Here is a 55,575-nt window from a genome sequence, read left to right on the forward strand (position 1 = left end):
GCTGGGGATGAACCTGCACGACGCCGGCGTGCTGGCGCTGACCTTGCTGCTTGGCACGCCGACGCTCAGTTTTCTTGGCGCGGTGGGGGTTGGCCTGACCGTCGGCCTGAAGCGCGGCGGCGTCCTGCTGAGCCTGCTGGTGCTGCCGCTGGCGGTGCCGCTGCTGATTTTCGCCACCGCGGCCTGCCAGGCGGCGGCCGCCGGGCTCCCGGTCAGCGGCTATCTGGCGATGCTGGCGGCGTTCTTAACCGCCAGCGCCACCCTGTGTCCGTTCGCCACCGCCGCCGCGCTGCGGCTGACCGTGCAATAATTCGCTGCGCCTGCGGGCGCGGCCATCATAACCGTGTGAGTAAGCGTCTATGTGGAAAGCGTTACATCAACTGGCGATCCCCGAGCGGCTGTACCGCCTGTGCGGGTGCTGGATCCCCTGGCTGGCGGCGTTGAGCGCGCTGTTGCTGGTCATCGGCCTGGGGTGGGGATTTGGCTTCGCCCCGGCGGACTATCAGCAGGGGGAAAGCTACCGGATCATGTATCTTCACGTCCCGGCGGCGATGTGGTCGATGGGGCTGTACCTGGCGATGGCCGTCGCGGCCTTCGTCGGGGTGGTCTGGCAGATTAAAATGGCCGACCTGGCGATCGCCGCCCTGGCGCCGGTAGGGGCGGTCTGCACCCTGGTGGCGCTGGTCAGCGGCGCGGCGTGGGGCAAGCCGATGTGGGGGACCTGGTGGATCTGGGACGCCCGCCTGACCTCGGAGCTGGTGCTGCTGTTTCTGTATGCCGGCGTCATCGCCCTGTGGCACGCCTTTGACGACCGCCGCCTGGCCGGGCGCGCGGCGGGGATCCTCGTCCTGGTCGGGGTGGTCAATCTGCCCATCATTCATTACTCGGTTTACTGGTGGAACACCCTGCACCAGGGCTCGACCAACCTGCAGCAAACCATCGACCCGAGCATGCGTCTGCCGCTGCGGATCTGCATTTTTGCTTTCCTCGCGCTGTCGGTCACCCTGACCCTGATGCGCCTGCGTAACCTGATCCTCCAGCTGGAACGTCGTCGGCCGTGGGTGGTGGCGCTGGCTAACAAAGGAGCCGCCCGATGAGCCCCGCTTTTTCTTCGTTCGCCGCCTTCCTGAATATGGGCGGCTATGCCCTGTACGTCTGGCTGGCGGTGGCCGTGGCCATCGCCGCCTTTGGCCTGCTGACGGTTCATACCCTGTGGGCGCGGCGGGCGCTATTCCAGGAGGTGCGACGCCAGCAGGCGCGCGAGCGGCGGATCGCGGCCGCTCGCGAACATGACAAGGAGGCCGCGGATGCAAGCGCGTCGTAAAACCCGGCTGTATATCGTGCTGGCGGTGCTCGCCGGCCTTGGGCTGACCGTCAGCCTGACGCTTTACGCCTTGAGCAGCAATATCGATCTGTTCTACACCCCGGGGGAAATTATCTACGGCAAAACGGAAACCCGGGCGCTGCCCCAGATCGGGCAGCGCCTGCGGGTGGGGGGCTACGTTCAGTCAGGCTCCCTGCAGCGCGACCCGCAAACCCTCGACGTGCGCTTTAAGCTGTATGACGCCCGCGGGGTCGTGGACGTCAGCTATAAGGGCATTCTGCCGGACCTGTTCCGTGAAGGACAGGGCGTGGTGGCCCAGGGCGTTCTGGACGGCGAGCGGCATATCACCGCTCAGCAGGTGCTGGCCAAGCATGATGAAAATTACACCCCGCCGGAGGTGAAGAACGCCATGACGCCGGCGAAAGCGGAGGCGCAGCCATGATGCCGGAGCTGGGCAACTTTTTATTGTGTCTGGCGGCGGGGCTGGCGCTGCTTCTGAGCGTCTATCCCCTATGGGGCGCGGCGCGGCAGGACCGGCGGCTGATGGCTCTGGCCCGGCCGCTGGCCTGCGGGCTGTTCGCCTGTATCGGCGGCGCCTTCCTGCTGCTGGTGCACGCCTTCGTGGTCAACGACTTTACCGTCCGCTACGTGGCGGAAAACTCCAACAGCGCGCTGCCGGTGTGGTATCGGGTGGCGGCGACCTGGGGGGCGCACGAGGGCTCGCTGCTGCTGTGGGTCCTGCAGCTCAGCGTCTGGACCTTCGCCGTCGCCCTCTTCAGCCGCCGGATGCCGCTCGACGCCGTCGCCCGGGTGCTGGCGGTGATGGGGATGATCGCCTTTGGGTTCCTGCTGTTCATCCTCTTTACCTCCAACCCGTTCAGCCGCGGCCTGCCGCAGTACCCCATTGACGGCCGCGACCTTAATCCGCTGCTGCAGGATATCGGCATGATTTTTCATCCGCCGATCCTCTATATGGGGTACGTCGGCTTCTCGGTGGCTTTCGCCTTCGCCATCGCCTCGCTGCTGGCGGGGCGGCTGGACACCGCGTGGGCGCGCTGGTCGCGTCCCTGGACCCAGGCGGCGTGGATGTTCCTCACTCTCGGCATCGTGCTGGGCTCGGCGTGGGCCTATTACGAACTGGGCTGGGGCGGCTGGTGGTTCTGGGACCCGGTGGAAAACGCCTCGTTTATGCCGTGGCTGGTAGGGACCGCGCTGCTGCACTCCCTGGCGGTGACCGAGAAGCGCGGCAGCTTCCGCGCCTGGACGGTGCTGCTGGCCATCGCCGCCTTCTCCCTATGCCTGCTGGGCACCTTCCTGGTGCGCTCCGGGGTGCTGGTCTCGGTGCATGCCTTCGCCTCGGATCCGTCGCGCGGACTGTTCATTCTGGCGCTGCTGATTGTCGCCATCGGCGGGTCGCTGCTGCTGTACGCCCTGAAGGGCGGCAGGGTGCGCGCGCGGGTGGAACATACCCTGTGGTCGCGCGAGTCGTTCCTGCTGGGCAACAATATTTTGCTGATGGCCGCGATGTTGGTGGTGCTCCTCGGAACGCTGCTGCCGCTGGTGCATAAAGAGCTGGGCCTCGGCAGCATCTCCATCGGCGAGCCGTTCTTTAACACCATGTTCACCGCCCTGATGGCGCCGTTTGCGCTGCTGCTGGGGCTGGGACCGCTGATCCGCTGGCGGCGCGATGACATCGCCAGGCAGATTAAGCGCCTGGTGGTCGCCCTGGTGGTGACGTTGTCACTTTCTCTGGCGCTGCCGTGGCTGCTGCAGGATCGTATCACCGCGATGGCGGTCATTGGCCTGATGATGGCCCTGTGGGTGCTGATCTTCGCCCTGATGGAGGTTCACGAACGGGCCACCCATCGCCACGGCTTCTGGCGCGGCCTGCGGACGCTGACCCGCAGCCAGTGGGGGATGGTGCTCGGTCACGTCGGCGTGGCGGTGACCGTTATCGGCATCACCTTTAGCCAGAACTACAGCGTGGAGCGCGATGTACGGATGCGCCCTGGCGACAGCATCGATATCCACCGTTATCACTTTGTGTTTAACGGCGTGCGCAATATCGTCGGCCCCAACTGGACCGGCGGGGAAGGCATTATTGCCGTGACCCGCAACGGCCGCCCGGAAGCGACGCTGTATGCCGAGAAACGCTTTTACACCGCCAGCCGGATGATGATGACCGAGGCGGCGATCAGCGGCGGGCTGACCCGCGATCTGTACGCCGCGCTGGGGGAAGAACTGAGCGACGGCAGCTGGGCGGTGCGTCTGTACTACAAACCGTTCGTTCGCTGGATCTGGTACGGCGGGGTGCTGATGGCCCTCGGCGGTCTGTGCTGCATGCTCGACCCGCGCTACCGGATGCGTAAGAAACTGCAGGAGGCCTCATGAACCGGAAGCTGCTGTTTATCCCGCTGGTGCTGTTTCTGGCGCTGGCCGCCGCGCTGTTCTGGCAGCTGATGCGTAACGCCGATGGCGACGACCCGACGACCCTCGAGTCGGCGCTGATTGGCAAACCGCTGCCGGAATTTCGCCTTGAAGCGCTGGATACCCCCGGCCAGACGCTGGACCGACGGACGCTGATTGACGGCAAGCCGCTGCTGCTTAACGTCTGGGCCACCTGGTGCCCAACCTGTCGCGCCGAGCATCAGTTTCTCAACGGCCTGGCGCAGCAGGGCGTGCGGGTGGTGGGGATGAACTACAAAGACGATCGGCAGAAGGCGATCAGCTGGCTGCAGCGCCTGGGTAATCCGTACAGGCTGAGCCTGTACGACGGCAACGGCATGCTCGGCCTGGATCTGGGGGTTTATGGCGCGCCGGAGACGTTTCTCATCGACGGTCAGGGCATCATCCGCTGGCGGCACGCCGGCGACCTGAACGACCGGGTGTGGCGCGAGGAGCTCCAGCCGCTGTGGAATCAATACAACCGGGGGGCGGGCTGATGAGAGGTGTCATAGGCATTCTGCTGGCGCTGATGCTGACCGGCCAGGCGTGGGCCGCCATCGACACCTGGCAGTTTAAAGACGAGGCCCAGGAGCAGGCGTTCCGCGAGATCACCTCCCGGCTGCGCTGCCCGAAATGCCAGAACAACAGCATCGCCGACTCGAACGCGATGATTGCCGCCGATATGCGGCAGAAGGTGTACGAGCTGATGCAGCAGGGGAAAACGAAAGGGCAGATCGTTGACTATATGGTGGCCCGCTACGGCAATTTTGTCAGCTACGAGCCGCCGCTGACCGCGGGCACGGTGCTTCTGTGGCTGGGGCCGGGGCTGTTCGTCCTGGCGGGCGCGGGGGTGATTATCGCCCGCGCGCGTCGTCGCGATATTCCTGACGCGGCGCTCAGCGTCGAAGAGCGCCAGCGGCTGGCGGCATTATTGAAAGAAGGAAAAGAACGATGAGCCTGTTGGTGGTTATCGCCGGGCTGTTGCTGGCTGGCGCGCTGGGGCTGCTGTACTTCCCGTGGTCGGGCAAAGGGGCGGTGGACCGCGATACCCTCAACCGCGCCCTGTATCAGTCGCGCCTGCAGGAGCTGGCGCAGGAGCGCGGCGAGGACAACCCGGCGCTGGTCGTCGAGCTGCAGCGCACGCTGCTGACGGATATCCCGCCCCAGGTACAGCCTGGCGAACGGCCGCTAAGCCGCTGGGCGCTGTTTCCGGGCGCGCTGCTGCTGGTGGTCCTGAGCCTGGGCCTGTATCTGAAAACCAGCGATATTGGCCAGGTGCTGCTCTGGCAGCAGGCGGAGCGGCATTATCCTGCGCTGTTGCAGCAGGTTAAGGACCCGACCGCGCCGCCGCTGCGTATGGATGAGCTGGCGGAGCTGCGGCTTGGCCTGCGCAGCCATCTGCAGAATACTCCGCACGACCTCGCCGGCTGGCAGCTGCTTGGGCGGCTGGGGCTGTTGTTGAACGATGGCGAGACGGCGATCGGCGCTTTTGGCCGGGCGCATGCGCTGGCGGTGGACGACCCGGCGTCGGCTTTCGATTACGCCAGCGCGCTGGTGCGGGCGGGGGATAGCGGTCAGGTCCGGATGGGCGAGCTGCTGCTGCGTGACCTGCATCAGCGACAGCCGACCAGCCTGCCGGTGCTGGAGATGCTGGCCCTGAGCGCGGTGCGTAATGAAGATTACCCCGAAGCCGTGGCGGCCCTGCAGGCGTTGCTGGCCCGGCTGCCGGAAGGGGATGCGCGGCGCGAGGCGATTGTCCGCCAGCTGGCGCAGGCGCAGCAGCAGGCGCAGTAACTGCCCGGCGGCGCTGCGTTAGCGTGGGCCTGGGGATATGAGCTGACGGGAGGCCTTTGTAGGCCGGGTAAGGCGCAGCCGCCACCCGGCAACATGGCGGGCACGGAGCGATATCTTGCCCGGCGGCGGGGGAGACTGTTATCGGTTTTACAGGTTCTCAGCCCGGGGAAAGCGTTTATCACGCGTGACTTCAGCGTAGTTTGCGCTCCCGCTTCGTGTTGCTGCACCCGGTTTTCCGTGGCGCAGGGAGCAGTATGGCAGCGGCAACGACTGCCGGACGGTTCCCTCTCCCTCCGGGAGAGGGCCAGGGGCGGGAAAGTACTGCTGGGAAGTCTTTTATGTTATCTGTGGCTTCAGCGGGTATTGCGCTCCCGGTTAGTCTTCTGCGTTATGTCAATCATGGCGCAGGGAGCGCACAGGGGGCGGCCAGTCGCCGCCGCCCCCTGTACCCCCGGGCTCCGGCCAGCAAAATCGCCGCTACGCGGTCCCTTCGACTTATCCCTGCAGGCTTCGGGTCGGGCCGAGGCAGCGTCCGTGTAAAACACGGCCCTCAGCCCGCATCCATGCGGGCTGCCCCGGCCTTCCGGGAACGTCTCAGCGATTTTGAGGCCGCCAGCACCGGCAGTTTCAGTAGCCCCAGCGCCAGCGGTGATTTGGGGCTCCAGGTCGGGTCAGGCGCAGCCGCCAGCCGGCACAAAAGCGGCTCCGTGCCCGCTGTCCTTGCCCGGCGGCGCTACGCTTGCGCGGGCCTACGAAGGGCGTGAATAGAGCGCCAAATCGCGGGCAGCCTTTGTAGGCCGGGTCAGGCGCAGCCGCCACCCGGCAACATGGCGGGCACGGAACGATATCTTGCCCGGAGGCGCCGCGTTTGCGTAGGCCTGAGGGATATGAGCTGACGGGAGGCCTTTGTAGGCCGGGTCAGGCGCAGCCGCCACCCGGCAACATGGCGGCCACGGAGCGATAGCTTGCCCGGCGGCGGGGGAGACGGTTATTGGTTTTACAGGTTCTCAGCCCGGGGAAAGCGTTTATCACGCGTGGCTTCAGCGTAGTTTGCGCTCCCGGTTAATCGTCTGCGTTATGTCAATCATGGCGCAGGGAGCGCACAGGGGGCGGCCAGTCGCCGCCGCCCCCTGTACCCCCGGGCTCCGGCCAGCAAAATCGCCACTGCGTGGTCCCTTCGACTTATCCCTGCAGGCTTCGGGTCGGGCCGAGGCAGCGTCCGTGCAAAACACGGCCCTCAGCCCGCATCCATGCGGGCTGCCCCGGCCTTCCGGGAACGTCTCAGCGATTTTGAGGCCGTCAGCACCGGCAGTTTCAGCAACCATGGTGAATATATTAACGACAGGTCGCACGAACCCTCCAGGCCGGGTAAGGCGCAGCCGCCACCCGGCAAAAATACGGCACAAATACGGCCCAACAGCGTAACCGGGATAAGGCGTCACGCATCGCTTTCCGGGGTTCTCTGCTGGCGCTATGCGCAGCCGCTTCCGTGTTAAGCTCCCAGGTGTCGCAGGAATGACTGTAGAATCTCCCCCTTAGCATCAGCAGCAGGCTGCCGCTTAGGCCCCGGAGATCCCTCCCTTAACGTTGCAAGCGCGGTAGATCCCGAGCACCGGAGTGAAAAAGGATTAGCTGAACGTCTTCAGCGCGGGACGCGAATCCATGCTAATCACCTGAGGGGGTTAGCTCGCTCATGTTCCCCGACGAGCCGGATAGCGCTGCTGACAGCTGGCAAAAGAGTCGTTGATGTAGTGGCTCAGCGCCCACTTGTCCTGATAGCCAAACGTCCTCGGGAATGGATGCAGTACGAAGCGCCGGGTCAGGAGGTCAACGTGATTGCCGCTGAAGACGCGGTGTTCACGGATCATCTCATCTGGTAACCTGTCACGCGCGCCGTTGGTAATGTGAATATTCATGGTTAATTTTGGAACTCAGACGATTAATGAAAACTAGCAGACTATTCACTTTAATTTTGCCATTGTTACTGACACTCTGCGCCGGCACAGAGGCCAGCGCCAGCACACCTTCAGGCAGCATTTCCTCTGCAAACACATCAATTACCACTCGTGATAAGAACGGAAACCTACTGCCGAGTTTCCTGCGGATTCAGTACGATGTTGATTCAGATGGCAGAGTTCAGAATGTAAAGATACTTGAATCGACAACGACTCCGGAGTTGGAACATCAAATCATTGATAAAATGATTAAAAAATGGCGCTTTGAAAAGGGCAAACCGGGAATAGCTCAAAGATTAGTCGTCAAGATCCCACCCAAATCAGACGGCGGTCCCGCGAATAAGCAGTAAGCACTTTTAATGACTAGTCGCCTGACGCAACGTCTACGTCTTTAACGTCCCCGGGGCGCCTGGAGGGGACTCTACCTATCAATAGAGGGTTCGTTTTACCGTAAGCTTACTCTCAAACAAAAAAAGCCCCTGCATATCAGCAGGGGCAAGCCATGTCAGATCTTATTATTTATTAGTTAAATACCATCCCGCCGTCGATCAGCAATGACTGACCGGTCATATAATCAGAATCCGGGCTGGCAAGATAGGAGACGCAGGCGGCGACATCTTCCGGTTCGGACAGACGACCAAGGGTGATGCGTTTGGCGAACTCGGCGGTACCGTAGCCCAGCGGTTTACCGGCAGCTTCGGACACCTGGCGGTCAATTTCGGCCCACATCGGCGTTTTGACGATCCCCGGGCAGTAGCCGTTGACCGTGATGCCCAGCGGCGCGAGGTCGCGAGCGGCGGTCTGGGTTAAGCCGCGTACGGCGAATTTACTGGAGCTATACACCGCCAGCTCCGGGTTGCCGACGTGGCCGGCCTGGGAACAGGCGTTGATGATTTTCCCGCCGTGCCCCTCTTTCTTAAAGGCCTCGACCGCCGCCTGAATGCCCCAGATCACCCCTTTAACGTTGATATTGTAGACTTTATCGACAATCTCCGGGGTAATGGACTCGATCGGCGTGGACGGCGCCACGCCGGCGTTGTTGACGATGACGTCGAAGCCGCCCAGCGTTTTGCGCGCCTGTTCGACGGCGGCAAACACCTGATCGCGGTCGGAGACATCCACTTTCACCGCCATGGCGCGGCCGCCGGCCTGGTTGATTTCGGAGGCGACCGCTTTGGCGGTGGCGTCGTTATAATCGGCAATGGCCACGGCAAATCCATCCTTCACCAGGCGAAGGGCGATAGCTTTACCAATCCCCTGGCCGGCGCCGGTAACAAGTGCGACTTTTTTCATTTTCCTTTCCTTATTGTGATGACTTACAGAATCTGACTCAGATGCAGCTGACCCATCAGCAGCGGGTTATCGCGATAATCCACCGGGATGGCCACTACCGCCGGGCCGTCGACGTCCATCGCCGCACGCAGGGTTGGCTCCAGCGCCTCGGCGCTTTCCACGGCAAACCCTTTGGCGCCGAAGGACTCGGCATAGGCTTTAAAATCCATCGGCCCGAACTCGACGCCGGACAGGCGCTGATATTTTTTCTCTTCCTGGATGGCCACCATGTTGTAACCGTTATCGACCCAGATCAGGTGCAGCACGTTGGCTTTCAGGCGGACGGCGGTCTCCAGCTCCATGCTCGACTGCAGGAAACCGCCGTCGCCGGAGACGGAGACCACTTTGCGCTCAGGATTGACCAGCCAGGCGCCGATGGCCCAGGGCAGGGCGACGCCCATGGTCTGCTGGCCGTTGGAGATCATCACCTGACGGGCGCGGAAGCTGTAAAGGTAGCGGGCGATCCAGATATGGAAGCTGCCCATGTCCACGGTCAGCGTGACGTCGCTGTTGACGATATCCTGCATCGCGCGAACGATACGCAGCGGATGCAGGGCAAACTGATTCAGCTGCGCGCCGCGGCGGTCCAGCAGTTCGCGCTGGTGCTGGCGGTCGCGGAGGATCTCCGCCGCCTGCGGGGAGAGCACCAGCCGGCGATCGATATTTTGCGCCAGCTTGCTGAGGGTGCCGGCGATATCGCCCACCAGCTCGACGTCCGGGGTATAGTTGCGTTCTTCATAGGCGGGCAGGACGTCGATATGCACCAGCGTCGCGTTGCCGCTGTTCCACATCGCCGGTTCATATTCCACCGGGCTGTAGCCGATGCAGATCACCAGGTCGGCGAGCTGCAGCAGACGGTCCCCGGCCTGGTTGTTAAACAGCCCGACCCGGCCGGCGAAGCGAGAGAAGTTATCCTGATTCACCGCCCCGGCGGCCTGATAGGTGCTGGTGACCGGAATATGGCTGGCCTCCAGCAAACGGCGTAGCGCCGCGCTGTTTTCCGGCTGGCTGGCCATCAGGCCGAGCAGGAAGATCGGGTTCTTCGCCTGAGCGATAAGCTTCGCCACCTGGTCGATGGCGGCATCCGGCGCGGCGCCCATCTGCGGGGCCCCGCTGGCCGGCAGCACTTTACCGCTGACCGGGCCATCGACCACATCCTGCGGCAGGCTGACGAAAGCGCTGCCCGGCCGGCCCTGCTCGGCGGCGCGGAAGGCGTTGGAGACCACTTCCGCCAGCGCGTCCGGCGCGGTCACCTCGACGGCGTATTTCGTCACCGGGCTGAACATCGCCACCGTATCCATACTCTGGTGGACCTGTTTGGCCTTATCGGCGCGTTTCACCGCGCCGCCCAGGGCCACCACCGGGTCGCCTTCGCTGTTGGCGGTGGCCATACCGGTGATCAGGTTGGAACAGCCCGGACCGGAGGTGACCAGCGCCACGCCCGCTTTACCGGTAATGCGCCCGACGGCGGCGGCCATAAAGGCGGCGTTGGCTTCGTGGCGTACCGGAATAATGCGAATGGAGGAATCCAGCAGTGAGTCGAATACCTTGTCGATTTTGGCGCCAGGGATGCCGAACACCTGACGTACCCCCTGGGCTTCCAGCTGGCTGACGACGAGATCGGCGCCGTGCGCCCACTGGCGTACCGGATACTGTTTGTCCATGTGACCCCCTTAACTTTCTACGGAACGGATGGCGGCATCGAGATTATCGGGATGCAGATTGGCCTGCAGGAACGCGCTGTCGGCGGGCAGGTCGATCATCAGCTTGTGAATTTCGCCGAAGGTCAATACCCCGTGGTCGAGCTGGTAATCCAGCAGGTGACCGCCGCCTTTGCGGTCATCGGTTATAAAGTGCTCGTGATACCCGGCGACGTTGATCCCCTGCATATGCTGCGGGGTACGGAAGCCGACCAGCACCCCTTCGCGCTGGTTAAAGCGGAACACCGGCTGATCGTCGAGGACGTCGGTCATCGCCCGGTACGGCGGCGTCTGGCGCGGCACGGTGCGGGTATGGGCATGGCGGAAATGGCCGTCGATGCGCAGGGCGCAGAACAGGTTGTCAGAGGGAATTTGCTGGTCGATCACCTCGTGCAACTGCTGGCGGCTCACCGGATGGTCGAAGGTTTTCCGGTACTGCGGCTGGAACCAGGTCATCACCGCGAACGGCGTTTTCTGCTCCGGCTGGGCTTTGCGCGCGCTGCCGTCGGCCCGCAGCTGATAGACCTGACTGCTGAAGGCGATCAGCTCCCCGTCCAGCTCATTAAAGGTGCCGAGACCGAAATCGCCGTGCTTCAACAGGTCCGCGATGGTGGTGCTGCCTTCGTAAACCCCGCTCAGCAGGGCGCTCATGAGCGATGTCTGATAGAGCACGCTCTCGGGATGCTGCGCGGAAAACGCCCGCAGGGTTTCGCACAGACTCTCTTCGCAGGTGCATTCAGCAGAATGATTCATATACCACTTCCTCGTTCAACAAATATAAGAAAGGTTAAATAAATGTTGACCCGATTCAGCTCACAGTTCCAATATAGAAACCATGCTGGTTTGAGACGTTTTCGATATGGAACTTCGTTATCTTCGCTATTTTGTCGCCGTCGCCAGGACGCGGCACTTCACCCAGGCCGCCAAGGAACTGGGTATTTCACAGCCTCCGTTAAGTCAGCAAATTCAGCGGCTTGAGCGCGAGGTGGGGACCCCGCTGTTTCGGCGTTTGACCCGCGGGGTGGAGCTCACCGAGGCCGGTGAGTCGTTCTATGAGGATGCCCGCCAGATCCTCGCCATGAGCGATGCGGCGCTGGAGAAGGCCAAGGGCATTGCCCGCGGGATGAACGGCAGCCTGTCGCTAGGCATTACCAGTTCTGATGCTTTCCACCCGCAAATCTTCACGCTGCTGCACCGTTTTCAGCTCGATCACCCCGGGGTGACCCTGCACCAGATGGAAGACAATATGGCTAATCTGATGACCGCCCTGAGCGAGGCCGAGCTGGACATCGCCTTCGTCCGTCTGCCGTGCGAGAGCAGTAAAGCCTTTAATCTGCGGATTATCGATGAGGAGCCGATGGTTATCGCGCTGCCGCGCGACAACCCGCTGGCGACGCAGCCGACCCTGGCCCTGGAGCAGCTGCGCGACGTGGCGCCGATCCTCTTCCCGCGGGAGGTGGCCCCGGGGCTGTATGAGCTGGTGTACAACAGCTGCCTGCGCGCCGGCATCGATATGGAGCGCGCCTGGCAGTCGTCGCAGATTTCGTCATCGCTGAGCATGGTCAATGCCGGGTTCGGCTTCGCGCTGGTCCCGCAGTTGATGACCTGCATTCAACAGCCGAACGTCAGCTATCACCCGCTCAGCGGGGCGCCGCTGAAGACCGATATTGCCATCGCCTGGCGGCGCTTCGAGCGCTCGCGCACGGTGAAACGCTTTCTGGCGATGTTCTGATCGTCGCGACGCCTGCGGTCTACTGCGCCACCCAGCCGCCGTCCATGTTCCACGCCGCGCCGCGCACCTGGGCGGCGGCGTCGCTGCACAGAAACAGCGCCATTTCGCCCAGCTGCTGCGGGGTGACAAACTCCCCGGAGGGCTGTTTTTCCGCCAGCAGCTGCGCGCTGGCCTGCTGCGGGTCGACCCCTTCGGCGATGCGCTTATCGATCTGCTGCTGCACCAGCGGGGTCAGCACCCAGCCGGGGCAGATGGCGTTGCAGGTGATGCCGCTGCGCGCGGTTTCCAGGGCCACGGTTTTGGTCAGGCCGACCACCGCGTGCTTGGCGGCGACATAGGCCGATTTCTCTTTCGACGCCACCAGGCCATGCACTGAGGCAATGTTGATGATGCGCCCCCAGTCGCGCTGACGCATGCCTGGCAGCGCCAGGCGGGTGGTGTGGAAGACGCTGGAGAGATTGATGGCGATGATGTCGTTCCATTTGTCCACCGGGAACTGCTCCACCGGGGCGACGTGCTGGATACCGGCGTTATTGATCACGATATCGACGCCGCCGAAGGTGCTTTCGGCATAGCGCATCATCGCCTCGATCTGCCCGACGTCGCGCAGGTCGGCGTCGTGATAGCCGGGGATCTTGCCCAGCGCGGCGACTTCAGCCCGGGCGTGGCTGCTGTCGCCGAAGCCATTGAGCACCAGCTGGGCGCCTGCCTGCGCCAGCACTTTGGCGATCCCTAAGCCGATGCCGCTGGTGGAGCCGGTGACCAGCGCCGTTTTACCGTCTAAATTCATTTTATTACTCCTACAATCTGGTCTCAGACAATGCCGGTCACATAGAACGTGGCAATGACAAACAGCACCGCGAGGCTTTTGATCACCGTGATGGCGAAAATGCCGCCGTAGGCCTGGCGATGGCTCAGGCCGGTGATCGCCAGCAGGGTGATCACCGCCCCGTTATGCGGCAGGGTGTCCATGCCGCCGCTGGCCATGGCGGCGACGCGGTGCAGGACCTCCAGCGGAATATTGGCGGCGTGGGCGGCGGCGACAAAGGTTTCGGACATCGCCGCCAGGGCGATGCTCATTCCCCCGGAGGCCGAGCCGGTGATCCCGGCCAGCACCGTGACGCTGATCGCCTCGTTTAACAGCGGATTGGGAATGGCCGCGAGGGCTTTCGACAGCACCAGGAAACCCGGCAGGGCGGCGATAACCGCGCCGAAGCCATACTCAGAGGCGGTGTTCATTGCCGCGAGAATCGCCCCGCCCACCGCCGTCCGGCTCCCCTCCGCCAGCCGGCCGCGAATATTGCGATAGCCGCAGACCAGCACCAGCACAATGCCGGAAAGCAGCGCTGCCTGCACCGCCCAGATGGCGGTGATTTTCCCCACCTCGGTGACGACAGGCTTCGCCAGACCCGGCAGGGTGAGCTCATGGCTGGCGCCGTACCATTGCGGGATCCAGTGGGTAAACAGCAGATTCAGCACCCCCACCAGCAGCAGCGGGGCGATTGCGATCAGCGGATGCGGCAGGTCGATGTCATCCGGGGTCTCCGGCTCATTTTGCAGATCGGTCCCATAGCCTTCGCCGCTGGCCTGCGCTTTGCGGCGCTGGCGCTCCAGCCACAGCAAACCAAAGAGGATAATGAACAGCGAGCCGATAAGCCCCAGCCACGGGGCCGCCCAGGCATTGGTGCCGAAGAAGCTGGTGGGAATAATATTCTGGATCTGCGGCGTGCCGGGCAGGGCGTCCATGGTAAACGAGAACGCGCCGAGGGCGACGGTGGCGGGGATCAGCCGCTTGGGGATCCCGCTCTGGCGAAACAGCTCGGCGGCGAAAGGGTAGACGGCAAAGGCCACCACAAACAGCGACACCCCGCCGTAGGTCAGCAGGGCGCACACCAGCACGATCACCGGGATCGCGTGGCGGCGGCCGAGGATGCGGATGGCGGCGGCGACAATCGACCGTGAGAATCCCGACAGCTCAATCAGCTTGCCGAACACGGCGCCCAGCAGAAACACCGGGAAATAGAGCTTTACAAAGCCAACCATTTTTTCCATAAACAGGCCGGTAAAGGCCGGGCCGACCGCGCCCGGGTCGGTGAGCAGCACCGCGCCGAGGGCGGCGATCGGCGCAAAGAGGATCACGCTGTATCCACGGTAGGCTGCCAGCATCAGTAACGCCAGCGCGGCCAGGGCTATTATCACACTCATCACGACGTCTCACTCTCATTGTTATTGTAGGGGTACAGAACGCGATACTAGGGTTTCAGGGCGAAGCGCAGCTGGTGTTCCCGGCGCGACTGGATGCGCTGACGCCGCGCCTCGTCCCAGCGGTAAAAGCCTTGCCCGCTGCGGGCGCCGGTGTCGCCTTGCGCCACTTTCTCCGCCACCAGCGACATCATCTCCGTACCGCTGGCCAGCTCCGGCAGCAGGTGCTGGCAGATATCCTGGACCGTCGCCAGGCCGGTCATGTCCGCCGCCTCCAGCGGGCCGACCATCGCATAGCGACGGCCCAGCGAGGCGCGCATCACTTGGTCCACCACCTCCGGGGAAGCGATGCCGCTGTGGACGATGTGCAGCGCTTCGCGCAGCAGGGCGAACTGCAGTCGGTTGCCGACAAAGCCCGGCGCGGCGCGGTTGAGCACCACCGCTTCCAGCGCGCAGCCGGCGCAAAAGTCGCTTACCTGGCGCGCCAGATGGGGCAGCGTGGCGCTCCCGGGCACCACTTCCACCAGCGGGATCAGGTGCGGCGGATGCCAGAAATGGGCGATCAGCAGGCGTTCCGGAAGGCGCATGCCCTGCGCCAGCCGATCCGGCGGCAGGCCGCTGGTGTTGCTGGCGATAATCGCCTCGTCGGCGATCAGCGTTTCCAGTTCGGCATACAGGGCGTGCTTCAGCGCCAGCCGTTCGGGGATCGCTTCAATCAGCAGCGTGGCATCGGCCAGCGCCTGCAGCGCCGGGGTGGGGATTAAACGGCTCAGCACGGCGTCGCGGTCGGCGGGATCCTGCTGAGCGCTCGCCTCCAGCTCGCGCAGGATCGCCCCGGCCACCGTGGGCACCTCGGCAAGACGTTGCGGATCGGTGTCATACAGGCGGACGGCGTGACCGTGACGGGCGAAATGGCAGGCAATGCCGACGCCCATCAGTCCCGCGCCGAGTACCGCCAGACGTGGTGTAAACATAGTGGCTCCTGTTAACGTTGAAGGGTCATGGCGATGCCCTGGCCGCCGCCGACGCACAGGGTGGCCAGCCCTTTGCTGGCGCCCCGGCGCTGCATCTCATGCACCAGGCTGACGAGGATCCGGCAGCCGGAGGCGCCGATGGGATGGCCGAGGGCGATGGCGCCGCCGTTGACGTTGACTTTCTCGCTGTCCCATTCGAGCAGCTGACCGACGGCCAGCGCCTGGACGGCAAAGGCCTCGTTGGCTTCGATAAGATCCACCTCGTCCAGCGTCCAGCCGGCATGCTGCAGCGCTTTGCGGCAGGCGCTCACCGGGCCGATGCCCATCACCGACGGGTCGACCCCGGCGACCGCCGCGCTGACGATGCGCGCCAGCACCGGCAGCCCAAGCTCGCGCGCTTTATCGACGCTCATCAGCAGGACCGCCGCGGCGCCGTCGTTCAGGGATGAGGCATTCCCGGCGGTGACGCTGCCGTCAGCCGGGCGAAACGCCGGGCGCAGCTGGGCCAGCTGCTGCTCGCTGGTCTCCGGGCGCGGTTGTTCATCGTCGGTCACGACACGCGGCGGCTTTTTGCCCTGCGGAACGCTGACCGGGACGATCTCTTCGCGAAAGCGTCCGGCGGCGATAGCGGCCGCCGCTTTGCGCTGGGAGCTGGCGGCGAAGGCGTCCTGGCGCTCGCGGCTGATATCGAAGGCATCGGCGAGGTTCTCGGCGGTAATGCCCATGTGGTAGTCGTTAAAGGCGTCCCACAGGCCGTCCTGGATCATGCTGTCCTGCAGGCTGGCGTGGCCGAAACGCAGGCCGTCGCGGGCGCCGTGCATCAAATAGGGAGCATTGCTCATGCTCTCCTGGCCGCCGGCGATAACGATCCCGGCGTCGCCGCAGCGGATCGCCTGCACCGCCTGCTGAACCGCTTTCAACCCGGAGCCGCACACCAGATTGACGGTGACCGCCGGGGTGTCCACCGGCAGGCCGGCCCGCAGCGCGGTCTGGCGCGCCGGGTTCTGCCCGCAGCCGGCGGTGAGCACCTGGCCGAAAATCAGTTCATCGACCGCCGCGGCGGGCAGCTGGCAGCGTTCAAGCAGGCTGCGCACCACCGTCGCGCCGAGGTCGACGGCGGAAAGCGGGGCGAAGGCGCCGCGAAAGCTGCCGACCGGGGTGCGTACTGCAGCAACAATGGCAATATCGGTCATGGTCTCTCCTTAGCTGAAGCGCATTTCGCGTACGTCGTCGGCGACGATCAGCCGTCCCGCCGTTTTACGCATCACCTCGTCGGGGCTGACCCCCGGAGCCACTTCGCGCAGGACAAACGCCCCGTCGACAATGTCCAGCAGGGCCAGGTCGGTGAGCACCCGGCGAATGCAGCCCACGCCGGTGAGCGGCAGGGTGCACTGCGGCAGCAGTTTGGATTCGCCGTTCTTTGAGGCGTGGGTCATCACCACGATGATGTTCTGCGCGCCGGCCACCAGGTCCATGGCGCCGCCCATCCCCTTAACCATTTTCCCGGGGATCATCCACGAGGCGATATTCCCCGCGACGTCGACCTCAAAGGCGCCAAGAACCGTAAGATCGACGTGGCCGCCGCGGATCATGGCGAACGACTGGGCGGAATCGAAGATCGCCGCCCCGGTTTGCGCGGTGACGGTCTGTTTGCCGGCGTTAATCATGTCGGCGTCGATGGTTTCCTCATCGGGAAATTCGCCCATCCCCAGCAGGCCGTTCTCCGACTGGAGCATCACTTCAATACCGGCGGGGATATAGTTGGCCACCAGCGTCGGGATACCGATCCCGAGGTTAACGTAGTCGCCGTCGCGCAGCTCCTGAGCGACGCGCATCGCCATTTGTTCACGGGTTAGCATCTCAGTGCCCTCCGGCGCGCAGGGTGCGCTGTTCAATACGTTTTTCGAATTGCCCGACGATCAGCCGGTCGACATAGATCCCCGGGGTGTGAATGGCGGAGGGCGGCAGTTCGCCCGGCGGCACGATCTCTTCCACCTCCACCACCGTAATGCGCCCGGCGGTGGCCATCAGCGGGTTGAAATTCTGCGCGGTGTGGCGGTAAACCACGTTGCCGTACCAGTCAGCTTTCCAGCCCTTCACGAGGGCGAAATCGCCGCGAATGGCCTGTTCGAGAATGTAATTTTTACCGTCGAACTGGCGCACCTCTTTGCCTTCGGCGACCGGGGTGCCGTAGCCGGTGGCGGTGTAAAAGCCGGGGATCCCGGCGCCGCCGGCGCGGATTTTTTCCGCCAGCGTTCCCTGCGGGGTGAGCTCTACCGCCAGCTCGCCGCTCAGCACCAGCTGTTCAAACAGCGCGTTTTCCCCGACGTAAGAGGCCACCACTTTGCTGACCTGGCGCGATTCCAGCAGCATGCCGAGACCGAAGCCGTCGACGCCGCAGTTGTTGGAAACCACCGTCAACCCCTGCACCTGGCGGCGCTTCACTTCGGCGATCAAATTTTCGGGTATACCGCACAGGCCGAAGCCGCCGGCGAGCAGCGTCATGCCGTCCGTTAACCCTTCCAGCGCCGCTTCGTAGCTGGCGACGCGTTTATCCAGTCCTGCCATCTTGTCTCTCCTGCCTTGCGATAGCCTTATCATTGGCGCTGGCGACTGATTTGATAATTTTGAATTTGTGACCCACTCATTTGGAAATCTTATTAATTTCCTGTTAACTAATTTCTTTCAATTAGTTAACAGGATGAAAAATGAGAATGAGTGTCAAACAGTTACGCGCGTTTTTAGCGGTAGCTCACACTCTCAATTTCGCCCACGCCAGCGAAAGGCTGAATCTGTCGCAGCCAGCTCTCAGCCTGACCATCAAAGGGTTGGAGGAGGCGCTGGGGGGCGCGCTGCTGCAGCGCAGCACCCGCAAAGTGACCCTCACCCAGGAGGGGGAACTCTTTCTGCCGATGGCCCGTCAGCTGCTGGCCGACTGGGATAACGTCGAGGAGGCGATGCGTCAGAGCTTTACCCTGCAGCGGGGCAAAATCTCGGTCGCCGCGATGCCGTCGTTCGCCGCCAACGTTCTGCCGGAGGCGCTGAAAGCCTTCCGCGACCGCTATGCCGGGGTGAACGTCACGGTACATGACGTGATAAATGAGCAGGTGATCGAGATGGTGCGCGAGGGGCGGGTGGAAATGGGTATCGCTTTCGAGCCATCGCCCAGCCACAACCTGCTGTTTACCCCGCTGGCGGTGGACCGCTTCGTGGCGATCGTTCCCCGGCAATCGCCGCTGGCGAAGAAAAAAAAGCTCACCTGGCAGGAGCTGTTAACCCTCGACTTTATTACCCTCCAGCGCCCTTCGGCGGTGCGCCTGATGCTGGAGGAGGCGCTGGCGCGAAGCGGGCGTCAGCTGGACGTGGCCCTGGAGAGCCATCAGCTGGTGACGGTGGGGAGAATGGTGGCCAGCGGGCTGGGGGGCAGCGCGGTGCCAGCGCTATGCAAAACGCAGATGGCCTCGCTGGGGGCGGTGTGCATTCCGCTTAGCGATCCGCCGATTGAAAAGTGCGTTGGGGCGATTTATGCCGGACATCTGCCGCTGTCGAAGGCGGCGCAGGCGCTGCTGGATACGCTGAAAGGGTTTTTACCCAGCTGAGGGAGCGGGAGGCAAAAAAACCGGCCCGCGGGCCGGTTTGATAATCAGATTTTGCAGGCGTCGCCGCAATCGTCATCGGCAACGATCGCCTGGGCTTTTTTGTCCGCTTCTTCCAGACGCTCCGCGTTGCGCTCTTCCGCTTCATCCAGGCCGCTGAAGACCAGGTTGTCGAGATCAATTTCCATAAGTTACCTATCGTTGCTGGTTTTGGATCAGCGTCAAGTATAGGGCAAAACCGCCCGCGGATGTACCCGCGCTTCGCGCCGAACGCACAGAGCGTTAAGTCGCTGGGCGGCGGGCATCACCTACCATAATTAACCGTTGACAGGATGGCGTTAATTTTAATTATCGTCGGCAGAACAATTTTCTGCCGCAATATTAAATGAAAGGACAACGAAGGTGTAATTAAGCGTTGACGAATATCTTTTATGTTAATATGGCCGCGATTATGGATGAATCTATGGATCTTAATCAATGGGACATACTGTTGCAGGCGCCATCAAAGAATGGCGTAAACATAATAAAGTGATCGGTCAGGTCAAAATAAACTATAAAAAAATTTTACGAAAATGCAGAGAGCTCTCGCTCGCAGGAGGTAAGTACAGAGAATATCAAGGACTTTGCGCCAAATATCAGTGCGCGCGGTTGACCGCCGTAACCCAGGGGCTGGTGCCTTTCGAGGATAAACCCTTTAAGGCCTATCTTAATAAACGGATGTCAAAACGGCGCAAGCTGGATATTGCCCACGGTTCGCTGAATTTTATCGAGAAAACATTTCAGCCGGATGTGCTGCCGCAGCTCTATAACGTGGCGGATTTTGGCCGGGCGATGTTTGCTATTCCTTTGAAAAATGGCGATAAGCTTGACGTTAAGCTGCTGGCGTCGCCGTTTCAGGAGGAGGGTGAACTGATGCTGCAGCTGTTTCTCGGCGACCGTCGCGTCTATAGCGTCTGTTTTTCCTGTACCGACGATGGCCGCGCCTATATCGGCGGTATTCAGGGCGGGAAAGATATCACCAATGAAGAGGTGAAGGCGCTGACCAAAGAGCTGCATGGCGCGCGGCCGAAAAATATCATCATGAGCGTGCTGTATGGTTTCTTAGGCTATTTCAACATCACCACGGTCTACGCGATCGATTCCGATTACCACGTGAAAAGCGATCTGGTGAAAGCCAGTTACTCATCGCTGTGGCTGGAAATGGGCGGTGAGAAACAGGCTCGCGGCTGGTATAAACTGCCGGCGCAAGAGATCAAAAAAAGTATTGAAGAGGTGAAAAGTAAACACCGCAGCCAGTTTATTAAGCGCGAAGGCATTAAAGAGCTGATTCAGCTCGATATGGCCAACGCCCTGCGGCAAATCACCTTGCGTTCGCGGGTGAATTAACGCCTCTTATACGTCAAGCGGACAGCAGGGGGCTGTTGTCCGCCTGACGATATCCTCTCTTTACTGGCCGCTTTCGCCGACCGGCGGCGACGCGGAGGCGGCGAGCAGCGGTGCGCTGCGCCACCACACCATCAGCGCGACCAGCGCGATAACGCTCAGCACCCCGAAGGCGGTGGCAAAGGAGTAGCGTCCGGCGATAGCGCCGGTTAACGCCGGACTCATTGCCGCCCCGGCCCCCTGCATCAGCATCACCACGCTCTGTCCGGCGTTGACGTGCCCGCTGCCGCGCAGCAGCGAGACGATAAAGCTGGGCACCGCCACCCCCAAAATCCCTGCCGCCAGACCATCAAGAATTTGCACCGGGACCATCATCGCCGGGGCGTCGCTGGAGGCCGCCAGCGCCGCGCGGATGGGCATGATCAGCAGCGCCAGCCGAATGCATCGCCAGTAACCATATTTGTCGATGCTGCCGGCGACCCGAATGGCCACCGGGATCATCACCACCTGCGAAATTATCACCGTGGCGGCGGCAAACAGCCCCGGATTGAGGTGTCCCGGCGCGGCGGCGATCCGCATGCTCAGCATCGGCAACAGCGCGGCGTTGGCGAGATGGAACAGCATCAGGGTCACCCCGGCGATCAGCAGCGGCGTATGGCGGAACAGGATGGCAAACCCAGGCAGAGAGGGCGGGACGGCCGACTCGAGGCCGCGGGCGGCGTCATCGTCGATATCGCTGCCGCGGATCGCCAGCAGGGCGATGAGGGTGAACAGGGTGGTACCGGCCATCAGAATGAAAATACCGCCGATGCCCCAGTACCAGGCGATGGCTCCCGCTATCAGCGCAGTGAAGAAATTCCCCGCGTGGTTGAAGGCTTCGTTTTTGCCCATCTGGGCGCTAAAACCGCGCTGTCGGGTCAGCCCAAGGGTGATCCCGGCGATTAACGGTCCGACAAAGGCCGCGCAGATCCCGCTGGCGACTTGCGAAAGGGCCACCACGCTGGTCTTCTGACTGAACCAGAGCAGCAGGGTGGTCAGGGTTATCACCAGGCAGACCACGGCCAGCAGCACGCGCTTATGCCGCGAGGTGTCGGTGATGAAGCCGGCGGGCAGGGTCGCCAGCAGGCCAGCAACGCCGCCGATGGTCATCAACAGGCCGATATCCTCCGCCTGCCAGTGACGCTGGGTGAGAAAGATCCCCAGAAACGGCCCGAGGCCGTCGCGAACGTCGGCGATAAAGAAGCTGGTCAAACATAAAGCCCGCAGTGAACGAAGCGACATTTTCTACCTTTAGCATGAGCGATCCGCGGATCAGCGGCGGACCAGGGCGGTCATGGCGTGCGCCACGGATAATGGCCGGGATCGGACCCGGCAGAGAGCGTCATCCTTTATCGCACCGTTCGATGAAAGCAAAATGTCCTGCTGTCTTCGGGTAACGTGGCAATGCAACATACCTGCTCGTCACGGCTTCCGCCAGAGGTCTACGAAAGTTCTGTAACGGGGCAACCGCGCCGCAGCCTGCGCCGCGGGGCTATCAGCGTTCGTCTGCTTTAACGATCTGCAGCGCGGCGGGATTCGCCACGCTGCCGCTGGCGGTGACGAACCCCGGATGGACGGCCTCGCCGCTGACGCTGTCCACCAGCACAATATGCGGCGCGCTATGCAACACCTGCTGGTGGCCCCATTCCATCAGGGCGAACAGCACCAGCGCCAGGCTACGGCTTTTATCGGTGAGAACATATTCATAGCGCTCGCGAGCCCCCGCTTCCCGGTAGGGGACTTTGCGGAGCAATCCCATTTCGGTCATCGTTTTCAACCGGGTGGTGAGTGTCTGGCGGGTGATATGGGTATGCGTCTGCATCGTTTCAAAGCGCGTCACACCGTAAAACGCCTCGCGGAGGATCAGCAGCACCCAGCGGTCGCCGAGCATTTTGGCTCCTTCGGCCAGGCCGCACAGCTCCGGATCGAGGTAGGGCAGTGATTTATTTTTTGACATCGCGAGATTGACCTTCTACTCTGAGTTTGAATTTTAGACTTAGCTGCTAAGGAGCATAGCGTGCCATTTGTTAACGTGCAAACCATTAAAGGGATCATGACCGCGGAACAGAAAAGTGAGCTGCTGCGGCGGATGACCGATCTGCTGGTGGAGATTGAGGGGCAGGGCGATCCGCAGTTCCGCCAGTCGGTGTGGATCCGCATTGATGAACATGACCCGGAACAGTGGAGCCTGGGGGGCGTTCAGCCGACGGCCGCGATGATTGCGGCTAAATTCGCCGCGGCGCGGCGCGACTGATCCCCTGAATAAACCGGGCTGTGAAGCCCGGCCCGGCGATCTGGCGCAGAAGAGGAGTCAGATCGCCGGGTAATATTGCTATTCGCTATGGTGCAAAAGCGTATTTTGCGGCTAAGGTAACGGTCAGGGAACCCAACAAACAGGGCGCGATGCCAGACGGCCAGCCTGGCGCCACTCTCACACCGGTGAAAACAACGGATGTCTACAGAACAGATGCTGCCGCTGGCGGCGCAGAACAAAAATATCATCCGCCTGGCCGTCGCTCAGGCGCTGGCCGGCGCCAACTCGGTGGTGTTCTACGCCACCGGCGCTATCGTCGGCAATACCCTCGCCCCCAGCCCGTCGCTGGCCACGCTGCCGATCACCCTGTTTGTGCTGGGGATGGCGGCCTCGATTTTGCCTTTCGGCGCGCTGGCGCGAAAGCGGGGCCGCAAAGCCGCGTTTATGGCCGGTACCGGCGCCGGGGTGGTCACCGGTCTGGCGGCCGCTCTGGCGGTGGTGCAGGGCTCTTTTCTGCTGTTTTGCTTCGCCGCGATGCTCGGCGGCGCCTATGCCGCGGTGGCGCTCAGTTTTCGCTTTGCCGCCACCGACGGCGTCGCTCCGGAACGTCGCGCCCGCGCGCTGTCGCTGGTGATGGGCGGCGGCGTGGCCGCCGGGATCATTGGCCCGATGCTGGTCACCGGCACCATGCTCCTCTGGCCGACCCATACCTTCGCCTTCACCTTTCTCGCTCAGGCGCTGGTGGCGGCGCTCGCCGCCATTCTGCTGGCAGGCGTGACGTCGGCAGAGCCCGCGGCGGCCAGCGTGCGCGGAGGGCGGCCGCTGCGCGAGATAATCCGCCAGCCGGGCTTCGCCACCACGGTGTTCAGCGGGGCGGTGGCCTATATGGTGATGAATTTTCTGATGACCGCCGCGCCGCTCTCCATGCATATGCACGGTCTTTCCCAGCAGGCCGCCAACCTCGGGATCCAGTGGCATGTGATGGCGATGTACGGCCCGGGATTTGTCACCGGCCGGTTGATCCAGCGCTTCGGCGCCGTGCGCATGGCGGCGGCGGGATTGCTGATCACCGGCGCGTCGGTGGCGGTCGGTCTCAGCGGCGTCGGGGTATATCATTACTGGCTGTCGCTGATTTTGCTCGGCATCGGCTGGAACTTTGGCTTCACCGGCGCCTCGGCGAAAATCATCGATTTCCACCGCCCGGAAGAGAAGACCCAGGTGCAGTCGCTCAACGATTTTCTGGTCTTCGGCGTGATGATCGTGGGTTCGTTTTCGTCCGGCGTTCTGCTCAACGCCTTCGGCTGGAACGCGGTGCTGTGGGGCTCCCTGGTGCCGGTGGGGCTGGCGCTGTTCACCCTGCCGCTGCGCCCCTTATCGCCACCCCGCGCTTAGCGCCAGGTCTGCCGCTGCGCGGGCCGTCTTTTTGCGCTTTTCGCAAATGCGTTGCCGAACTTTATCAAAGCCAGCGCGTGGGAAAACGTCACATACGCGACATGCTGTAGTAATGTCTACTGCATGAGAATGCATCTCCTGACCCTCAACCTGACGATGTCTCAAGCCGCTGAACCCTGAAGAGCACGTCGGCACGCGGGTGACCTTCGACGTTCTGGCCCGACGCTGTGCTCTGGAGGCCGCGATCCCCGATACCCGATACCCTGGGGCGGTTGATCCACTTCCTGGACGTCGGTGGGGTACCGACCCCGGAGGCGGGGTATAAAGCGTTCTTGCAGGGCTGCGGGAAACCATTACGGACGATGACCAACTGCTGGCGGCAGCCTGCTCGCTGTTCGACGGCCTACTGAGATCCTGTGAAATGAGGTCTGGCAATCATGAGCAAAACGGTGGTTCTTCCGCAGAGTGACAGTCCTACCGTCGTCGCCTCCGTCTCCTTCTGGCAGGCATTTCGCTTCTGGCTGAAGCTCGGCTTTATCAGCTTCGGCGGGCCTGCCGGGCAGATCGCCATGATGCACCAGGAGCTGGTGGATAACCGCCGCTGGATCTCGGAAGGACGATTCCTGCACGCGCTCAATTTTTGTATGGTCCTGCCCGGCCCGGAGGCGCAGCAGCTGGCGACCTATATCGGCTGGCTGATGCATAAAACCTGGGGAGGCGTCATCGCCGGGGTGCTGTTTATTTTGCCCTCGCTGGCGTTACTCATCGCGCTGGCGTGGATCTACCTCGTCTGGGGAGATGTCGCGGTGGTGGCGGGCATTTTTTATGGCATCAAACCCGCCGTGGCGGCGATCGTTCTGCAGGCGGCGCACCGCATCGGCTCGCGGGCGCTGAAAAATGGCGCCTACTGGGCCATCGCCGCCGCTGCCTTTGTCGCTATTTTTGCGCTGAACGTTCCTTTTCCGCTGATCGTCCTGACCGCGGCGATCGTCGGGTTTATCGGCGGACGGATGGCGCCGGCGACATTCGGCAAAGCCGACGCCCACCGTGCGCAGAGTCATCCCGGCGGGGCCGCCATCATTGATGACGCGACGCCGATCCCGGCCCATGCCATTTTCAGCTGGCGGCGTACCGCCCAGGTGCTGATCGCCGGGATGCTGCTGTGGCTAGTGCCGATGGCCGCTCTGACGCTAATGCTGGGCTGGGCGCATCCGCTGACCCAGATGAGCGGGTTCTTTACCAAAGCCGCACTGATGACCTTTGGCGGGGCGTATGCCGTCCTGCCTTACGTTTACCAGGGGGCGGTAACCCACTATGGCTGGCTGACCGCAGGGCAGATGATGGACGGCCTCGCCCTTGGGGAATCCACCCCCGGGCCGTTGATCATGGTGGTGACCTTTGTCGGGTTTGTCGGCGGCTACACCAAAGCGGTATTGGGCGTCGATGATGTGCTGCTGGGGGGCATTGCGGCGGCGTGCCTGGTGACATGGTTTACCTTTTTGCCCTCGTTTATCTTTATTCTCGCCGGCGGGCCGTTTATTGAAACCACGCATAATAAAGTGGGATTTACCGCGCCGTTGACTGCTATCACCGCCGCGGTGGTGGGCGTTATCCTGAATCTGGCGCTGTTTTTTATCTGGCATAGCGTCTGGGGACCGTCCGGTTTCGACCCATGGTCTGCGGCCATTGCCCTCGCCGCCGCCGGGCTGCTGTTTCGCTATAAGTGGAAGCTGACCTGGGTACTGGCCGCCGCCGCCGCGGTGGGCCTTATCGTCCATATGGCGGGACTGTCCGGCGCAGGATAAGGTCGGCGTCGGGCTGAGAGAAATGTCGCCAGATGCGGTAGCGGGGAAGAGGCCAGTGCCTGTGCAGGCCCTGGCCGGATGGGGAGCACTTATTTATCTACGGGAGGCTCCACCGCGAGATGCAATTGACAATATTGTTCAACTCCTTCTTTAAGCATCTTAATAATCATTAGCAGCATGGGTAAGTACGGAACGAACTTAACAAGCAGTGAGCCTGTAGATCCGTCAAGCAGCGTCAGCGCGGCATCCACTTTCTTTTTCCATGTTTTGTTATATTCCACGCAAAAATTCTTTACATCGGCTGGCTGCGTTGAACGGGCAATCTGTTCGAGTTCTTCGATGGCGTTGAGTGCCGCTTTTATTTTCTCAATATCAGTTTGTTGTGTCATGTTAGCCTCGTAGTAACAGGAGAAAGAGGATTAACTCATTTTTACTTCCAGGTTTGTGGCTTAAAGAAAAGCCACGGTAAGGTGTAATCGTACAGCGCTTTCACCGGCACTACGGATAAGTGGAAATGCTTATCGTGCGGGCTGGCGCCATGGTAATCGCGCCATACCCATGGCTGGACAGAAGCGCTAATAATATGTTTGTTCCAGATAATGTATTTAATTCGTTTGTCTTTGCTGTCGACCAGTGCATTGACAATCGCCTGAGCATCACACCCCTGAGCGGGAGCGTGCGTAATATCGATAGCCGTAACCACGCCAATATTTCCATCCAACACCTGCGGGTTATGATCCGAGTTTGTGTGGGCATGATGTTCATCACCAATGGTGCCATCGCTGGCCTTATTGCGGTGCGGAGCATATTGATTAATCTGATCTCTGAGTATCAGCAGACTCTTTGCGACACGCCATACCATGTTATTTACCCTCCGGATTGAAACAGGGGTTTGAGCTGACCGGTTCTGCGCCAGGAACCATGTCCTGATAAACCGGAGATAGGGGGAGAGGATCGACTACTGTATCCGCTTTCACGCTGTTGACTTGTTGCTTCTTAAGGTTCTTCACTTGCAAAAGATAATTAAGGATAGCGTTCCAGAACGCAGACCCTCCGCTCGCCATCAAGCCAATACATAATGTCATCAGATCCGGGTGTTTAAAGGCCGAAAAACTGCCGGCGACGAAGGGTTGCGTCAAAAACGCCGTCACAATTCCGGCCCCCACCGCTAATAGCTGCAGGGCAGATTTGCGTTTTCCTTCTATGACTGGATCCTGCTTTTCCAGATTAAGCCAGGGAAAATACCCTTTAATAATCTCTACCACTCTTTCCGAGGCGATACTAATGGCGATCAGCATCGTAATGATGTTTTCAAGTTGCGAAGAAATGGCATCGCTCATATCACCCTCACTATTTCTGTGTTGAATAAAAATAAATGACAACGTTTTTAACAAGTGTTTACTGCACAGGAATAATTCCTGGCGGGTAAGTTTCACGGTCATTTTTTATTGTTCAGGTAGGCAAGGGGCAAGTGATAATTTAATGATCGCGAATAATAAACTATTTGCCAGTACCTGCCAGAAATGACAATTTAACTCGAGAGCAATATTGAACCGTGAATTTAACCCGCGATAATAAATTTATCGTCGCTTTTTTGATGAGTATAACGGAGGAAACAGAGACGCCACTCATTCATATGAATGAGTGGCGTAAAAAAACTCGCCGTGCGGGTAGGGGGAAGAGAGACGGGCCCGCTCCGCATTTGCCCGCACGCGGAGCGGAGCGATCAGGTCGAGGGAGTTTCGCGGGTGGCCCGCGCCAGCGGGTTGCTGTCCAGTTCCAGCTGGTCGCGCAGCGCCCAGCCGCGCAGCTTGCCGGGGTTAAGCAATCCCGCGGGGTCGAGAGATTGTTTCACCGCCACCACGTCAGGGCGAATCACCCCTTGTTTGCCGTCCTCAACCTGCAGCACGTGGGGGTTGTTAATTTTGACGTCGTTATCGCGAAATATCTGCATGATCGCGTTGAGACGTTCGGGCGTGGTATAGCGCACCAGCTGCAGACCGCTGGCGGTGAGGTTGCCTTCGATATCGCGCAGAAATTCAATATGAGACATCACCTCCCCGGCGAAATGCTGTTCCATCTGTAAAATTTGCTGCGGATAGCGCTGCGGATCAAACGCGGTCTGCAGATAGGTCAGCGTATTGTCCACCTTGAGCGCATGCAGGGTGGTGTGGTTCCAGCAGTATTCCATTAACGAGCCATTGCGCGCTCGGGCATCATCGCTGGCCTGGCGGATGGCGGTGGCCCCGCGATGGCGCTGTAACAGGCTGGCGCACACGCCTTCGCTCTCTTCGGCGATCAGGCTGATAACCGCATGCTGCCCGGCGCGGTAACGATCGTTGAGGTGGCTAAAATAGTCAGCGATCGGGGTGGCCAGCAGCGCGACCTGGCGCTTCACCAGCCCCGGCGAGCGGACGCAGGCGTTGGCATAGTTCAGGGCATCGGCGAAATCGTCAAACACGTCCAGGCGTTCTATCCACTGGTGCACGGGAGCCAGCGCCAGCTCAACCTCAAGAATGATGCCGTTGGTGCCGTAGGCATGATGCAGCAGCAGCGCTTCGGGTGCCGGGACGGTCAGTACGCGAGGGACCGGCTCGACGGTCATCACTTTGACGCTGAGCACATTGCCGGGCGCCGCCAGCGGCCCATAGTTGATGGATCCGATGCCGCCGAACCCGCCGCCGTAAAGGCCGCCCAGGCTCGCCAGTCGATAGGTCGACGGCATACAGCGCAGCTCCCAGCCCGTCGGGCGGGCGGCGGTTTCGATGTCCGCCAGGCGAATGCCGGCCTGGGCCCTCACCGTGCCGTTGCCGAGGGCGACGATCTGGTTGAGCCCGGTCATATCCACCAGCATCCCTCCTTCGAGAGGGACCAGCTGTCCATAGTTGCCGGTGGCGCTGCCGCGCAAGGTCAGCGGCAGCTGATGCTGCGCGCAGGCGGCGACCAGCTGGCGCAGCTCCTCTTCATCGCGTGGGCGAACCACCGCGTCCGCCTGTTTTCCCGCCAGCTGCTCGGCGAGTACCGGACTGAACCAGTGAAAATCGCGGGAAAGCCGTTTGAGTTTCGCCGGCTGCAGGGTCCACTCCAGCGCCGGGAGTGCCTGCTGGATCGCCGCGACCGCTTGTTGACGCTGTTCATCAGTCATCATTCTTTTTCCTGTTCGTCAGCAAAACATTAATGAGATTGCACGGCTTCGCTTTCATGCCAGGCGCTGAGCGCCCGGCGCGAGACCCAGGACATCACGCCGAACAGCGCGATCCCGGCGAGAGAGATCAGCAGCAGCGCGGCAAACATCAGCGGGATATCCAGCTGGTAGCCGGCCTGCAGGATCTGATAGGCCAGCCCGGTATTGGTCCCGCCAGTGCCGGCGACAAACTCCGCCACCACCGCGCCAATCAGCGACAGCCCGCTGGAAATACGCAGCGCGCCGAAGAAATAGGGCAGCGCCGAGGGGATACGCAGCCGCACCAGGGTCTGCCAGCGGCTGGCGTGATTGAGGCGGAAATAGCTCAGCAGGCCGGGGGAGACGCTGCGCAGTCCCTGGGTGGTATTGGAGATGATGGGGAAGACCGCCATCAGGGTGGCGCACACCACCAGCGAGAGGGTGGCGTCCTTCACCCAGATGATGATCAGCGGGGCGATGGCGACGATCGGCGTCACCTGCAAAAACACGATGTAGGGAAACAGGGCGGTCTCCACAAAGCGGTTCTGCACCAGGATAAACGCCACGGCGGCGCCGATGACAATCGACAGCAGAAACGAGATCAGGGTGATCTTGAGGGTGAACAGTAGCGCCAGCAGCAGCGGCGTGAGATGCGTCCACAGGCTGTCCAGCATCACCAGCGGCGACGGCACCAGAAAGGCCGGGATGCGGAAATAGCTTACCGCGCCCTGCCAGAGGAGCACCACCGCCACCGCGACGAGGGTCGGATAGAGAATTTTGAGAAAACGCGGATGCTGGATCCACGGCGTTGAGGTTGTGGTCTTCATATTATGGCTCCATACCGGACTGGCTGGCCTGCAACAGACTGTCCTGCAGCTGACGGGCATACAGGGAAAATGCCGGACTGACGCGGAACGCCTCGCTGCGCGGGAACGGCTCCCGGATGGCGATATCTTCCACCACCCGTCCGGGACGGGCCGCCATCATGATCACCCGCTGCGAGAGAAACACCGCTTCGTGGATCGAGTGGGTGACGAAGACCACCGTCAGATTCTGCTCCTGCCACAGGCGCAGCAGATCGCTGTCGAGCTTGTTCCGCGTAATTTCATCCAGCGCGCCGAAGGGCTCATCCATCAGCAGCAGCTTTGGCCGGGTGACCAGGCCGCGGGCGATGGAGACGCGCATTTGCATGCCGCCGGAGAGTTCGCGCGGCAGGACGTCGGCGAACTTGCCGAGCCCCACCAGCTCAAGGACTTCACTCACCCGAGTATTGCCCTCCGCCCGCGGCACGCCGGCCAGATCCAGCGGCAGCCTGACGTTATTGCGCACGCTGCTCCAGGGCATCAGGGTGGCCTCCTGGAAGACGAACGAGAGCGGATGCTGCGCTTTTTCCCGGCTGTCGCGCCGCCACAGCATCAGCTTGCCGTCGCTGGGCTCCACCAGGCCGGCGACCATCTTCAGCAGGGTGCTCTTCCCGCAGCCGGACGGGCCGAGCAGGGTAATGAACTCCCCCTGGTTGATGGTCAGATTGACGGGCAGCAGCGCCCGGGTGCCGTTGCTATAGATCTTCTCCGCCGACAGCACCTCGATGGCCGGCGTGGCGGAGGCGGGTATAAAGCGGGTGTCGCTCATCACGGTCAGTTTCGGGGCGGTATTCATGGCATCACTCCGGCGTCTTTGACCATCTCCAGGGTGTAAGTCTGCTCAAACGGCACCTTGCTGGCGTCGATCAGGTTGTTTTTCACCAGCATGTCCCAGGTTTTCTTCAGCCGTGGCTCGGTGATGATGCCGATGCCGCCGGTCATGGCGTCGCCGCCGGTCACCAGCTGGTACTGCTTCATCTGGGCAATGCCAAAAGCGATCTGCTCGGCGCTCATTTGCGGGTTCGCTTTGCCGATCAGGCTGTTGCCGGGGCCAGGATCCTGCAGGTAGCTTTTCCACCCTTCCATGGAGGCTTTGACGAAGGCCGCCACCGCCGCCGGACGTTTGCGGATGGTGTCCGCCATACAGATAATCGAGTTGCCGTAGGGCGGGTAGCCCCAGTCGCTGAGCGGATAGACATAGAACGGCTGCCCGCCTTTGGCGACGGAGAACGGCTCGGAGGTCACGTACCCCTGCTGCACCAGATTTTTATCGGCGAGGAACGGCTGAACGTTAAAGGTATAGGGGCGCACTTTGCTGCCAGCCAGACCCAGCTCGCTCTTCGCCCACGGCCAGAAGGAGGTATAGGCCTCGGTGGCGAGCAGGAAGGTTTTGTCTTTAAGCTCCGCCGGGTTGCTCACTTTGTCATGAGTGATAAACACCGTCGGCGAGTGCTGGAACACGGTGGCGACGGTTACCGCATGCACCCCGGCCTGCCAGGTCTCCAGCGCCTGGCCGTTGTCGCCAAGGGTGCAGTCCGCCTGACCGGCCGCCATCAGCTGCATGACGTTGATCTGCGGGCCGCCCATTTTAATTTCGACATCAAGTCCGGCGTGCTTATACAGCCCGGTGGCCTGGGCCTGGTAAAAACCGCCATGCTCCGCCTGGGCATACCAGTTGGTGAGAAACGTGAACTTCTCCGCCGCGACGCAGGAGGCTGAGGCCGCGAGGGCGGCCACGGTCAGCAGGGTAAAAACTGGCGTTGGTCTGGTATTCATCAGGGCTCCTTGGATTCAGCAGCGAAAGAGGGTGGGAGGGACTGCACAAAGCCGTGCCAGTGCTGTTTGCCCCAGGTCGGTTCGCGACGTTCGACCCAGGCCATGCGGTGGATCTCGATGATTGCCTGCGCCCAGCTGGCGGCGAGGGAGTCGAGAAGCCCTTCGCCTTGCTCCCGCGTCGCCGGGGTTGGGTCGCCAATCACCCCGCTGGGGCCAAAGTCATAGGACGCCCACGCCGCCGCCGGACGGCCTTTCGACAGGGTCGGGCAGGGGAATTCCGGCGGGAAGTTGGCGACCGCCCGCTCCATATGAACGCACTCCGGCGCCAGCGCCAGCATCAGCGCCGTTTCGCTATGCCCGGCGTGCATTGCCATCCGCTGTTCATGCGGGCTGAGGAACTGTTTTTCGCAGTTGGGCACGTTGAACACGTCGTGCGGGATGGCGATGAAATCCCCGTGGCGCAGGCGCATTTCCCGGCAGGCGATCTGCAGGATTTGCGGCTGGCCGCCGTGGCCGTTGATCATCAGCAGCTTGCGAAAACCGGCCCGATAGAGGGATTCGGCGATCTCCAGCAGGGTATGCAGCAGGGTATCGCCGCTGAGGGTCAGGGTGCCGGGAAAATGCAGATGCTCCTCTGACTTACCGTAGACGATCGGCGGGATGGCGTAGGCCGGGATCGCCGCCGGCAGCCGGGCGAGGGCATGGCCCGCCACGCCGGAGGAGATCACGCTGTCCACCGAGCAGGGCAGATGGGGGCCGTGCTGTTCGATCGCTCCGGTGGGGAGGACGATAACCGTATTGCTTTTATCCGGCAGGGCGGCCACGTCCGTCCAGCTCAGAAAAGGGAGAAAGCGCGCTGCAGGAATGTAACCGTTAATCATCGCGGTGCCTCGGAGTGAATTGGCTGGGGTAACCAGACGGTTGCTTCGACTTCAATCAATACCGTGGCGTCGGGCAGCATTTCGCTGACCTGCACCACGGTGGATACGGGCGGCTGGTCGGGATAAAACAGCTTCCTGACCCGGCTGTAATAGGGAAAATGGTCAAGGTTGCGAAAGTACTGCACCAGCTTGATAACGTCGCCCATCTGCCCTCCCGCGGACGCCACGGTGCGGCGGATGCTTTCCAGAACGTACCAGCTCTGGGCGAGGATCGGCCCCTGCTTCGCATCGGTTGAAAATTCCCCGGTCGCCCCCAGCAGCTCCCGCACCGGCTCAGGCACATCCTGAAAGCCGTTGACGATGGTGCCGGTCAGGGGATTGACCGGAATAATGCCGGAGAGAAAAATAAAATCGCCGGCTCTGCGCCAGGCGGCATACCGCGCCAGCGGCGCCCCCGCGCCTGCTTCAAGACTCATGTGCCATCTCCTCCTGCCACACTCGCCGGTGGGTTAACCTGCCGTGGTTAACCACCAGACGGGCGGCGCTGTTTAAAGGCCAGGTAAAACGGTCGCTACCCGGGAAAATCACCACGCTGGCCGCCGCCCCGACGGCAAAAGGGGCCGCGTCTGCCGGCGAACCGGTTAGCGCCGCGCGATCGCAGATCAGCCGAGACTGCCGGTCGAACGGGTCGCTGAGCTGGGCGCTGAACAGGCCGCAGGCCAGGGTGTCCAGCGGGTCGTAGCTTCCCGCCGGACAAAAAGCGTCCTGCACGTTGTCGCACCCAAGCAGGGTGGCCACGCCGGCGGCCTGCGCCTCGTGCAGCAGGGTGATCCCCCGCTGGCGCGGCGTGCGGCCGAACGTCGCATCCTGCAGCAGCAGGTTGGTCATCGGCAGGGCGATAAGGGTGACGCCGTGCGCCGCCAGCTGGCGCAGGATCAGCGCCGCCTGCGCGTCGCTGCCGGCGGCCAGCGCGCAGCCGTGGCTGCAGCAGATATGCCCGGGGAATGGGTGGCGGGAGAGATGTTCCGCCAGCCAGGTCAGCCCCTGAGACACCTCGCTGAGCTCCTCATCGATATGCAAATCCAGATCCAGTTCCCAGCGGGCCGCGCTGCGCAGCAGGTTTGCCATGGCCGCGGCGTCCCAGTTGGAGGAGTGAATGAAGCCCCCCAGCAGGCAGCGCTCCCCGCTGTTGGCGACCGTCCGGGCAATGGCCTCGGCGTCCGCCGGATCGCGAAACAGGGGCAGCGGGACCAGCGCCACCCGTTCCAGGGTGATGCCGCCGGTATCGAGACGGGCGATCTCCTGCCAGGCGTCCGGCGCGTCGGCGGTAAACCAGTCGATATGGCTGCGTAAATGGGTCACGCCATTTGCTGCCGCCCGGGCCAGCGCGGCGGACGCCCGACGTTGAATATCCGCCCTGGTCCAGTGTCGGCGATCCTCGTGCATGGCGTGGATCGCCGCCAGCAGCCCGGCCTGCGCTGGACGGCAGCGTTCAAGGGTAAAGGTTTTGTCCAGATGGGCATGGGGTTCCACCAGGCCGGGGAGCGTCAGGGCCCCCGCCAGGTCCCACAGGCCGGGAGCCGGCTCAACGGAGGGCGTCACGGCGGCGATCCGTCCATCGCGAAAGGCTAGGTCCGCCAGCCGGGGTTCATCGTTGGCCTGCGTCGGCCAGCCGTCGGGCAGCGCCCAGGCCGGAAGTCGGGCGCGGCTGATGCCGGCGAGCGGCGCGCAAGAGGAGGAGAACGTCATCGTCAGTCTCCTCACAGATCCAAAACCAGACCCGGCGATTTCGCCCGCGAACAGCAGAGCGTGATCTGGTCGTTGCCGGCTTTCTCTTCCGCCGTCAGCACGCTGTCCCGGTGTTCGGGGAGCCCGTCGAGAACCCCGGTAATACACGATCCGCACATTCCCTGTTCGCAGGAGAGCATCACCTCCACCCCGGCATGCTGTAATACCTGAGCAATGGTTTGATCCGCGGCGACCAGCAGACGCTGCCCGCTGGAGGCCAGCTCAATATAAAATGCGTTGTTCGCCGCGATATTATTTTCCGCCGCGGGAGTAAAGCGCTCGAATACGAATTGCGACGGCGACCAGCGATATTCCTCCATGACTGACCGCAGTCGCTGAATAAAGCCCTCCGGGCCGCAGGCCACCACTGCGGTATCAGGGTGGGGCGTGGTTAAGCATTCGGGGATCCGCTGGCGAAACGACGCGCCTTCCTCGCTGCAGTGGATCGCCACCGTGCCGCTCGCGGCCAGCTGGGCCAGGCGCGATGTGAAGGCCGTCTGGCGCGAGCTGGCGACATAATAATGCAGCTCCAGCGCCCCTTTTCTGGCGGCAATCGCTTCGGCCATCGCCAGCAAAGGCGTGATGCCGATGCCGCCGGCAAACAGCAGGTAGCGCCCGGCCTCCGGCAGGGGAAAATGGTTGCGCGGCGACGAAATGGAGAGCCGATCGCCGTGTTTGAGCTGCTGGTGCAAGTAGCGTGAGCCGCCGGTGGACGCGTCCGTCAGCCGGACGCAAACTTCATAATGATTAGCGCGGTCAGGCATGCCGCACAGGGAATATTGCCGCGGGCCAACGCCGGGAATAATAATATCGATATGCGCCCCGGCGGAGTAGGCCGGTAATATTTCCCCGGCCGCCGCCTGCAATATTAAAGATAGATTTCCCTCGCCGTTGGGGCGTATTTCCCCCACCGAGACCGAAATAAGATCGTGGCTGTGCATTACCGTTTTCTCTCCCTCAATCCGCTGTCTGCAGGGCGGCCAGGGGCAGCGAAGGGATACCCGCTCCTTCGCGGTGACTGTCCGGCGTGCAAAAATGGATGAAACGATCGTTTCTCCGCTATGAATGCTACGGTATTGTGATAAAACTGTTGCGTCCAGAGCTTTGATTCGCACAACCCGTTGCAAAAAAGAGAGCACCCAAACGATGTTTGCCTTCTCCCGATTTCTGCTCTATTTCACCGAAGTGGCCCGTCAGGGGTCGTTTCGTAAAGCGTCAGAGGCGCTGCATGTGTCTGCGTCTTCTATTGACCGTCAGATTTTGCGCGTGGAACAGGAGCTGGCGATGCCGCTCTTCGAGCGCCATCCCACCGGGCTGCGGCTGACCGCCGCCGGGGAGCTGCTGCTGCACGCGGCCAATAACTGGAAAAAGGACTTTACCCGGGTCTGCGAGCAGCTGGATGACCTGCGCGGACTGCGGCGGGGGCATGTGCGCATCGCCACTATCGATGCCATTAACCGGCATTTCTTTTCGACGATGCTCAAAGAGGTGCACAAACATTATCCCAACATCTCTTTTACATTGACCACCATCAACAATATCCACATCCAGCAGGCGCTGATCTCCGGCGAGGCGGATTTCGGCATCATGCTTAATCCGCAGACCTCCCGCGAACTGCAGGTGCGGGCGTTTGCCGAAATGAATATGGGGATCGTAGTGCCGACCGGCCATCCGCTGGCCAGCCGCAGCGCTGTGCGTTTTAGCCAGTGCATCGACTATCCGTTTATCCTGCCATCCGCCCCGTTGATGATCAGTGAACCGGTGGAGGCGCTGGTGAACATCAGCGGCAACGAGGTGAAGGAGGTGGCGGTATCGAATAACATCCACATGATCCGCACCCTGATCAAAGAGCAGATGGGCATCGGCATCCTGTGCCGGCTGGATATTCTCGATGAGATCGAGTCCGGCCAGCTGGCGTTTGTGCCGCTAACCGATCCGCAGCTTAAGCCTTTCACCCTGGCGCTGTGCGTCTCGCCCGCCCGCCAGCTTTCCCTTGCCGCCTCGATGATGCTGAACCAGCTGGAGATGCTCTTCAGCCAGCTGTGAGAGACCGGACAGGCACTAAAATCATTCATTAGCGCACCGAAACGGTGCATTTAATGAGTGCATGAATCAAAGGTTGCATGCCCAAGGGCGGCGGCGCAGGCGATTTTTCGCGGCCGCTCGCGGGCCATCAAATCTGGCATTGTTTTTGTATAGCTGAGTGTGAGTAGAAGCGGTCAGTACGGGTTATCCATACGGGACATTGCTCAGTCACCATGTCGCGGTTCAATGTTGACCGGGATGGGAGGCTGAGCCACATTCGCTCGCTCCCCCTCCCGGCGTAAAGAGGAGAGGGATAATGAAAACAGGCGCACGCCTTCCCCGGGGCTTACGCTGGCTGGGCCTGATGGCCCTCGGCGGTGTCTCGCTGGCCGTTCAGGCCGAGGAAAAAATCGTTCTGCTGACCTCCTGGTACGCTCAGGCGGAGCAGGGGGGTTATTATCAGGCTCAGGCCACTGGGCTGTACAAAAAATATGGTCTCGACGTTGAGATCCGCTCCGGCGGACCGCAGGTCAACGGCATGCAGTTGCTGTTGTCGAAGCGGGCCGATGTGATCATCGGTTACGATCTGCAGCTGCTGGAAGGCATTCAGCGCGGCTTCCAGGCGAAAGCCATTGCCGCGCCCTTTCAGTACGATCCCCAGGGGCTGCTGACCCACGCCGATGTCACCTCCCTGCAGGGGCTGAAAGACAAAACCATTCTGGTCTCCAGCTCCGGTCAGGCGACATGGTGGCCGTGGCTGAAGGCGCAATACCAGCTGAGCGACGCTCAGGTTCGCCCCTATACCTTCAATATTCAACCCTTTGTCGTCGACGACGCTGTCGCCCAGCAGGCCTATGTCAGCTCCGAGGTGTTCCAGGTGCAGAAGGCCGGGGTGAAGGCGAACTTCTTCCTCTTTTCTGAGCATGGTTACCCTCCCTATGGCGGCATTCTCATCGCCCGCCCGGACACCATCGCTGAGCGTAAAGCGGCGATGGCGAAGTTTGTCCGCGCCTCAATGGAGGGTTGGGTGAGCTATCTCAAGGATCCGGCGCCGGGAAATGCGTTGATTAAGCAGGACAACCCGAAAATGACCGACGATCTGCTCGCCTGGGGCGTGACCCAGATCCGTGAGCATCATCTGATCGACGGCGGGGATGCCGCCAGCCAGGGCTGGGGGACGATGACCGACGCCCGCTGGCAAAAGACGCGCGATTTTATGGTCAGCGCCGGTCTGCTGGCGGCGGCCACCGACTGGAAACAGGCCTATACCACCGACTTTGTCCAGACCATGCAGGTAAAACCCTGAGGAGCGACGCCATGTCATTCATCATTAAAAATGCCCATGCCATCCTCAGCGGTCTGTCCGGAGAGGCGGCGCGGCTGGCCGGGCCGGATATTCGCATCCGCGACGGCAAGATTGCGGCCATCGGCAGCCTGACGCCGCTGCCGGAAGAGCGACTGATCGACGCCCGCGACTGCGTAATCTATCCGGCATGGGTGAATACGCACCATCATCTTTTTCAGTCGCTGCTGAAGGGCGAGCCGCAGGGGCTGAACCAGAGCCTGACGGCCTGGCTGAGCGCCACGCCGTACCGCTTTCGCGCGGCTTTCGATGAACATACTTTTCGTCTGGCGGTGCGCATTGGTCTGGTGGAGCTCCTGCGCTCGGGCTGCGCCAGCGTGGCGGATCACAACTACCTGTACTGGCCGGATATGCCTTTCGATACGTCGGAGATTCTCTTCAGCGAAGGGGAAGCGCTGGGGATGCGCATCGTTCTGTGCCGGGGTGGGGCGACCCAGGGTCGGGCGGTGGAGCAGGATCTGCCGGTGGCGCTGCGTCCGGAAACCTTCGACGGCTATATGGCGGATATTGAACGGCTGGTCAGCCGCTATCACGACCCGCGGCCCGACTCGCTGCGCCGGGTGGTGATGGCGCCCACTACCGTCCTGCACTCCGCGCCGGGCGCCCAGCTGCGGGAGATGGCGAAGCTGGCCCGCCAGCTGGGGATCCGGCTGCACAGCCATTTATCGGAAACCGTCGATTATCTTGACGCCGCGCGGCAGAAATTCGCCATGACGCCGGTGCAGTTCTGCGCGGAGCACGACTGGCTGGGAAATGACGTGTGGTTTGCCCATCTGGTGAAGCTTCTGCCGGAGGAGATTGCCCTGCTGGGCCGCACCGGTACCGGCATTGCTCATTGTCCGCAAAGCAATGGCCGGCTGGGCAGCGGCATCGCCGATCTGCTGGCGCTGGAGCAGGCCGGGGTCCCGGTCTCGCTGGGGGTGGACGGCGCTGCCTCCAATGAAGCGGCGGATATGCAAAGCGAAGCCCATGCCGCATGGCTGCTGCAGCGCGCGCGCAAAGGGATGCTGGCGCAGCCGCGCTACGCCGGGGGCACCTTCGAGGGTGGGGCCGATGCGGCCACGGTGGAGGATGTGGTGCGCTGGGGCAGCGCCGGCGGGGCGCAGATCCTTGGCTTAGCGCAGAGCGGCACCCTGCAGGTCGGGATGCAGGCGGACCTCGCCATTTACCGGCTGGACGATCCGCGCTACTTCGGCCTGCATGATATGGCGATTGGCCCGGTGGCCTGCGGCGGCCGCGCCGCGCTGAAGGCGCTGCTGCTGAATGGCCGGCCCATCGTGGAAGATGACGCCATTCCCGGTCTCGACCTTGAAGCGATGCGGCACGACGCGCTGGCGGCAGTCCGTACCCTCCAACAGCGCGCCGCTGTTTAACTGATCACAGGATAATGACGATGAACGCAACCACCCAAAATCAACGCTATGCCTTACAGGAACTGGAAAAAGAGGCGCTGATGGGCGCCCAGGGCGAAGAGACCTTTGCCCGCGAAGTGCGCTGTATCGACCTGTCTAACTTTGCAGAAAGAAAAAATGACATTGCCGAACAACTGTGGGAGGCGGCGGTGGAGATCGGTTTCTTCCAGGTCAGCCACCACGGTATTCCGCTGGCGGCGATCCGCCAGGCGTTCAGCACGACCGAGGCGTTTTTCGACCTGCCCGACGAGGTGAAGCGCCAGTATCCGCTGGCCGGCAACGCCGGCTGGGAGAGCAAGGCGCAGGTCCGGCCATCGACCCGCACGCCGGATCAAAAAGAGTCATATCAGATAACCCGTCCGCTGATGGACGGGCGCTGGCCCAGCGATCGGGAGCTGCCAGGCTTCCGACAGACGATGCTCGGATTTGAATCGCAGTGCTGGCAGCTGGGGATGAAGATCCTCTCCTGCTTTGCTTTAAAGCTCGGTTTTCCGGAATCGTTTTTTACCACCGCGCACGATCCGCAGCGTGACACCTATCAGAGCACCTTGCGCATGCTGCACTACTATGCAACCGAGCAGTCGCAGCAGGGGATGTGGCGGGCCGGCGCGCATACCGATTTTGACTGCCTGACGCTGCTGTTCCAGCGCCCCGGTCAGGGCGGCCTGCAGGTCTGCCCTGGCAAGGACCGCGAAAGCCAGCAGTGGACCAGCATTGAGCCAAGGGAAGAGGTCATCACCTGCAATATCGGCGATATGCTGATGCGCTGGAGCGACGACCAGCTGCCGTCTAACTTCCACCGGGTGAGAAACCCGCAGCCCCACGAATATCAGGGGCCGCGCTACAGCCTGGCGTTTTTCTGCCAGGCCAATAAAGATATCGAGATCCTTGGGCCGCAGAGGAAGTACCCGCCTATCAGCGCCGAGGATTATCTGCAGCAGCGGATCCAGGCCAATTTCGCCAAAGGGTAAACGTACCGGCGCGGGTCACTGCTGTTCAGGAGCGGCATGACCACGCGCCACGACCACCTTTTCCCGGCCGAGTACGGTAGCGAGATGGTCGGGCAGGGGCTGGTCAGTAATTAAACGGCTAATGCCCGACCAGCCCGCGTAGTGGTAGGGGTAGGTGAGGCCGAACTTCGAATGGTCGGCGACGACAATGCTCTTCGCGGCGCGCTGGATCATCGCCCGGTAAACCGTTCCGCTGTCGATTAACGCCTCGCTTGGTCCATCGGCGGCGATACCGCTGGCCCCCAGGAGCGTATAGTCCGCCGTGAACTGGCTGAGGAACTGTAGCGTCTGCGCACCGGTCATTGCCCCTTCGGTCGCGCAGTACTCCCCGGGAGCGACGATCACCCGGATGGTTGGATTCATCGACAGCACCGTTGCGACGCCGAAGGCGTGGGTGATGACTGTAATATCCCGCAGCTCGCTGGCCATCCGGCGGGCAACATGTACCGTGGTGGCGCCGGAGCCGATCATAAATATTTTGCCGTCGCGCATACAATGGACGGCGTCCCGGGCGATGCGCTCGCGCTCTTCGGTAAACAGCTGATGGCGCTCCGTGACCGTCGGTTCACTGTTCATGGCCCGCACCGCACCGCCGTAAGTTCGGTTCAGAACGCCCCGGCGGGTAAGTTCGTCAAGATCGCGACGGATGGTTTCGGTAGAGACACCGTGGGTGCGCGCCATATCCCCAATCCGCAGGGTCGGGGTCTCAGCCAGTTCGCGCAGGATCTGTTGCTGACGGTCTTCTTTTCTCTTCGACATGAACGCTGGTTACTCTCCCTGAAGTCGCTGATGCCGTTAATATACCTGCACGCCGAGGGCAAACAAACTGGATGTTTGCCCTCCCGGTTAGACTATGCGTTCAGGTGGCCCATTACTTTCGCCAGCCGTTCGAGGAAGAAATCTGCATCATCGCGACTGAAGCACAGCGGCGGGCGGATCTTCAGGCTGTTGCCAAAGCGACCGGCCGCGCCAATCAGCACGCCCTCAAGCTTCAAGTGATAGATAACGCGACTCGTCAGCTGCGGATCCGGCTCTCCGCTGTCTGGCCGGGCAAACTCGATGGCGTTGAACAGCCCGGCGCCGCGAATGTCGGCGATGGCCGGGAAATCCTGGGCCAGCTGGCGCAGTCCGGCACGCAGATAGTCCCCGTTGCGCTGGGCGTTGGTCATCAGGGCCTCCTGCTCAATCACCTCCAGTACCGCGAGGCCCACGGCGGCAGCCACCGGGTTACCGCCAAAGGTGTTGAAGTACTCGGTCTTTTCGCTGAACGCCCGCAGAATAGCCGGGCGCGTGATGACCGCGGCCATGGGAAAACCGTTCCCCATTGGCTTGCCGAGCGTGACGATATCCGGTTGCACACTGTGACGCTGGAAGCCCCAGAAATGAGAGCCTGTCCGACCAAAGCCCGGCTGGACCTCATCGGCAATAAACAGTCCGCCCCGCGCCTGTACGCGGGCGACCGCCTGGGCCAGAAATCCTGGCGGATCGGCGAAAACGCCATCGCTGGAAAAAATGGTATCCACCAGTAGCGCCGCGCAGCCGAAGCCCCGCGCATCCAGCGCGTCCATGGCGCGCTCAACGTCGGCGGCGAAGAGGTCAGACAGCGTCTGGCCCGCGGTCAGCCTGCGCAGGTCAGGGGCGGGAATGGTATGCACCCACGGGGGCAGGAGGGCCTCTTTGTGCCCGGAGGGAGAGACCTCCATCACCGCCGTTGTATTGCCGTGATAGGCACTTTCGGTGACGATGATCCCCTGTCGGCCACTGATAAAGCGAGCCATCCGCAGGGCGATGTCGTTGCTCTCGCTGCCGGTGCAGGTAAATATCACATTCGACAGCCCGGCGGGGAAAGTCGCTAGCAGGCTGTCCGCGTACTGCTCCAGTACCGGGAACAGATAGCGGGTGTTGGTGTTCAGTAACCCGGCCTGGCGCACCATCGCCTGGGTGATATGCGGATGACAATGCCCCACGCCCGGCACGTTGTTATACATATCCAGATAACGGTTGCCGGCGGAGTCCTCCATCCAGGCTCCGGAGGCCGTCGCCATGACGATCGGTTGTGGATAAAACAGCACCGAACTGGTCCCCTGGGTGGCGTGGCGACGGGCAATCTGTCTGCTCAGGTTTTCGTCGGCCACGCCGGTCAGCGCGTCAAAACGGTTCAGTTGAAGAATGGGGGTTTTATTGTTCATCAGCAGGTTCCTTGCAGTTAACGGTAGCGCTAAGCGGTGACGCCTGGAGGAGAAACGCCTGGGCCAGGCGTACGGTGATGGCGCCCCACTGCGGGCTGTAGCGACGGGCGGTGGCTGTCTCGCTATGGCTGGCCAGCCAGGCCGTCAGCTGTAAACGGCGCAGCATCACCAGCACCGGAAGCATCACTTCGTCCTGCTGGCTGAAGGGGCGGACGCTACGGTAACCCGCAAGCCACGCAGTGCGGTAGTCCGCAAGGGCCGGGTCGTCTTCAATGAAACTGACGGCGGTGGCAAAATCCCAGCCAAACCAGCAGATGCCGCAGTCGTCAAAATCAATCACCGTCAGCGAATTCCCATTCACCAGCAGGTTGGCCAGCCGCATGTCGCAGTGCACCAGCCCATAGCGGTCGGGGTCCTGCCCGTACGCTTCCAGTCTGGCGACCACTGTGGCCTCCACCGCCTCCAGCAGCGTAATATCGTCGGCGCTCAGTTGCGTCATTTTCCGCCAGTCCCCCCACCAGGCATGACGTCCGATAATCGTCTCGGTGTTCCACACCTTGCGATGAAAACCCTCAGGTTTTACCCAGCCTTCGCTGTGCCTGTGCAGTTTTCCCGCAACCCTTCCCAGGGCATGGTACCAGCCGGTGAGATGGCTACCGGTATCCGGTTCGCTGCCCGCAACAAAGGTGAATCCCACGACGTGGGTGACCGATTCGCCGTCGATGAGGCTGGCGATACAGCTCCCATCATCCAGTACAAGCGGTACGGCGATGTTGATACCTCCCCGGGCATGCAGGGCGTTTAGCCACATCAGCTCAGAATGGATCTCCACCGCTGAGCTGTAGTTTGGGCGATGCACTCGCAGCACGATCTTTCTCTGCGCCGCCTTATCGCTGACCAGAAACGTGGCATTTTCTGAAACCGTCAGCAGGCCAATCTCTGCGCCTTCGCTGAGCCCCCAGCGGGGCAGGAGCGGCCGCAGCTTCAGGGTAAGTGTTGTTAAATACTCGTCGTTAAACATGCTGTCCTCAATTTGAAATGACACGCTTAACACATTTTTATGTTGTGGTTGCGGGATTTGCAAGATGTGTGAGGGTTTTTTTGTTTTCTTTTGCGCTTCAATCATGATTTTTGTTTGTTAATTATTTTAATAACAGATAGTTAGTGTGATTTTGTTGGCTAGGTTCAGCCGGTTGCACCATAACAGAACGTATAATGTGGGTTTTTCTCATTCAGGCGTAAAAAACGCGAGGTTTTTCTTATTATCATGTTGATATATATAGGTAAATTAATTGACTGTTTGCACCAATCCTGTGCCCAATCATAGCGCATTATTTTTATGCTGAAATCTCACATTAAAATGTTGAACATTCAACATTTACGTGATTATTCTTTTCCTGCCAGCGACGGAGATCGCTGCACGGCCAGGCCATACGGATGGGATCGCAAAACTTTCACAGACGGGGAAAAATGATGTCAGATTTTATGAACAAACATGTGCTGGTGACCGGCGGGAGTAGTGGGATCGGTCTTGGCATTGCACTCGGCTTTGCCCGCGCCGGAGCGAAGGTGACCATTACCGCCCGGACACCATCGCGTATCGATAGCGCGATCGGCCAGGCGGCGGAGCAGGGACTAACGCTACGCGGCCTGACCTGCAACGTCAGTCATGCCGAAGAGGTAAAAGCCTGTGTGGCAGAAGCCGCACAGCAGTGTGGGGGGCTGGATATTGTCTGCTGCAACGCGGGGATTTTTCCTTCGGCGCCGCTGGCAGACATGAGCGAACAGCAGTGGGATGAGGTGCAGGCGATCAACAGTAAAGGGACTTTTTTAACTGTCCAGGCGGCGCTGCCATGGCTGAAACGGGCAGAGTATGGTCGCATCATCCTCACCTCTTCGATTACCGGCCCGGTAACGGGTTATCCGGGCTGGGCTCACTATGCCGCCAGCAAAGCGGCCCAGCTGGGTTTTATGCGTAGCGCGGCGTTAGAACTGGCCGGCGACAACATTACCGTCAATGCCGTCCTGCCGGGGAATATCATCACGGAAGGGTTGAGGGATATGGGCGAGGACTATATCGCCGGGATGGCCAGCGCCGTGCCGCTCAAACGCCTTGGAACGGTGGAAGATATTGCCGCGGCAGCGCTGTTCTTCGCCTCCCGTCAGGCTGGCTACATCACCGGCCAGTCGCTAATTGTTGACGGTGGGCAGATCCTGCCTGAATCCGCCGCGTGCCTGAACTGAACGGAGCGTTCATCATGAGCAATGAAATTCTTGCCAATCCCGCGCCAGCGGCGGAGAAACATGTTGTACAACGGCTGCGGCCAAATGCGGTAGGCCTTGGCGGGGTGCTGTTTATGACTATCGCCACGGCGGCGCCGATCACTGCGATGCTGGGCAATGTGCCGATCGCGGTGGGCAGTGGTAATGGCCAGTATGCGCCCGCGGGGTTTATGGTCGCCACCCTTATCCTTGCCCTGTTTGCCATCGGCTATGCGCAGATGGCCAGGTACATTACCGCTACCGGCGCATTTTATGGCTTCATTTCACATGGCCTGGGGCGGATCGTTGGCATGGCGTCAGGAGTGACGGTGACCATGACCTACATTGTCTTCGAGGCCGCTCTGGTCGGGATCTTCGCCTTTTTCTGCGAGGATTTAATCAATACGGTCTTCAGCGTACATATCCCCTGGCTCATCTTCGCCTTCGCCATGCTAATGACCACCGGAGTGCTGAGCTATTTCGATATTTCGCTCACTTCCAGGGTGCTCGGCCTGTGCCTGGTACTGGAAATTTTGATCCTCACCGCCGTCGCGGTGGCGGTGCTGATCCATGGCGGAGGGCCACAGGGTTTTGTCCCCGAGTCGATCAACCCGCTGAACGCCTTTACCCCGGCGAAAGGGGTGGTCGGCGCCAGTGCCGGAATTGGATTATTCTTCGCCTTCTGGTCATGGGTGGGCTTTGAGTCATCGGCAATGTACGGTGAAGAGTCGAAGAACCCGAAAAAGATCATTCCCCTGGCCACTCTGCTGGGCGTGATTGGTATCGGCGTGTTCTACGTGTTCATTTCGTGGATGGCGATTGCCGGAACGGGACCGGAGCGGGCTATTGCCCTTGCGCAGGATCCTAACCGCGCAGGAGAGATTTTCTACGGTCCGGCACGCCAGTATCTGGGGGAGTGGGCGGTCGGGGTGTTTAAGCTGCTGGTGATCACTGGCTCTTTTGCCTGCGGGATGGCGTTTCATAACTGCGCGGCGCGCTATCTCTATGCGCTCGGGCGGGAAAATCTGTTTCCGTTTGCCGGGCGTACGTTGGGTCGTTCACACTCACGCCATGGCTCGCCCCATATTGCTTCTACGGTGCAGACCGTTATCGCCACGCTGATTGTGTTGCTGTTCTTTATCACCGGGAAAGATCCTTACGCGGATATTTACACCCTGCTGGCGCTGTTGGGTACGATGGGCATTATGATTGTCCAGGCGCTTTGCGCCTTTGCGGTGATAGTTTACTTCCACGGCAATAAAGAAAATATTGGCAAAGGACACTGGTTTAAAACGGGCGTTGCGCCGTTGCTTGGGGGGATGGGGATGATCTATATCGTCTATCTGTTATTCAAAAATATGGCGTTTGCCGCCGGCGCTGCCGCCAGCTCCTCCTTTTATCATGCCATTCCGTGGATCGTGTTGGCCTGCTTCTGCTTTGGCGCCGCCATCGCGGTCTGGTTTTACCTCTTTGATACGCAAAAGTACCGGGTCATAGGACGCATTGTACTGACGGATGATTGATGATGCGCACCTGCCGCCGGCTTTCGCTGGCCGCGCGGCAGGATATCCGGCCCTGGGCTTTTCAGCTACCGTGTTAAGTTCGCTGGTGTTGCTGAAATATCTGAAGAACATCCCTCTAAGCGTCAGCTGCAAGCTACCCTGGTAAAGGCCCCGGAAATCACGCCCTTTATGTCGTAAACGCCGTTAAGCCCGCTCACCGGGGTTAAAAGTTCTTCATTGCTGATAGCGGGTTAAGGCTAACCAGGGCAGGGGGAAGACAGGCAGAGTTTATGAACCCGTAACCAGCTACGCCGGGCTTTCGGCGCCATTTCATTCTACAGACATATGTAACCTTGTCTGGCGCCTCCATGCCGCTGATGCGGCATTCAGAAGCTTCCTGATGCTGTAGGTGTTAACGTCTGCTCTGTGCCAAGAGCGGATATTCCACACTTCTGCTAATGTAGTCAAAATCGGTATGCCACTGCAATCTAGCAAAGGATAGATAATGGATAAAAATGAGCCATCAATATGGCCTCCGCACCAAGTCTTCTATATCCAATCGATGTTGTTCAATACAACATCGGCTCTACAGGCCGTGGATAGAGCATCTAAGTACATCCAAGCGATCAGTGAAGGGAAGCTAGGGCCACAAGATCGGAAAGATGAGCTTCTAGACTGTCTACAAAACTTCATCAATCATAGTGCTGCTATAGCTCGGTACTTCTTTCCATCAATGATTGGTGGAAAAGGTGAGAAGATTTTACATAAGAACCGTGCTGAGTTTCTGAGGCAAATTTTTGATGTGACAGAAAGCAGCCCTTTGCATGATAAGAAACTTAGAAATGCAATAGAGCACTTTGATGAACGACTGGATATGTATCTTGAAGGTGGAATTGTAGGAAATATCTTCCCAAGTCTAATCTTGAACAAGCCAGAAGAAACAGATGTGCCGCATCACATCTTCAGAGCCTACTATCTAAATGATGGAATTTATCAAGTATTGGGGGAAAGACATAATGTTCAACCTATTCTTGATGAAGTCATGAGAGTTCATGAACTGTTGGAGATATTTGATGAAAATGGTGGAATGTTTGGGAAATAAAAAAGTACCTTCGGGTGTAATGCCATTTTTTCTTTGCTCGTGTGCCATTCCCAAATCAGAAATGGATGACAGTCAATATAATTTTGTGGCGGGCATGGCGGGCGGCATTGACGTTTTTTTTAAATAACGACCTTATGGATTACCAGATAGCTGGGACAGGAAAAGTTTTATCGGAAAATACTTGGACGTGTGGAACTAAGATAGCGCGAAATATCAGCAACGTTACCAACAGGCTGTCAAAACGTTTACGAATAAACCGATGACAAAAGGAGATTGTAATCAACTGAGTGCTGATATTTACAGGCAGAATCAGGCGCTGGCCAGCGTCGACCAACAGCGCCAGCAGGAGCAACAGGAACGCCAGACCCAGTCTCTCAATGATGTCTTGAAAGGACCTGTGCAGACCAACTGCACCCGGTACGGGAATTCCGTTTACTGTACGTCCTATTAGCTCTTTATGACGCGTATTGTCACCACTATCTGGCGCCACGCTGATTTATCCCGGTAAAGGAAATGCGCGCCTTTACACCCTGTCCAGAGGTAAAGTAAGAACATTCAGTTAGGAAATTTGTTTAGTGGAGTGATTGCATTTTGGAAAAGATCCAGGCGACTGCGGTTAAATATATCAAGCTGGGAGAGGGAGACGAATGGGAACATGAGTGCCTGACATCTGGCATTATTAAGTTTGGGTACCACAAAACGCCCCATCAGATGTGCCTTGAGGGAAAGTGGGAGGATGTGAATAAAGTCTGGTTAGAAGAAAGGAAAAATAACCAGTCCACTGCCACCAGTGATGTCAGACAGATAAGGACGTTTTACACCGCCACCCCCGATATATTCTTCATTACGTTCAGCCAGGGGTTATTGCATTGGTGCCAGCCTTCCGGAGAGATCACCGAACTGGATGATGGCAGTAGGACCCGCCCCACGGTGAGCGGATGGCACAGCCATAGTCTGGCCGGGAACCTTCTATCCCACAGCGTCCTGAGCGGTGCTTTACTCGCTACACAGAATTACCGGGGGACCATCTGCGATGTGCGTTTGGCCGATTACGCCCTGCGAAAAATCAATGATGAGCAATCGCCGGAAATCATCAGCGCTGATATTGCTAAAGCTCAGTACCTGAAGGCTATTACCAGGCTGTGTAGTTTGCTTACCTGGTAGGACTTTGAGTTGCTCGTAGATCTGATTTTCTCCGCCAGCGGATGGAGAAGAACCGGGAGCCTTGGCAGGACACAGAAGACTGTCGATATTGAGCTTGAACTGCCCACCACCGGAGAACGGGCATATGTGCAAGTGAAGTCTGTTGCTGAGCAGTCTGTATTCTCTGACTATCTGTCACGGTTCCAGACCAGTGACAGCTATGATCGGATGTTCTTTGTCTGGCACCAAGGGACATTGAGTGAGGATCTCCGTGCTGAAGGCGTCACTATGATTGGGCCCACGAGGCTTGCAGAACTCATACTGGACACCGGGCTGGCACTATGGCTTAGAAATAAGGTTTCGTAATAGCCCGGTACCTTATCGGTTACGGGCATTTATGCTAGAAGATACCTTTTCTTATTCTGTGTAGTGGATAGCTAAATTTGGCCACTTTCGAAGGTATGTTAATTTCCGCTCCTCGCTCATAAGGGACAACCATACTCAAATCTCCCACATTGCAGGAGATTTGAGTATGAACACGTCACCGTGGAACAAAGACCGTATCATCGGCCAAAAAAGACCACTTCAGATATCTCATATCTGGGGGATCCGAATCCGGCTTGAACTAGAAGGTAAAACGCGCGATTTGGCTCTTTTCAATATGGCCCTGGACAGTAAGCTACGAGGCTGCGATCTGGTCAAACTCAAAGTATCTGATGTTGCATATGGTAGCTCTGTTTCAAGCAGAGCTACGGTGTTGCAACAGAAAACCGGTAGCCCTGTGCAATTTGAGATAACCAAAGGGGCAAGAGAAGCTGTTGCTGCATTGATAAAGCATGGCAATTTGCATAGTAAAGACTTCTTGTTTCGGTCTCGAGTCGGAACTAACCAGCCCATATCAACCCGGCAATACAACCGAATTTTTCATGGGTGGGTAGAAAAGCTTGGTCTCGATGATTCGCTATATAGCACACATTCCATGAGAAGAACAAAACCTTACCTAATCTACAAGAAAACCAAGAATCTCCGGGTGATCCAACTTCTGTTGGGCCATAAGAAACTGGAAAGCACAGTCCGTTATCTGGGCATTGAAGTCGATGATGCATTAGAGATCTCTGAATCGATCGAAGTCTAAGGTTGTCAGGGCTGCAACAGCAGCCCTGTGCCAGAAACGGACGTTTTTAACGCAACGATCGCCAACATTGAGTCAGGTAAAAGATATAAAACATCTAGTAAAGATCGTTTTATATCCATACTTCTTACTTGAATTCTTTTGTTTTTACCCACTCAGCCTTGCTAATTAATTTAATGTTGTCTTTTATGTTTTTAATAATCTCCATTATCTTATCAAAATCATGATCATCACCAGGTTTAAAGTCATTGGAAATTTCAGTGTAATCATTTAATGCGGTGATCACTTCAATAGACTCATTTTCAAGAGGGTTGAGTAACATTTCAATTTTTGCTTTAAGGAAAGTTAGATCACCTTTAATATTTGTGGCATCCATTCGAATCTGACGATAATAATAATCATCTTTTTGATCGTGCTTTCTAAATTCATTTGTTATAAGTATTTGTAAATTATTTAATTTGTTAGCCACTGATATATATCTAGCTGCATTATCTCTTAGTTCATTGATCCAATTTTGTCTGCTTGATGAGACAAGTTGTGCTCTGAGTTGCTCTCGGGCATATTTAGCATGCTCATCGCGATCAGTTTTCATGGTTTTTGCACTATTCGAAATTGCGTAATATGAGATTGCTGCGGGAATAGCTGCGCCAATAATAGCACCTAGAGTACTTGCAAAAACGCTATCCCAACCAAACCCAGAATCCACAACTATAGTTGGTAATTTACCTAGTGTTAAAATACCTGAATCTAAAAAATTTGAATTGCTTGATGGGAATGGAATGCCGAGCCAAGTCATAAATACCTCCTATATGGAGAATGTATCATATCAGTAAGTCAGGGCATTTAGCGAGGCCCTATACTAGTATAAGCAGCATTGAAGAAGATGGGCACCATATGGGATGATGAGTATCTACTCTAATTATACCGCTTAACCAAACCATACACATTTAGAGATGCAAAGAACGGTCCAGTTGTGCTAATTAGGCTGATGTCCACTTCTCGCTCACAGCGGACATCATACTCTTGGAGCGGTCCGCTCTGTGCCAGTAGAGGACGTTGCTAGTGTCAGCCTATGTTAATCAACAGGGAGCAGGTCACACTGTCGTCTCAGAATACCTAGCACATAGGTCACACGAACTTCCAACTGTATTGCTTGTTTTCGTGGCTAAGCCTCTTTTTGTTGATGATACCAATGCAACATCATCCGGAGCTTCAATAGTGTTGTACTGTCATCATCCTCAGAACAAAAATTGTATCGCCCGCCTGAATATTCATTTAACTTGTCCAAGTAAAAGCCACCCATTGGGTCATATCTATCAGAGTGGAGCCAAGCAAACATTTTCTGAAGAACGTAATGCAGGGCATTTTTCGGAAGCGTTGAAATCATCACGCCATGCTTAGTTGCTAAATCCTCAATTTTCATTTCCTGAAGATTATATCTAATCTCTACTGCAATTGGATGTAGTTTACTTAAAAATACGTCAACTTCATCCTTGAGATGTGCCTCTTTAACATTCCCCTCGAACAGCTTTATTAACTCTTCCACTTCCATTCGGTAATAATCATTATCACCTCGCACCGCAACTTCTGAAAGAAGCAACTTTAACTCAGCATGAATGTTATCAGTAGACGGTATAATCTGTTTGGATAGGGTGCTGTAATGTTTTATACGTATTGCTATTACAGAACCCTTTAGGCTTGTTAGATATTTATACCTATCTTCAATATATGTAATTAGTTCATCGAACTTAATGCCGAAAATAACATCATCTTTCCCTGGCGTGTTGTTGTAAAGGCTTATAGTGAAATCATTTTCATTGAAAGCATGAAAATGAGGCCAGCTTGCAAACAGTCGTTCACCATCACTATTTTTAAGATTTGTAGGGTGAGCACCAAAGATAGCACGAATACTCTTAAAGTATGCGTCATCATCCTCATGTGAAAGATAGGGCGTTTTATTCTTAAAGACATTCGCTGATTTCTTGAAAGGCCACCTCGCTAACTTATGATCACTCTCAATGATGCGGTGAAGCTGCTGCAACGCCTCCACAGCAATATCAATAGATGATATAAGGGAGTAAACCTGCATGGCCTTGACATCAATATCTTCCGACAGCTCAGGGAAGTTCATCAGATTGCGAACAGAAACGCTTATCCAATCCATGCACGAACAGATAGGGCTGAACTGGTTTTTACCATTTCTGTTTATGAAGTAGCTGTAAGCAAACTCCCCTTCATTAACCACATCGCGAAAATCAGTTATTAAAGTATCGTCAATAGTTACACCAAAATCTGCCTTGGTCATCTTCATGGAAATCACTTTCAAATCAGCACACTTAGAGGTTGATTGTGACCGTTATCATAGGCAAAAACAATTCAGTAGGTTGACCCGCCCCCCCATAACTCAAAATTGCTCGATTTAAGTATGCATTCCAACTTCCGCTCCTCGCTCGCAGCAGACTTTAAATTTACCCAGTACGTCCGATTCGTTCTGTGAGTTCAATCGGTCGATGCAGCGCTTTCCTTAATCAAGGGGGGACGTTGTCATGAAACGAAGAACTCGGATTTACTCCACACCTGTTCGCCTTGGATATACGGAGTCGAGCTCCCGGTAACCGTTCAAGCTGATGTGCTGGCGTGAAAGGTGAAGCAGAGGGCCATGTGCTGCGAATCAAGGTTCAGCGGTGCTGACTTTACTGACCTTAAGGGAAGGGGGCGGCTCACTCTGCTTCAGTGGGGGTAGCTAATCACCACAAATTGTTAGACATAAGGGACGGGGTTTGTCGATGCGGGCGACAAGGGTATCTCTGCCGCAGCCATAAAATCGATAAAACAGCGTATTCGCGGCGACAGATAGCGGCTGGCAGGCCACAGGACAAAGAAATGCCCATCTTTGACGCAACAGCCGGGCAACACCTCCTGCAGGTGTCCCTCATTGATGGCCTCAAGCACAACAAAATCAGGGACATAGGCGATACCCATCCCCGCCGCGCTTAATCGAATGGCAGCCTCAATGTTATTGACCCTCATCACGGAAGCGGCCCTGAAATCCCCCGTCAGCCTCATATCGCGCAGTTCCCAGGGCTGGATCAGCCCCGTCGAAGGGAAGCGAAAAAAAATGCACTTGTGCGCCGCCAATTCCGCTGGCGAGCCGGGAACGCCGTATTCCGCCAGATATGCCGGGCTGGCGCAGAGCACAAAACGAAAACCCCCCAGCTTTCTGGCGATCAAGCGGGAGTCCGCTAGTTCACCGCTGCGGATAGCGATATCAAATCCCTCATCGATCAGATTGACCAGCCGGTCACTAAAATCGAGATCCAGTTCAACCTGCGGATAAAGACGGCTAAAGGCGGTGAGGGCAGGGAGCATCAGGCGGTAGCCGATGACAGGCAGTGAAATTCTCAATTTGCCGGAGGGCTGTGAGAGACTGCTCGTCAGCTCAGACTCGGCCTCCTGGATCTGCTCCAGGATACTCTGGCAGCGGGTTAGAAACGCGGCCCCCTCCGCCGTCAGGCTGACGTTTCTGGTGCTGCGGTTAAACAGCCGGACCCCCAGCTTATGCTCAAGCCGGGCGACATTCTTACCCACCGCCGAGGCTGAAATGCCCAGCAGCCTGGCGGCCTGAACAAAGCTTAGCGTTTCGGCGGTGCGGACAAAGGACGTTAGCGAGGTGAGACTGTCCATCGATTATAAACCTTATGTCTCTTAAGAAGATATTTTCAGTCTATTTATCGGCATTAACATCCGCAATAGGATGGCGACAGTTTATTCATTCCTTCCTTGCCGACTGATGAGGGCCGCCTGATGTTATTCACCGCCAGAACACATTCCCGATCCGCCAGCGCCCTGGCCGCGCTTTCTGTCTTTATGGCGGCCATGCTGCTGCCGTTAAGTTTTACCGGCGGCGTCATGACCACTCCGGCGATACAGCAGTCGCTGGGCGGCTCTCCCGCTGCGCTGTCGTGGCTGACCAATGGCTTTATGCTGACCTTCGGCAGCTTTTTGCTGGCCGCTGGCGTGACGGCGGATGCCATTGACAGAAAACGCATCTTTCTCGCCGGCGCCGCGCTGTTTTGCCTGAGCAGTCTGCTGTTTTGCCTGACGGACGATCTCTTCCTGTCAGGCGCGCTGAGGGCTCTGCAAGGTCTGGCCGCGGCGATGATTTTAGCCAGCGGCAGTGCGGCGCTGGCCCAGTTGTATGACGGCGCTCAGCGGACGCGGGCATTCAGCATCCTGGGCACGGTGTTCGGCGCCGGCCTGGCGTTCGGTCCGCTGCTGATCGGCTTCATGACCGACGCGGTGGGCTGGCGCGGCGTATACGCCCTGTTTGCGCTGCTCTCGGCGATGGTTCTGCTTATCGGTCTGGCGTATCTGCCCGCGGCAGAAAAAAGCGAGCCGCGGACACCCGACAATCTCGGCTTAACCCTGTTTACGCTGGCCCTGATGCTGTTCACTGCCTCGCTGATGGTCATTCCGGCCCGCGGTTTTTTATCGCTGACCACGCTGGCCTTGTTCATCGTATCGGGGGGGCTGTTCGTTGCGTTTGCCGTGCGCTGCCGAAGAGTGAACAACCCGGTGCTGGAACTCGCCCTGCTGCGCCATCCGCGTTTTGTCGGCGTACTGTTGCTGCCTGTCGCCACCTGCTGTTGCTACGTTGTCCTGCTGATTATTGTTCCACTGCATTTTATGGGCGGAGAGGGGATGAGTGAGTCGCAGAGCGCGCTGTATCTGATGGCGCTGACCGCGCCGATGCTGATTTTCCCATCCGTTGCGGCCCTGCTCACCCGCTGGTTTTCACCGGGGCAGGTGGCCACGGGGGGGCTGATGATTGCCTCCGTCGGGTTGCTGTTGCTGGGCGATGCTTTTCACAGCCACCACCTCCCGCAGCTGGTGCTGGCGCTGATCCTGTGCGGGGCGGGGGCGGCGCTTCCCTGGGGATTGATGGATGGCCTGGCGATATCCGCAGTGCCGGTCGCCAAAGCCGGTATGGCGGCAGGCCTGTTCAACACCGTTCGCGTTGCCGGCGAGGGGATCGCCCTGGCGGTCGTCACCGCGGTATTAACGGCAAGCAATAACCTGACTCTGCAGAGTCGCGTTCATGGGTATGCGCCCGAGGTGATTCACCGCGCCGCAGGCTGGCTGGGGGCTGGTAATGTGCCGCAGGCGGCTGCGCTTTTGCCTGACTTTTCCCTTCGGGCGCTGCGCGAGAGCTATGACACTGCTTATACGGTACTGTTTAGCGGGCTGGCGGTCGTCACCCTGCTGTGCGCCCTGATGGTCTGGCGGACGCTATGCCGCAAGGGGGGCGCTATCCAGACCCGCCACAGCGGATCCTGAACCCCCATGACGGTGCATTGGCGTCACGCTCCCGGCAATCGTCTTTTCCGGTCTGCTCAGCGAACCGGGACTGTCATTGTTTCGCTGGCGGAACTATGCTGATTAGGGCGGCCACATGCGCCGCTCCGGCAGCGGAAACAGTGACTCACAGGTGGCGGTATGGCGAGCGATCCGGAACTGATTTACATCGAGATCCTTGAAACGGTGCTGATGGCCACCCTGGATCCTGATTTGTGGAAATCGGCGCTGCAGAAACTGGCGTTCCTCACCGGCCATCAGTACGCGGCATTTCTGTTCTACGATAAAGGCAACGCGCACCTGTTGACTGATTCATTCCTGCTGGAGGAGAAGGTTTTCACCGCCTATCGCGACGTGTTTCTGGCCATCGATCCCGCCGAAAAAATACTGACCGCGTTACCGGTCGGGCAGATGTACCGGGACCGCGAGTATTTAGGCGATAAGTTTATTGCCGGCAGCGTCTATTACAATGAGTTTCATCACCCCAACGATCTGAATAATCTTACCAGCGTCAAGCTGTGCACCCTCAATGGCTATGCCACCTATCTGTCACTGATGACGGCCAATACGGCAGCTTATCCGCAGCCGGCGCAGTTTGAGCTGTTCAGGCGCGTGATCCCGGCGCTGAAAACCGCCTGCCAGCTACACGCTCGGTTTGAACAGCTGCGGGACACCATAAAAT

The 55,575-nt window shown here is 59.4% G+C and carries 55 protein-coding genes and 3 pseudogenes (1 of these 58 only partly in view); 27 read left to right on the forward strand and 31 right to left on the reverse strand.

The features are described 5' to 3' along the window. The 8 genes in view from ccmB to ccmI are tightly spaced (at most 49 nt apart) and all read left to right on the forward strand, a layout consistent with a single transcriptional unit that may run on beyond the window. A protein-coding gene (gene ccmB, locus LGM20_RS10675) for a heme exporter protein CcmB (protein WP_044523727.1) crosses the window boundary here: on the forward strand, positions 1 to 310 show its 3' portion. The gene continues 350 nt to the left of window position 1, outside the view; only the last 310 of its 660 coding nucleotides appear in the window; its start codon lies beyond the left edge, outside the window; its stop codon occupies positions 308 to 310. A 49-nt stretch (positions 311 to 359) separates the two neighbouring features. Then, positions 360 to 1,097, forward strand: a complete 738-nt coding sequence (locus tag LGM20_RS10680; protein WP_023290025.1) for a heme ABC transporter permease — start codon at positions 360 to 362, stop codon at positions 1,095 to 1,097. Beyond that, complete coding sequence (ccmD, locus tag LGM20_RS10685; RefSeq protein WP_023290024.1) at positions 1,094 to 1,324, forward strand: heme exporter protein CcmD; 231 nt, start codon at positions 1,094 to 1,096, stop codon at positions 1,322 to 1,324. Before LGM20_RS10680 ends, ccmD begins: the two co-directional genes overlap by 4 nt. Next, entirely contained in the window at positions 1,308 to 1,766 is a 459-nt protein-coding gene (ccmE, locus tag LGM20_RS10690; protein ID WP_044523725.1) for a cytochrome c maturation protein CcmE, read from the forward strand. The genes ccmD and ccmE overlap by 17 nt, the downstream gene beginning before the upstream one ends. Next, positions 1,763 to 3,715, forward strand: coding sequence for a heme lyase CcmF/NrfE family subunit (locus LGM20_RS10695; RefSeq protein ID WP_044523723.1), 1,953 nt, complete (start codon positions 1,763 to 1,765; stop codon positions 3,713 to 3,715). Before ccmE ends, LGM20_RS10695 begins: the two co-directional genes overlap by 4 nt. Continuing rightward, entirely contained in the window at positions 3,712 to 4,266 is a 555-nt protein-coding gene (locus tag LGM20_RS10700; RefSeq protein ID WP_032453183.1) for a DsbE family thiol:disulfide interchange protein, read from the forward strand. Before LGM20_RS10695 ends, LGM20_RS10700 begins: the two co-directional genes overlap by 4 nt. An 11-nt stretch (positions 4,267 to 4,277) precedes the next feature. Beyond that, positions 4,278 to 4,724, forward strand: coding sequence for a cytochrome c-type biogenesis protein (locus LGM20_RS10705; protein WP_072096566.1), 447 nt, complete (start codon positions 4,278 to 4,280; stop codon positions 4,722 to 4,724). Then, a complete protein-coding gene (gene ccmI, locus LGM20_RS10710; RefSeq protein WP_044523718.1) occupies positions 4,721 to 5,563 on the forward strand; it encodes a c-type cytochrome biogenesis protein CcmI in 843 nt (280 codons plus the stop codon). Before LGM20_RS10705 ends, ccmI begins: the two co-directional genes overlap by 4 nt. A 1,691-nt stretch (positions 5,564 to 7,254) precedes the next feature. On the opposite strand, the gene LGM20_RS10715 is transcribed toward ccmI, so the two are convergent. After that, positions 7,255 to 7,479, reverse strand: a complete 225-nt coding sequence (locus LGM20_RS10715) for a hypothetical protein (protein WP_142375638.1) — start codon at positions 7,477 to 7,479, stop codon at positions 7,255 to 7,257. A 26-nt stretch (positions 7,480 to 7,505) separates the two neighbouring features. Here LGM20_RS10715 and LGM20_RS10720 point away from each other — a divergent pair, with 26 nt between their 5' ends. Further along, a complete protein-coding gene (locus LGM20_RS10720; RefSeq protein ID WP_072013423.1) occupies positions 7,506 to 7,868 on the forward strand; it encodes a TonB family protein in 363 nt (120 codons plus the stop codon). 172 nt (positions 7,869 to 8,040) lie between these two features. On the opposite strand, the gene LGM20_RS10725 is transcribed toward LGM20_RS10720, so the two are convergent. The 3 genes from LGM20_RS10725 to budA are packed head-to-tail and all read right to left on the reverse strand — an operon-like array spanning position 8,041 to position 11,303. Continuing rightward, complete coding sequence (locus LGM20_RS10725) at positions 8,041 to 8,811, reverse strand: (S)-acetoin forming diacetyl reductase (RefSeq protein ID WP_004151179.1); 771 nt, start codon at positions 8,809 to 8,811, stop codon at positions 8,041 to 8,043. Positions 8,812 to 8,834: 23 nt separating this feature from the next. After that, positions 8,835 to 10,514 carry an acetolactate synthase AlsS gene (gene alsS / locus LGM20_RS10730; protein WP_023290012.1) on the reverse strand — a complete coding sequence of 560 codons (1,680 nt, stop codon included), beginning with the start codon at positions 10,512 to 10,514 and terminating at the stop codon, positions 8,835 to 8,837. Between the two features lie 9 nt (positions 10,515 to 10,523). Beyond that, complete coding sequence (budA, locus tag LGM20_RS10735) at positions 10,524 to 11,303, reverse strand: acetolactate decarboxylase (protein WP_002908205.1); 780 nt, start codon at positions 11,301 to 11,303, stop codon at positions 10,524 to 10,526. Between the two features lie 106 nt (positions 11,304 to 11,409). Between budA and LGM20_RS10740 the strand changes: the two genes are divergently transcribed. Beyond that, on the forward strand, positions 11,410 to 12,282 hold the full coding sequence (locus LGM20_RS10740; RefSeq protein ID WP_044523670.1) for a LysR family transcriptional regulator: 873 nt from the start codon (positions 11,410 to 11,412) through the stop codon (positions 12,280 to 12,282). A gap of 19 nt (positions 12,283 to 12,301) precedes the next feature. Here LGM20_RS10740 and LGM20_RS10745 read toward each other — a convergent pair whose 3' ends face one another. From LGM20_RS10745 to LGM20_RS10770, 6 genes are read right to left on the reverse strand one after another with little or no spacing between them, the layout of a single operon-like run. Further along, entirely contained in the window at positions 12,302 to 13,072 is a 771-nt protein-coding gene (locus LGM20_RS10745; protein WP_023290011.1) for a 3-hydroxybutyrate dehydrogenase, read from the reverse strand. Positions 13,073 to 13,095: 23 nt separating this feature from the next. Further along, positions 13,096 to 14,490, reverse strand: a complete 1,395-nt coding sequence (locus LGM20_RS10750) for a GntP family permease (RefSeq protein WP_197743183.1) — start codon at positions 14,488 to 14,490, stop codon at positions 13,096 to 13,098. A 44-nt stretch (positions 14,491 to 14,534) separates the two neighbouring features. Next, on the reverse strand, positions 14,535 to 15,458 hold the full coding sequence (locus tag LGM20_RS10755) for a 3-hydroxyacyl-CoA dehydrogenase family protein (RefSeq protein WP_044523668.1): 924 nt from the start codon (positions 15,456 to 15,458) through the stop codon (positions 14,535 to 14,537). 11 nt (positions 15,459 to 15,469) lie between these two features. Further along, positions 15,470 to 16,651: an acetyl-CoA C-acetyltransferase gene (locus LGM20_RS10760; RefSeq protein ID WP_023290008.1), complete on the reverse strand. Its 1,182-nt coding sequence runs from the start codon at positions 16,649 to 16,651 to the stop codon at positions 15,470 to 15,472. A gap of 9 nt (positions 16,652 to 16,660) precedes the next feature. Continuing rightward, positions 16,661 to 17,317, reverse strand: a complete 657-nt coding sequence (locus LGM20_RS10765) for a CoA transferase subunit B (protein ID WP_021312467.1) — start codon at positions 17,315 to 17,317, stop codon at positions 16,661 to 16,663. Position 17,318: 1 nt separating this feature from the next. Next, positions 17,319 to 18,026 carry a CoA transferase subunit A gene (locus tag LGM20_RS10770; RefSeq protein WP_023290007.1) on the reverse strand — a complete coding sequence of 236 codons (708 nt, stop codon included), beginning with the start codon at positions 18,024 to 18,026 and terminating at the stop codon, positions 17,319 to 17,321. Between the two features lie 140 nt (positions 18,027 to 18,166). Here LGM20_RS10770 and LGM20_RS10775 point away from each other — a divergent pair, with 140 nt between their 5' ends. Beyond that, on the forward strand, positions 18,167 to 19,057 hold the full coding sequence (locus LGM20_RS10775) for a LysR family transcriptional regulator (RefSeq protein ID WP_023290006.1): 891 nt from the start codon (positions 18,167 to 18,169) through the stop codon (positions 19,055 to 19,057). Between the two features lie 44 nt (positions 19,058 to 19,101). Here the strand turns inward: LGM20_RS10775 and LGM20_RS10780 are convergent, their stop codons facing one another. Continuing rightward, positions 19,102 to 19,242 (reverse strand): hypothetical protein, encoded by a 141-nt coding sequence (locus LGM20_RS10780; RefSeq protein ID WP_002908189.1) that lies wholly within the window; start codon positions 19,240 to 19,242, stop codon positions 19,102 to 19,104. Positions 19,243 to 19,531: 289 nt separating this feature from the next. On the opposite strand from LGM20_RS10780, the gene LGM20_RS10785 reads away from it, so the two are divergent. Further along, entirely contained in the window at positions 19,532 to 20,440 is a 909-nt protein-coding gene (locus LGM20_RS10785) for a DUF535 family protein (RefSeq protein WP_044523663.1), read from the forward strand. A gap of 60 nt (positions 20,441 to 20,500) precedes the next feature. On the opposite strand, the gene LGM20_RS10790 is transcribed toward LGM20_RS10785, so the two are convergent. Together LGM20_RS10790 and LGM20_RS10795 are read right to left on the reverse strand one after the other, a co-directional pair. Continuing rightward, positions 20,501 to 21,718, reverse strand: coding sequence for an MFS transporter (locus LGM20_RS10790; RefSeq protein WP_044523662.1), 1,218 nt, complete (start codon positions 21,716 to 21,718; stop codon positions 20,501 to 20,503). Between the two features lie 253 nt (positions 21,719 to 21,971). Continuing rightward, complete coding sequence (locus LGM20_RS10795) at positions 21,972 to 22,433, reverse strand: winged helix-turn-helix transcriptional regulator (RefSeq protein WP_044523661.1); 462 nt, start codon at positions 22,431 to 22,433, stop codon at positions 21,972 to 21,974. Positions 22,434 to 22,493: 60 nt separating this feature from the next. Here LGM20_RS10795 and LGM20_RS10800 point away from each other — a divergent pair, with 60 nt between their 5' ends. The 4 genes and pseudogenes from LGM20_RS10800 (at position 22,494) to chrA (ending at position 25,927) form a co-directional block, all read left to right on the forward strand. Further along, on the forward strand, positions 22,494 to 22,730 hold the full coding sequence (locus LGM20_RS10800) for a tautomerase family protein (RefSeq protein ID WP_004202976.1): 237 nt from the start codon (positions 22,494 to 22,496) through the stop codon (positions 22,728 to 22,730). A gap of 198 nt (positions 22,731 to 22,928) precedes the next feature. Next, complete coding sequence (locus LGM20_RS10805) at positions 22,929 to 24,122, forward strand: MFS transporter (RefSeq protein WP_224222695.1); 1,194 nt, start codon at positions 22,929 to 22,931, stop codon at positions 24,120 to 24,122. A 175-nt stretch (positions 24,123 to 24,297) separates the two neighbouring features. Continuing rightward, positions 24,298 to 24,591 (forward strand): annotated as a pseudogene (locus LGM20_RS26535) (chromate resistance protein ChrB domain-containing protein); the annotation flags it as partial. Then, the gene (gene chrA, locus LGM20_RS10810) at positions 24,560 to 25,927 is read left to right on the forward strand and encodes a chromate efflux transporter (RefSeq protein WP_044523657.1); all 1,368 of its coding nucleotides are present in this window, start codon (positions 24,560 to 24,562) and stop codon (positions 25,925 to 25,927) included. The pseudogene LGM20_RS26535 and the gene chrA, both read left to right, overlap by 32 nt. Positions 25,928 to 26,016: 89 nt before the next feature. Here the strand turns inward: chrA and LGM20_RS10815 are convergent, their stop codons facing one another. The 11 genes from LGM20_RS10815 to LGM20_RS10865 form a co-directional block, all read right to left on the reverse strand. After that, positions 26,017 to 26,316 carry a hypothetical protein gene (locus LGM20_RS10815; protein WP_044523654.1) on the reverse strand — a complete coding sequence of 100 codons (300 nt, stop codon included), beginning with the start codon at positions 26,314 to 26,316 and terminating at the stop codon, positions 26,017 to 26,019. A 41-nt stretch (positions 26,317 to 26,357) separates the two neighbouring features. After that, a complete protein-coding gene (locus LGM20_RS10820; protein ID WP_044523652.1) occupies positions 26,358 to 26,789 on the reverse strand; it encodes a hypothetical protein in 432 nt (143 codons plus the stop codon). A 1-nt stretch (position 26,790) separates the two neighbouring features. Further along, positions 26,791 to 27,267 carry a hypothetical protein gene (locus LGM20_RS10825; RefSeq protein WP_044523691.1) on the reverse strand — a complete coding sequence of 159 codons (477 nt, stop codon included), beginning with the start codon at positions 27,265 to 27,267 and terminating at the stop codon, positions 26,791 to 26,793. 386 nt (positions 27,268 to 27,653) lie between these two features. After that, positions 27,654 to 29,075, reverse strand: a complete 1,422-nt coding sequence (locus LGM20_RS10830) for an FAD-binding oxidoreductase (protein WP_044523650.1) — start codon at positions 29,073 to 29,075, stop codon at positions 27,654 to 27,656. Positions 29,076 to 29,101: 26 nt separating this feature from the next. Beyond that, complete coding sequence (locus LGM20_RS10835) at positions 29,102 to 29,917, reverse strand: ABC transporter permease (RefSeq protein WP_023289996.1); 816 nt, start codon at positions 29,915 to 29,917, stop codon at positions 29,102 to 29,104. Between the two features lies 1 nt (position 29,918). After that, on the reverse strand, positions 29,919 to 30,749 hold the full coding sequence (locus LGM20_RS10840; protein ID WP_023289995.1) for an ABC transporter ATP-binding protein: 831 nt from the start codon (positions 30,747 to 30,749) through the stop codon (positions 29,919 to 29,921). Next, on the reverse strand, positions 30,746 to 31,729 hold the full coding sequence (locus LGM20_RS10845) for an ABC transporter substrate-binding protein (protein WP_044523648.1): 984 nt from the start codon (positions 31,727 to 31,729) through the stop codon (positions 30,746 to 30,748). The genes LGM20_RS10840 and LGM20_RS10845 overlap by 4 nt, the downstream gene beginning before the upstream one ends. Continuing rightward, positions 31,729 to 32,610 (reverse strand): creatininase family protein, encoded by an 882-nt coding sequence (locus LGM20_RS10850; protein WP_032453162.1) that lies wholly within the window; start codon positions 32,608 to 32,610, stop codon positions 31,729 to 31,731. Before LGM20_RS10850 ends, LGM20_RS10845 begins: the two co-directional genes overlap by 1 nt. Beyond that, positions 32,607 to 33,086 carry a RidA family protein gene (locus tag LGM20_RS10855; protein ID WP_044523644.1) on the reverse strand — a complete coding sequence of 160 codons (480 nt, stop codon included), beginning with the start codon at positions 33,084 to 33,086 and terminating at the stop codon, positions 32,607 to 32,609. Before LGM20_RS10855 ends, LGM20_RS10850 begins: the two co-directional genes overlap by 4 nt. Next, complete coding sequence (locus LGM20_RS10860) at positions 33,076 to 34,359, reverse strand: amidohydrolase family protein (RefSeq protein ID WP_044523642.1); 1,284 nt, start codon at positions 34,357 to 34,359, stop codon at positions 33,076 to 33,078. The genes LGM20_RS10855 and LGM20_RS10860 overlap by 11 nt, the downstream gene beginning before the upstream one ends. An 11-nt stretch (positions 34,360 to 34,370) precedes the next feature. Next, positions 34,371 to 35,339, reverse strand: coding sequence for a PDR/VanB family oxidoreductase (locus tag LGM20_RS10865; protein ID WP_044523641.1), 969 nt, complete (start codon positions 35,337 to 35,339; stop codon positions 34,371 to 34,373). A 205-nt stretch (positions 35,340 to 35,544) separates the two neighbouring features. Between LGM20_RS10865 and LGM20_RS10870 the strand changes: the two genes are divergently transcribed. From LGM20_RS10870 to LGM20_RS10885, 4 genes are all read left to right on the forward strand, one after another. Then, entirely contained in the window at positions 35,545 to 36,444 is a 900-nt protein-coding gene (locus LGM20_RS10870; RefSeq protein WP_004202952.1) for a LysR family transcriptional regulator, read from the forward strand. Between the two features lie 295 nt (positions 36,445 to 36,739). Next, positions 36,740 to 37,729 carry an ABC transporter substrate-binding protein gene (locus LGM20_RS10875; RefSeq protein WP_023289990.1) on the forward strand — a complete coding sequence of 330 codons (990 nt, stop codon included), beginning with the start codon at positions 36,740 to 36,742 and terminating at the stop codon, positions 37,727 to 37,729. 11 nt (positions 37,730 to 37,740) lie between these two features. Next, entirely contained in the window at positions 37,741 to 39,159 is a 1,419-nt protein-coding gene (locus LGM20_RS10880; protein WP_044523638.1) for an amidohydrolase family protein, read from the forward strand. Between the two features lie 20 nt (positions 39,160 to 39,179). Next, positions 39,180 to 40,169: an isopenicillin N synthase family dioxygenase gene (locus LGM20_RS10885; protein WP_072413302.1), complete on the forward strand. Its 990-nt coding sequence runs from the start codon at positions 39,180 to 39,182 to the stop codon at positions 40,167 to 40,169. Positions 40,170 to 40,184: 15 nt separating this feature from the next. Here LGM20_RS10885 and LGM20_RS10890 read toward each other — a convergent pair whose 3' ends face one another. From LGM20_RS10890 to LGM20_RS10900, 3 genes are all read right to left on the reverse strand, one after another. Further along, the gene (locus tag LGM20_RS10890; RefSeq protein WP_023289987.1) at positions 40,185 to 40,967 is read right to left on the reverse strand and encodes a DeoR/GlpR family DNA-binding transcription regulator; all 783 of its coding nucleotides are present in this window, start codon (positions 40,965 to 40,967) and stop codon (positions 40,185 to 40,187) included. 92 nt (positions 40,968 to 41,059) lie between these two features. Beyond that, on the reverse strand, positions 41,060 to 42,397 hold the full coding sequence (locus tag LGM20_RS10895; protein ID WP_077255373.1) for an aspartate aminotransferase family protein: 1,338 nt from the start codon (positions 42,395 to 42,397) through the stop codon (positions 41,060 to 41,062). After that, positions 42,387 to 43,442 (reverse strand): phosphotransferase enzyme family protein, encoded by a 1,056-nt coding sequence (locus LGM20_RS10900; RefSeq protein ID WP_224222694.1) that lies wholly within the window; start codon positions 43,440 to 43,442, stop codon positions 42,387 to 42,389. The genes LGM20_RS10895 and LGM20_RS10900 overlap by 11 nt, the downstream gene beginning before the upstream one ends. Positions 43,443 to 43,870: 428 nt before the next feature. Between LGM20_RS10900 and LGM20_RS10905 the strand changes: the two genes are divergently transcribed. From LGM20_RS10905 to LGM20_RS10915, 3 genes are all read left to right on the forward strand, one after another. Next, positions 43,871 to 44,641 (forward strand): SDR family oxidoreductase, encoded by a 771-nt coding sequence (locus tag LGM20_RS10905; protein WP_077255375.1) that lies wholly within the window; start codon positions 43,871 to 43,873, stop codon positions 44,639 to 44,641. A 14-nt stretch (positions 44,642 to 44,655) separates the two neighbouring features. Continuing rightward, a complete protein-coding gene (locus LGM20_RS10910) occupies positions 44,656 to 46,182 on the forward strand; it encodes an APC family permease (protein ID WP_023289983.1) in 1,527 nt (508 codons plus the stop codon). 484 nt (positions 46,183 to 46,666) lie between these two features. After that, the gene (locus LGM20_RS10915; RefSeq protein ID WP_044523626.1) at positions 46,667 to 47,263 is read left to right on the forward strand and encodes a hypothetical protein; all 597 of its coding nucleotides are present in this window, start codon (positions 46,667 to 46,669) and stop codon (positions 47,261 to 47,263) included. A 139-nt stretch (positions 47,264 to 47,402) separates the two neighbouring features. Here LGM20_RS10915 and LGM20_RS10920 read toward each other — a convergent pair whose 3' ends face one another. Next, a complete protein-coding gene (locus tag LGM20_RS10920; RefSeq protein ID WP_044523625.1) occupies positions 47,403 to 47,753 on the reverse strand; it encodes a hypothetical protein in 351 nt (116 codons plus the stop codon). A gap of 101 nt (positions 47,754 to 47,854) precedes the next feature. On the opposite strand from LGM20_RS10920, the gene LGM20_RS10925 reads away from it, so the two are divergent. Beyond that, on the forward strand, positions 47,855 to 48,427 hold the full coding sequence (locus LGM20_RS10925) for a hypothetical protein (protein WP_224222693.1): 573 nt from the start codon (positions 47,855 to 47,857) through the stop codon (positions 48,425 to 48,427). Positions 48,428 to 48,938: 511 nt separating this feature from the next. Then, the gene (locus LGM20_RS10930) at positions 48,939 to 49,541 is read left to right on the forward strand and encodes a site-specific integrase (protein ID WP_044523623.1); all 603 of its coding nucleotides are present in this window, start codon (positions 48,939 to 48,941) and stop codon (positions 49,539 to 49,541) included. A 124-nt stretch (positions 49,542 to 49,665) separates the two neighbouring features. On the opposite strand, the gene LGM20_RS10935 is transcribed toward LGM20_RS10930, so the two are convergent. The 3 genes and pseudogenes from LGM20_RS10935 to LGM20_RS10945 form a co-directional block, all read right to left on the reverse strand. Beyond that, positions 49,666 to 50,334, reverse strand: a complete 669-nt coding sequence (locus LGM20_RS10935) for a hypothetical protein (protein ID WP_224222692.1) — start codon at positions 50,332 to 50,334, stop codon at positions 49,666 to 49,668. A 369-nt stretch (positions 50,335 to 50,703) separates the two neighbouring features. Further along, positions 50,704 to 51,849, reverse strand: a complete 1,146-nt coding sequence (locus LGM20_RS10940) for a hypothetical protein (protein ID WP_017694593.1) — start codon at positions 51,847 to 51,849, stop codon at positions 50,704 to 50,706. A gap of 436 nt (positions 51,850 to 52,285) precedes the next feature. Then, positions 52,286 to 53,222: pseudogene (locus LGM20_RS10945) on the reverse strand (LysR family transcriptional regulator). 120 nt (positions 53,223 to 53,342) lie between these two features. Between LGM20_RS10945 and LGM20_RS10950 the strand changes: the two are divergent. Together LGM20_RS10950 and LGM20_RS10955 are read left to right on the forward strand one after the other, a co-directional pair. Next, on the forward strand, positions 53,343 to 54,875 hold the full coding sequence (locus LGM20_RS10950; protein ID WP_044523606.1) for an MFS transporter: 1,533 nt from the start codon (positions 53,343 to 53,345) through the stop codon (positions 54,873 to 54,875). 159 nt (positions 54,876 to 55,034) lie between these two features. Beyond that, a pseudogene (locus LGM20_RS10955) lies at positions 55,035 to 55,148 on the forward strand (helix-turn-helix transcriptional regulator); the annotation flags it as partial. Positions 55,149 to 55,575: the final 427 nt, after the last annotated feature.

The organism is Klebsiella quasipneumoniae subsp. quasipneumoniae (assembly GCF_020525925.1).
GTDB classification, from domain to species: Bacteria; Pseudomonadota; Gammaproteobacteria; order Enterobacterales; family Enterobacteriaceae; genus Klebsiella; species Klebsiella quasipneumoniae.

Excerpts from the sequence above, each read along its gene's own strand:
- budA (WP_002908205.1), bottom strand. The coding sequence starts at position 11,303 with ATGAATCATTCTGCTGAATGCACCTGCGAAGAGAGTCTGTGCGAAACC.
- LGM20_RS10930 (WP_044523623.1), top strand. The coding sequence starts at position 48,939 with ATGAACACGTCACCGTGGAACAAAGACCGTATCATCGGCCAAAAAAGA.
- LGM20_RS10820 (WP_044523652.1), bottom strand. The coding sequence starts at position 26,789 with ATGGTATGGCGTGTCGCAAAGAGTCTGCTGATACTCAGAGATCAGATT.
- LGM20_RS10715 (WP_142375638.1), bottom strand. The coding sequence starts at position 7,479 with ATGAATATTCACATTACCAACGGCGCGCGTGACAGGTTACCAGATGAG.
- LGM20_RS10775 (WP_023290006.1), top strand. The coding sequence starts at position 18,167 with ATGAGAATGAGTGTCAAACAGTTACGCGCGTTTTTAGCGGTAGCTCAC.
- ccmE (WP_044523725.1), top strand. The coding sequence starts at position 1,308 with ATGCAAGCGCGTCGTAAAACCCGGCTGTATATCGTGCTGGCGGTGCTC.
- LGM20_RS10890 (WP_023289987.1), bottom strand. The coding sequence starts at position 40,967 with ATGTCGAAGAGAAAAGAAGACCGTCAGCAACAGATCCTGCGCGAACTG.
- LGM20_RS10720 (WP_072013423.1), top strand. The coding sequence starts at position 7,506 with ATGAAAACTAGCAGACTATTCACTTTAATTTTGCCATTGTTACTGACA.
- LGM20_RS10780 (WP_002908189.1), bottom strand. The coding sequence starts at position 19,242 with ATGGAAATTGATCTCGACAACCTGGTCTTCAGCGGCCTGGATGAAGCG.
- LGM20_RS10840 (WP_023289995.1), bottom strand. The coding sequence starts at position 30,749 with ATGAATACCGCCCCGAAACTGACCGTGATGAGCGACACCCGCTTTATA.
- LGM20_RS10850 (WP_032453162.1), bottom strand. The coding sequence starts at position 32,610 with ATGATTAACGGTTACATTCCTGCAGCGCGCTTTCTCCCTTTTCTGAGC.
- LGM20_RS10760 (WP_023290008.1), bottom strand. The coding sequence starts at position 16,651 with ATGACCGATATTGCCATTGTTGCTGCAGTACGCACCCCGGTCGGCAGC.
- LGM20_RS10805 (WP_224222695.1), top strand. The coding sequence starts at position 22,929 with ATGTCTACAGAACAGATGCTGCCGCTGGCGGCGCAGAACAAAAATATC.
- LGM20_RS10785 (WP_044523663.1), top strand. The coding sequence starts at position 19,532 with ATGGGACATACTGTTGCAGGCGCCATCAAAGAATGGCGTAAACATAAT.
- LGM20_RS10790 (WP_044523662.1), bottom strand. The coding sequence starts at position 21,718 with ATGTCGCTTCGTTCACTGCGGGCTTTATGTTTGACCAGCTTCTTTATC.
- LGM20_RS10865 (WP_044523641.1), bottom strand. The coding sequence starts at position 35,339 with ATGCACAGCCACGATCTTATTTCGGTCTCGGTGGGGGAAATACGCCCC.
- LGM20_RS10935 (WP_224222692.1), bottom strand. The coding sequence starts at position 50,334 with ATGACTTGGCTCGGCATTCCATTCCCATCAAGCAATTCAAATTTTTTA.
- LGM20_RS10745 (WP_023290011.1), bottom strand. The coding sequence starts at position 13,072 with ATGAATTTAGACGGTAAAACGGCGCTGGTCACCGGCTCCACCAGCGGC.
- LGM20_RS10905 (WP_077255375.1), top strand. The coding sequence starts at position 43,871 with ATGTCAGATTTTATGAACAAACATGTGCTGGTGACCGGCGGGAGTAGT.
- LGM20_RS10765 (WP_021312467.1), bottom strand. The coding sequence starts at position 17,317 with ATGCTAACCCGTGAACAAATGGCGATGCGCGTCGCTCAGGAGCTGCGC.
- alsS (WP_023290012.1), bottom strand. The coding sequence starts at position 10,514 with ATGGACAAACAGTATCCGGTACGCCAGTGGGCGCACGGCGCCGATCTC.
- LGM20_RS10860 (WP_044523642.1), bottom strand. The coding sequence starts at position 34,359 with ATGACGTTCTCCTCCTCTTGCGCGCCGCTCGCCGGCATCAGCCGCGCC.
- LGM20_RS10910 (WP_023289983.1), top strand. The coding sequence starts at position 44,656 with ATGAGCAATGAAATTCTTGCCAATCCCGCGCCAGCGGCGGAGAAACAT.
- LGM20_RS10915 (WP_044523626.1), top strand. The coding sequence starts at position 46,667 with ATGGATAAAAATGAGCCATCAATATGGCCTCCGCACCAAGTCTTCTAT.
- LGM20_RS10950 (WP_044523606.1), top strand. The coding sequence starts at position 53,343 with ATGTTATTCACCGCCAGAACACATTCCCGATCCGCCAGCGCCCTGGCC.
- LGM20_RS10725 (WP_004151179.1), bottom strand. The coding sequence starts at position 8,811 with ATGAAAAAAGTCGCACTTGTTACCGGCGCCGGCCAGGGGATTGGTAAA.
- LGM20_RS10770 (WP_023290007.1), bottom strand. The coding sequence starts at position 18,026 with ATGGCAGGACTGGATAAACGCGTCGCCAGCTACGAAGCGGCGCTGGAA.
- LGM20_RS10875 (WP_023289990.1), top strand. The coding sequence starts at position 36,740 with ATGAAAACAGGCGCACGCCTTCCCCGGGGCTTACGCTGGCTGGGCCTG.
- LGM20_RS10795 (WP_044523661.1), bottom strand. The coding sequence starts at position 22,433 with ATGTCAAAAAATAAATCACTGCCCTACCTCGATCCGGAGCTGTGCGGC.
- LGM20_RS10695 (WP_044523723.1), top strand. The coding sequence starts at position 1,763 with ATGATGCCGGAGCTGGGCAACTTTTTATTGTGTCTGGCGGCGGGGCTG.
- LGM20_RS10870 (WP_004202952.1), top strand. The coding sequence starts at position 35,545 with ATGTTTGCCTTCTCCCGATTTCTGCTCTATTTCACCGAAGTGGCCCGT.
- chrA (WP_044523657.1), top strand. The coding sequence starts at position 24,560 with ATGAGCAAAACGGTGGTTCTTCCGCAGAGTGACAGTCCTACCGTCGTC.
- LGM20_RS10895 (WP_077255373.1), bottom strand. The coding sequence starts at position 42,397 with ATGAACAATAAAACCCCCATTCTTCAACTGAACCGTTTTGACGCGCTG.
- LGM20_RS10855 (WP_044523644.1), bottom strand. The coding sequence starts at position 33,086 with ATGAGTCTTGAAGCAGGCGCGGGGGCGCCGCTGGCGCGGTATGCCGCC.
- LGM20_RS10740 (WP_044523670.1), top strand. The coding sequence starts at position 11,410 with ATGGAACTTCGTTATCTTCGCTATTTTGTCGCCGTCGCCAGGACGCGG.
- LGM20_RS10940 (WP_017694593.1), bottom strand. The coding sequence starts at position 51,849 with ATGAAGATGACCAAGGCAGATTTTGGTGTAACTATTGACGATACTTTA.
- LGM20_RS10885 (WP_072413302.1), top strand. The coding sequence starts at position 39,180 with ATGAACGCAACCACCCAAAATCAACGCTATGCCTTACAGGAACTGGAA.
- ccmI (WP_044523718.1), top strand. The coding sequence starts at position 4,721 with ATGAGCCTGTTGGTGGTTATCGCCGGGCTGTTGCTGGCTGGCGCGCTG.
- LGM20_RS10835 (WP_023289996.1), bottom strand. The coding sequence starts at position 29,917 with ATGAAGACCACAACCTCAACGCCGTGGATCCAGCATCCGCGTTTTCTC.
- LGM20_RS10815 (WP_044523654.1), bottom strand. The coding sequence starts at position 26,316 with ATGACACAACAAACTGATATTGAGAAAATAAAAGCGGCACTCAACGCC.
- LGM20_RS10880 (WP_044523638.1), top strand. The coding sequence starts at position 37,741 with ATGTCATTCATCATTAAAAATGCCCATGCCATCCTCAGCGGTCTGTCC.
- LGM20_RS10700 (WP_032453183.1), top strand. The coding sequence starts at position 3,712 with ATGAACCGGAAGCTGCTGTTTATCCCGCTGGTGCTGTTTCTGGCGCTG.
- LGM20_RS10755 (WP_044523668.1), bottom strand. The coding sequence starts at position 15,458 with ATGTTTACACCACGTCTGGCGGTACTCGGCGCGGGACTGATGGGCGTC.
- LGM20_RS10825 (WP_044523691.1), bottom strand. The coding sequence starts at position 27,267 with ATGAGCGATGCCATTTCTTCGCAACTTGAAAACATCATTACGATGCTG.
- LGM20_RS10845 (WP_044523648.1), bottom strand. The coding sequence starts at position 31,729 with ATGAATACCAGACCAACGCCAGTTTTTACCCTGCTGACCGTGGCCGCC.
- LGM20_RS10830 (WP_044523650.1), bottom strand. The coding sequence starts at position 29,075 with ATGATGACTGATGAACAGCGTCAACAAGCGGTCGCGGCGATCCAGCAG.
- LGM20_RS10680 (WP_023290025.1), top strand. The coding sequence starts at position 360 with ATGTGGAAAGCGTTACATCAACTGGCGATCCCCGAGCGGCTGTACCGC.
- ccmD (WP_023290024.1), top strand. The coding sequence starts at position 1,094 with ATGAGCCCCGCTTTTTCTTCGTTCGCCGCCTTCCTGAATATGGGCGGC.